At 69.0% G+C, this 57671-nt stretch carries 44 protein-coding genes, 3 tRNA genes and 3 pseudogenes (2 of these 50 only partly in view); 26 read left to right on the top strand and 24 right to left on the bottom strand.

Annotated elements, in window-relative coordinates; genetic code table 11:
• Positions 1-456 carry the 5' portion of a LysE family translocator gene (locus CYFUS_RS23825; protein WP_232537734.1) on the bottom strand. The gene continues 174 nt to the left of window position 1, outside the view, so the window shows 456 of its 630 coding nt (coding positions 1-456); the start codon lies at positions 454-456; its stop codon lies off the left edge, out of view.
• A 153-nt stretch (positions 457-609) separates the two neighbouring features.
• Between CYFUS_RS23825 and CYFUS_RS23820 the strand changes: the two genes are divergently transcribed.
• The 8 genes from CYFUS_RS23820 to CYFUS_RS23785 all read left to right on the top strand — a co-directional run bounded on the left by CYFUS_RS23820 (position 610) and on the right by CYFUS_RS23785 (position 12493).
• Positions 610-1332, top strand: coding sequence for an RNA polymerase sigma factor (locus CYFUS_RS23820; RefSeq protein WP_095987314.1), 723 nt, complete (start codon positions 610-612; stop codon positions 1330-1332).
• Positions 1329-2774, top strand: a complete 1446-nt coding sequence (locus tag CYFUS_RS23815; RefSeq protein WP_095987313.1) for a serine/threonine-protein kinase — start codon at positions 1329-1331, stop codon at positions 2772-2774. The genes CYFUS_RS23820 and CYFUS_RS23815 overlap by 4 nt, the downstream gene beginning before the upstream one ends.
• Positions 2775-2898: 124 nt before the next feature.
• Positions 2899-3345, top strand: coding sequence for a hypothetical protein (locus CYFUS_RS23810; protein ID WP_095987312.1), 447 nt, complete (start codon positions 2899-2901; stop codon positions 3343-3345).
• An 8-nt stretch (positions 3346-3353) separates the two neighbouring features.
• Positions 3354-3896 carry a thiol-disulfide oxidoreductase DCC family protein gene (locus tag CYFUS_RS23805; protein ID WP_095987311.1) on the top strand — a complete coding sequence of 181 codons (543 nt, stop codon included), beginning with the start codon at positions 3354-3356 and terminating at the stop codon, positions 3894-3896.
• A 47-nt stretch (positions 3897-3943) separates the two neighbouring features.
• Positions 3944-5068, top strand: coding sequence for a sugar ABC transporter substrate-binding protein (locus CYFUS_RS23800; protein ID WP_095987310.1), 1125 nt, complete (start codon positions 3944-3946; stop codon positions 5066-5068).
• 109 nt (positions 5069-5177) lie between these two features.
• The gene (locus tag CYFUS_RS23795) at positions 5178-6089 is read left to right on the top strand and encodes a TIGR01777 family oxidoreductase (RefSeq protein ID WP_232537733.1); all 912 of its coding nucleotides are present in this window, start codon (positions 5178-5180) and stop codon (positions 6087-6089) included.
• 242 nt (positions 6090-6331) lie between these two features.
• Positions 6332-11683: a hypothetical protein gene (locus tag CYFUS_RS23790; protein ID WP_232537732.1), complete on the top strand. Its 5352-nt coding sequence runs from the start codon at positions 6332-6334 to the stop codon at positions 11681-11683.
• Between the two features lie 144 nt (positions 11684-11827).
• Positions 11828-12493 carry a DUF4386 domain-containing protein gene (locus CYFUS_RS23785; RefSeq protein WP_095987308.1) on the top strand — a complete coding sequence of 222 codons (666 nt, stop codon included), beginning with the start codon at positions 11828-11830 and terminating at the stop codon, positions 12491-12493.
• On the opposite strand, the gene CYFUS_RS23780 is transcribed toward CYFUS_RS23785, so the two are convergent.
• Complete coding sequence (locus CYFUS_RS23780; RefSeq protein WP_095987307.1) at positions 12471-13076, bottom strand: Crp/Fnr family transcriptional regulator; 606 nt, start codon at positions 13074-13076, stop codon at positions 12471-12473. The two genes, CYFUS_RS23785 and CYFUS_RS23780, sit on opposite strands and share 23 nt — an antisense overlap.
• Before the next feature lie 727 nt (positions 13077-13803).
• On the opposite strand from CYFUS_RS23780, the gene CYFUS_RS23775 reads away from it, so the two are divergent.
• The 6 genes from CYFUS_RS23775 to CYFUS_RS23750 all read left to right on the top strand — a co-directional run bounded on the left by CYFUS_RS23775 (position 13804) and on the right by CYFUS_RS23750 (position 21114).
• Positions 13804-14256 (top strand): hypothetical protein, encoded by a 453-nt coding sequence (locus CYFUS_RS23775; protein WP_095987306.1) that lies wholly within the window; start codon positions 13804-13806, stop codon positions 14254-14256.
• Between the two features lie 103 nt (positions 14257-14359).
• Complete coding sequence (locus CYFUS_RS23770) at positions 14360-16138, top strand: phosphopantetheine-binding protein (RefSeq protein WP_095987305.1); 1779 nt, start codon at positions 14360-14362, stop codon at positions 16136-16138.
• Between the two features lie 5 nt (positions 16139-16143).
• Complete coding sequence (locus CYFUS_RS23765; RefSeq protein WP_198316725.1) at positions 16144-17532, top strand: TrpB-like pyridoxal phosphate-dependent enzyme; 1389 nt, start codon at positions 16144-16146, stop codon at positions 17530-17532.
• A 26-nt stretch (positions 17533-17558) separates the two neighbouring features.
• Complete coding sequence (locus tag CYFUS_RS23760; protein ID WP_095987303.1) at positions 17559-18689, top strand: acyl-CoA dehydrogenase family protein; 1131 nt, start codon at positions 17559-17561, stop codon at positions 18687-18689.
• Positions 18690-18710: 21 nt separating this feature from the next.
• Positions 18711-20291, top strand: coding sequence for an amino acid adenylation domain-containing protein (locus CYFUS_RS23755; RefSeq protein ID WP_095987302.1), 1581 nt, complete (start codon positions 18711-18713; stop codon positions 20289-20291).
• Positions 20292-20301: 10 nt separating this feature from the next.
• On the top strand, positions 20302-21114 hold the full coding sequence (locus CYFUS_RS23750; RefSeq protein WP_157758612.1) for an alpha/beta hydrolase: 813 nt from the start codon (positions 20302-20304) through the stop codon (positions 21112-21114).
• A 74-nt stretch (positions 21115-21188) separates the two neighbouring features.
• Here the strand turns inward: CYFUS_RS23750 and CYFUS_RS23745 are convergent, their stop codons facing one another.
• On the bottom strand, positions 21189-21992 hold the full coding sequence (locus CYFUS_RS23745; protein WP_095987300.1) for a helix-turn-helix transcriptional regulator: 804 nt from the start codon (positions 21990-21992) through the stop codon (positions 21189-21191).
• Between the two features lie 101 nt (positions 21993-22093).
• Here CYFUS_RS23745 and CYFUS_RS23740 point away from each other — a divergent pair, with 101 nt between their 5' ends.
• On the top strand, positions 22094-22747 hold the full coding sequence (locus CYFUS_RS23740) for a glutathione S-transferase family protein (protein WP_095987299.1): 654 nt from the start codon (positions 22094-22096) through the stop codon (positions 22745-22747).
• Positions 22748-22791: 44 nt separating this feature from the next.
• Here CYFUS_RS23740 and CYFUS_RS23735 read toward each other — a convergent pair whose 3' ends face one another.
• Positions 22792-29163, bottom strand: a complete 6372-nt coding sequence (locus CYFUS_RS23735) for an Ig-like domain-containing protein (RefSeq protein ID WP_095987298.1) — start codon at positions 29161-29163, stop codon at positions 22792-22794.
• 394 nt (positions 29164-29557) lie between these two features.
• Here CYFUS_RS23735 and CYFUS_RS23730 point away from each other — a divergent pair, with 394 nt between their 5' ends.
• From CYFUS_RS23730 to CYFUS_RS52865, 6 genes and pseudogenes are all read left to right on the top strand, one after another.
• A complete protein-coding gene (locus tag CYFUS_RS23730) occupies positions 29558-30565 on the top strand; it encodes a DUF6310 domain-containing protein (RefSeq protein WP_095987297.1) in 1008 nt (335 codons plus the stop codon).
• Position 30566: 1 nt separating this feature from the next.
• Complete coding sequence (locus tag CYFUS_RS23725; RefSeq protein WP_198316724.1) at positions 30567-31325, top strand: DUF5953 family protein; 759 nt, start codon at positions 30567-30569, stop codon at positions 31323-31325.
• Positions 31326-31711: 386 nt separating this feature from the next.
• On the top strand, positions 31712-33397 hold the full coding sequence (locus CYFUS_RS23720; RefSeq protein WP_095987296.1) for an invertase recombinase-like protein: 1686 nt from the start codon (positions 31712-31714) through the stop codon (positions 33395-33397).
• An 82-nt stretch (positions 33398-33479) separates the two neighbouring features.
• Positions 33480-34919, top strand: a complete 1440-nt coding sequence (locus CYFUS_RS23715; RefSeq protein ID WP_095987295.1) for a hypothetical protein — start codon at positions 33480-33482, stop codon at positions 34917-34919.
• A gap of 151 nt (positions 34920-35070) precedes the next feature.
• Positions 35071-35283: a DUF6310 domain-containing protein gene (locus CYFUS_RS51775; protein WP_095987294.1), complete on the top strand. Its 213-nt coding sequence runs from the start codon at positions 35071-35073 to the stop codon at positions 35281-35283.
• Between the two features lies 1 nt (position 35284).
• Positions 35285-36032, top strand: a pseudogene (locus CYFUS_RS52865) (DUF5953 family protein).
• A 113-nt stretch (positions 36033-36145) separates the two neighbouring features.
• Here the strand turns inward: CYFUS_RS52865 and CYFUS_RS23700 are convergent.
• The 15 genes and pseudogenes from CYFUS_RS23700 to CYFUS_RS23630 all read right to left on the bottom strand — a co-directional run bounded on the left by CYFUS_RS23700 (position 36146) and on the right by CYFUS_RS23630 (position 48063).
• Positions 36146-36222, bottom strand: a tRNA-Asp gene (locus CYFUS_RS23700).
• A gap of 74 nt (positions 36223-36296) precedes the next feature.
• Positions 36297-36373: transfer RNA gene (locus tag CYFUS_RS23695), tRNA-Pro, on the bottom strand.
• Between the two features lie 267 nt (positions 36374-36640).
• A pseudogene (locus CYFUS_RS23690) lies at positions 36641-36913 on the bottom strand (integration host factor subunit alpha); the annotation flags it as partial.
• Between the two features lie 102 nt (positions 36914-37015).
• Positions 37016-39427 carry a phenylalanine--tRNA ligase subunit beta gene (gene pheT, locus CYFUS_RS23685; protein ID WP_095987293.1) on the bottom strand — a complete coding sequence of 804 codons (2412 nt, stop codon included), beginning with the start codon at positions 39425-39427 and terminating at the stop codon, positions 37016-37018.
• Positions 39427-40476, bottom strand: a complete 1050-nt coding sequence (gene pheS, locus CYFUS_RS23680) for a phenylalanine--tRNA ligase subunit alpha (protein ID WP_095987292.1) — start codon at positions 40474-40476, stop codon at positions 39427-39429. The genes pheT and pheS overlap by 1 nt, the downstream gene beginning before the upstream one ends.
• 132 nt (positions 40477-40608) lie before the next feature.
• Positions 40609-40956, bottom strand: coding sequence for a 50S ribosomal protein L20 (gene rplT / locus CYFUS_RS23675; RefSeq protein WP_002620694.1), 348 nt, complete (start codon positions 40954-40956; stop codon positions 40609-40611).
• 98 nt (positions 40957-41054) lie between these two features.
• Entirely contained in the window at positions 41055-41264 is a 210-nt protein-coding gene (gene rpmI, locus CYFUS_RS23670; RefSeq protein ID WP_002620693.1) for a 50S ribosomal protein L35, read from the bottom strand.
• Between the two features lie 276 nt (positions 41265-41540).
• Positions 41541-42053: pseudogene (gene infC / locus CYFUS_RS54005) on the bottom strand (translation initiation factor IF-3); the annotation flags it as partial.
• Positions 42054-42175: 122 nt separating this feature from the next.
• Positions 42176-44104, bottom strand: a complete 1929-nt coding sequence (gene thrS, locus CYFUS_RS23660) for a threonine--tRNA ligase (RefSeq protein ID WP_095987291.1) — start codon at positions 44102-44104, stop codon at positions 42176-42178.
• A gap of 75 nt (positions 44105-44179) precedes the next feature.
• Positions 44180-44251: transfer RNA gene (locus CYFUS_RS23655), tRNA-Val, on the bottom strand.
• A gap of 61 nt (positions 44252-44312) precedes the next feature.
• The gene (locus CYFUS_RS23650) at positions 44313-45041 is read right to left on the bottom strand and encodes a uracil-DNA glycosylase (protein ID WP_095987290.1); all 729 of its coding nucleotides are present in this window, start codon (positions 45039-45041) and stop codon (positions 44313-44315) included.
• Between the two features lie 91 nt (positions 45042-45132).
• Positions 45133-46305 carry an AI-2E family transporter gene (locus CYFUS_RS23645; protein WP_095992185.1) on the bottom strand — a complete coding sequence of 391 codons (1173 nt, stop codon included), beginning with the start codon at positions 46303-46305 and terminating at the stop codon, positions 45133-45135.
• A gap of 113 nt (positions 46306-46418) precedes the next feature.
• Positions 46419-46772 carry a PEGA domain-containing protein gene (locus CYFUS_RS23640; protein ID WP_095987289.1) on the bottom strand — a complete coding sequence of 118 codons (354 nt, stop codon included), beginning with the start codon at positions 46770-46772 and terminating at the stop codon, positions 46419-46421.
• Between the two features lie 57 nt (positions 46773-46829).
• On the bottom strand, positions 46830-47627 hold the full coding sequence (locus tag CYFUS_RS23635; protein WP_232537731.1) for a hypothetical protein: 798 nt from the start codon (positions 47625-47627) through the stop codon (positions 46830-46832).
• 97 nt (positions 47628-47724) lie between these two features.
• Positions 47725-48063, bottom strand: coding sequence for a PilZ domain-containing protein (locus CYFUS_RS23630; protein WP_095987287.1), 339 nt, complete (start codon positions 48061-48063; stop codon positions 47725-47727).
• A 176-nt stretch (positions 48064-48239) separates the two neighbouring features.
• Between CYFUS_RS23630 and CYFUS_RS23625 the strand changes: the two genes are divergently transcribed.
• Positions 48240-48968 carry an FKBP-type peptidyl-prolyl cis-trans isomerase gene (locus CYFUS_RS23625; protein WP_420042701.1) on the top strand — a complete coding sequence of 243 codons (729 nt, stop codon included), beginning with the start codon at positions 48240-48242 and terminating at the stop codon, positions 48966-48968.
• Positions 48969-48975: 7 nt separating this feature from the next.
• On the opposite strand, the gene CYFUS_RS23620 is transcribed toward CYFUS_RS23625, so the two are convergent.
• Together CYFUS_RS23620 and CYFUS_RS23615 are read right to left on the bottom strand one after the other, a co-directional pair.
• Positions 48976-49830 (bottom strand): ergot alkaloid biosynthesis protein, encoded by an 855-nt coding sequence (locus CYFUS_RS23620; RefSeq protein ID WP_095987285.1) that lies wholly within the window; start codon positions 49828-49830, stop codon positions 48976-48978.
• Between the two features lie 2 nt (positions 49831-49832).
• Positions 49833-50276: a nuclear transport factor 2 family protein gene (locus CYFUS_RS23615; protein WP_232537730.1), complete on the bottom strand. Its 444-nt coding sequence runs from the start codon at positions 50274-50276 to the stop codon at positions 49833-49835.
• Between the two features lie 125 nt (positions 50277-50401).
• Here CYFUS_RS23615 and CYFUS_RS23610 point away from each other — a divergent pair, with 125 nt between their 5' ends.
• Positions 50402-51025, top strand: a complete 624-nt coding sequence (locus CYFUS_RS23610) for a TetR/AcrR family transcriptional regulator (RefSeq protein WP_232537729.1) — start codon at positions 50402-50404, stop codon at positions 51023-51025.
• Between the two features lie 4 nt (positions 51026-51029).
• Here the strand turns inward: CYFUS_RS23610 and CYFUS_RS23605 are convergent, their stop codons facing one another.
• From CYFUS_RS23605 to CYFUS_RS23595, 3 genes are all read right to left on the bottom strand, one after another.
• Entirely contained in the window at positions 51030-53009 is a 1980-nt protein-coding gene (locus CYFUS_RS23605) for a hypothetical protein (RefSeq protein ID WP_232537728.1), read from the bottom strand.
• A gap of 215 nt (positions 53010-53224) precedes the next feature.
• Positions 53225-53428: a cold-shock protein gene (locus CYFUS_RS23600; RefSeq protein WP_002620680.1), complete on the bottom strand. Its 204-nt coding sequence runs from the start codon at positions 53426-53428 to the stop codon at positions 53225-53227.
• A 128-nt stretch (positions 53429-53556) separates the two neighbouring features.
• Positions 53557-55479 (bottom strand): M2 family metallopeptidase, encoded by a 1923-nt coding sequence (locus tag CYFUS_RS23595; protein WP_232537727.1) that lies wholly within the window; start codon positions 55477-55479, stop codon positions 53557-53559.
• 118 nt (positions 55480-55597) lie between these two features.
• On the opposite strand from CYFUS_RS23595, the gene CYFUS_RS23590 reads away from it, so the two are divergent.
• The 3 genes in view from CYFUS_RS23590 to CYFUS_RS23580 are tightly spaced (at most 60 nt apart) and all read left to right on the top strand, a layout consistent with a single transcriptional unit that may run on beyond the window.
• Positions 55598-56134 carry a DUF3105 domain-containing protein gene (locus CYFUS_RS23590; protein WP_095987281.1) on the top strand — a complete coding sequence of 179 codons (537 nt, stop codon included), beginning with the start codon at positions 55598-55600 and terminating at the stop codon, positions 56132-56134.
• On the top strand, positions 56131-57228 hold the full coding sequence (locus CYFUS_RS23585) for a heparan-alpha-glucosaminide N-acetyltransferase domain-containing protein (RefSeq protein WP_095987280.1): 1098 nt from the start codon (positions 56131-56133) through the stop codon (positions 57226-57228). The genes CYFUS_RS23590 and CYFUS_RS23585 overlap by 4 nt, the downstream gene beginning before the upstream one ends.
• Before the next feature lie 60 nt (positions 57229-57288).
• A protein-coding gene (locus CYFUS_RS23580; protein WP_095987279.1) for a vWA domain-containing protein crosses the window boundary here: on the top strand, positions 57289-57671 show its start. Its footprint extends 1462 nt past the window's final position; only the first 383 of its 1845 coding nucleotides appear in the window; its start codon is at positions 57289-57291; its stop codon lies beyond the right edge, outside the window.

Here is a 57671-nt window from a genome sequence, read left to right as displayed (position 1 = left end):
GAGCAGGACGAGTTGCGCCGCCATGGGGCCGCGCTTCGGGTCCACGAATTGAGGGAGGAAGGCGAGGAAGAACAGGGCCACCTTGGGGTTGAGCACGTTGGTGACGACGCCCTGGCGGAAGATGGCCCACAGGCGGGCGTGCTCGACGGTGGGCGCGGCCAACCCGGTGTCGCGGCTGAGGAGCGCACGCACGCCGAGGTAGAGCAGGTAGGCCGCGCCCGTGAGCTTCACCACCTCGAACGCGAGCGGCACGGCCATGAGCAGGCCCGAGAGCCCCGCGGCGATGGCCACGGTGTGCACGAGGCATCCGGCCGCGATGCCCAGCGCCGAGACGATGCCCGCCTTGCGGCCCTCGCTCACGCTACGAGCCACCACGTAGAGCATGTCGGGGCCGGGCGTCACGTTGAGCGCGAGCGTCGCGGCCAGGAAGAACATCGAGGTCGTCAAGTCGAGCATGACGAGTCTGTATCACGTTCCGCTGCACGTGCGGCCCCTCTCACGGAGCCACACGCCGAGCATGGCGGTGGCCGCACGTCACCGGCATGCGGGTGAACATGCGGCCAAGCGCGTTCGCGGCGAAGATGACGGAGTTGGGCTAGAACCCGTTCCATGGGCGCGGACGCACGAGACGCGGGGCCTGGGCTCTTTCCTCCCACGCGCTGGACCCTCATCCGCTCGGCACGGGCTTCGCCGGAGGCGCGCCGCGCGGCGCTCGAGTCGCTGCTGGGCACCTACTGGCGCCCGCTCTACGTCTACATGCGCCGCCAGGGCCTGGACGCCGAGGCCGCGCGCGACGCGGTGCAGGGGCTGCTCCTGCGGCTGTTGGAGCACGGCTTCCTCGAGCGGCTCAACCCCGAGAAGGGCCGGCTGCGCGGCTACCTGCTGACGGCGGCGCGCAACCACCTGTCCCACCGGCACGAGCGCGAGAGCGCCGCCCGGCGGGGCGGTGGGATGGCCGCGCTGCCCCTGGACTTCGAGCTGGCCGAGCGCATCGCCTCCCAGGACGCGCAGGGTCCGGACGAGGCCTTCGAGCGGGAGTGGGCCTCGAGCGTCATGGAGCGAGCCCTGGAGCGGCTCCGGGCGGAGTACGAGGGAGGCGAGCGCAAGGGCCCCTTCACCCTGGTGCTCCAGTTCTTCCGTCCCGGCGAGCCGCCGAGCTACCGCGACGCGGCGCAGGCGCACGGCATGTCCCTGCCGCAGCTCAAGACGTTCCTCCACCGGGCGCGAGTGCGCTACCGGGAGCTGGTGCGCGAGGAAGTGGCGGACACGGTGGACGCGCCCGAGGAGGCGGAGGCCGAGCTCGCCGAGTTGCTCCGGGTGCTGAAGCGATGAGCGAGACGTGTCCACGCTGCGGTGCCTCGGTGGACGAGGGGCGCCTGGCGGTCTGCGCCAGCTGCCTGCTGGGCGAGGATGGGGCGGGCCCGGAGCGCATTGGCGCGCTGGAGCTGGAAGAGGAGATCGGGCGCGGGGGCATGGGCCAGGTCTTCCGGGCGAGGCACGTGCGCCTGGATCGGCCGGTGGCGGTGAAGTTCCTCACCGGGGAGGCAGCCTCCAGCCCCGAGGCCCAGGCCCGCTTCGCCCGCGAGGCGCGGGCCCTGGCGCTGTTGGATCACCCCCACATCGTCCGGGTGCATGACTTCGGAGAAGAGGAAGGCGAGCGCTACCTGGTGATGGAGCTGGTGGAGGGCCGTGGCCTGTCGGAGCTCTTGCCCCTGCCTCCCACGGAGGCCGTGCGCGTGGCGCTCCAGGTGTGCGACGCGCTGGCCTACGCGCACGCGCGCGGCGTGGTGCACCGGGACATCAAGCCCGCCAACATCCTCGTGGACGAGGAGGGGCGGGTGAAGGTGACGGACTTCGGCATCGCCCGCATCGTGCGCTCGGAGGGCCGCCGCGACACCCTCACCGCCGTGCACACCGTCGTGGGCACCCCCGAGTACATGGCCCCGGAGGCACTCGCCGGGGCCGCGCCGGATCCGCGCATGGACGTGTACGCGGTGGGCGTGCTGCTGCACGAGATGGTGACGGGCCGGCCGCTGACGGCGGGCTCGCCCACCCTGACGGGGGCGCTCGGGACGATGGTGCGGCGCGCGGTGGCGTTGGATCCCGCGCGGCGCTACGCCAGTGCCCACGCCCTGGGGTTGGACTTGCGGCGCCTGGCTGACGGCGCGGCGGAGGCGGCCCTGCCCCCGGACGAGGCCGTCTGGTTGCGCACGGTGGCGGTGCTCCAGGCGGTGGCGTGCGCGCTGGTGCTCTGGGCGCTCGTCGTCTCGGTGACGCCGCGGGTGTTGGCGCCCGAGCAGATGGATCTGCTCACCATGCAGCCCGTGGCGCGGCTCGCGGACGGCCGGTGGGTGACGAAGGCGCGCTTCGAGACGGGCCCCATCCTCGGGGCGGTGGCGGGGCTGGCGGTGGCGCTCGCGGCGTATGGCCTGCTGCGTCGGCACTGGCGCCAGGAGGGCCTGGATGCCCCCACCCCGGAGCTTCCCCTGCGCGAGGCGCGCGTCTTCCTGGGGGTGGCCAGTGTGAACTCGACATTGTTCGCGCTGCACCTGGGGCTCGCGTGGTCGGCGGGCCTGTCCTTGCCCCACTTCATGCCGCTGATTGGAGGGCTGCTGGAATTGGGGACGCTCTACCTGCTCTGTGTCGCCGTCTTGGAGGCCTGGCGGCGCCAGCGGGCACTCTCCCGCGAGCCCCGGCTGTGGTGGGGGGTGGTCCTGATGCTCCTCCCACCGGCCATCGAGCTGGGCCTCCAGCTCCACGCCTGGCGGCCCTGAAATAAAAGGCACCCCGCAACCGCGAATCTCCCTCCCGGTATTTCCCCGCGAAAGGGAAGAGCGGCACCCCACTACGAGGGCACTGAAGCCCCGGGTGTCCGCGCTTCCCCGAGGGAGAGAAGCCATGGAGACGAACATCACCCCGGGAGCCGTGTCGAGCCAGTTCATGGTGGCGGCCTACCTGGTCTACCTGCTCGTGAGCATCACGCTGACCATCTGGGTGGCGCGCACGCTGCAGCGCAACGGCGCGCCCTTTCTGCATGAGGCCTTCCTGGGCAAGGAGGTGCTGGCGGACTCCGTCAACCACCTGCTGGTGGTGGGCTTCTACCTGATGAACATCGGCTTCGTGGCCCTGGCGCTCAAGGAGCACCAGACCATCTGGACGCTGCAGGAGATCATCGAGCTGGTCTGCGCCAAGATCGGCAAGGTGCTGGTGATGCTCGGCGGCATGCACTTCTTCAACCTGTACGTCTTCAACCGCATCCGCCGCTCGGCCATGGTGCGCCAGATGCCGCCCCCCGTGGCGCCGCGCGAGTACACCAAGCTGCCGGCCACCGCGAAGGCCACGTGAGGTGAGCCATGCGAGCCCTCTGCGTGCTGTATGACGAGACATGTGGCTTCTGTGTGAGCTGCGCGCGGTGGTTGGAGGAGCAGTCCACGTGGGTCGCGCTCGAGTGCCTCGCCTCGGGAGGCCAGGAGGCGGCGCGGCGCTTTCCCGAGCTGCGGCGCTCTGGCAGCCGGGAGGAGCTGCTCGTGGTGGATGACGAGGGGGGCGTCTACCGGGACACCCAGGCCTGGCTGATGGTGCTCTGGGCGTTGGAGGACTACCGGGAGTGGGCACTGCGGCTGTCGAGCCCCACTCTGATGCCGCTGGCGCGCAACGCCTTCGAGCTGCTCTCCAGCAACCGCCGGAGGTTGTCCGGCTGGCTGCACCTGGAGGACGAGGCGGTGCACCAGCACCTGGTGCGCGAGGCGGGGCCACCGGATGCGCCCAGATGCGGCCCGGACGACGCGGCCTGCCGCCTGCCGTCGCTGGAGCGATGCGGCGGCTGCGGCCAACCCAGGGTGAGGGGCCGCGAGCTCTGCCCGCATTGCCTCGCGGAGGTCGTGGCGCGGGGATAACCTCCGGGCGGAGCGACCGGTTTACCCCCACTCCAAGAGACCCACGCATGAGCCCAATCTCCCCCCTGCCCGCCCGCCGCACCGCGGGCCTGCTCGCCGCACTGCTGCTCGCGGCTCCCGGATGCAAGCGCGATCAGCCCGAGGCTCCAGGCGCCACGGCCCCGGCCAAGGCCCCCTCGGGCGGGAAGATCGCCCTGTTGCTGCCGGAGTCCAAGACGGCGCGCTACGAGAGCCATGATCGGCCGCACTTCGAGCGCCGCGTGAAGGAGCTGTGCGCGGACTGCGAGGTGCTCTACAGCAACGCCGACCAGAGCGTCTCCAAGCAGCAGGACCAGGCCGAAGCCGCCCTGGTCAACGGCGCCAAGGTGCTCGTGCTGGATCCCGTGGACTCCGGCGCCGCGGCGGCCATCGTCGCGCGCGCCCGCCAGTCGAAGGTGGCGGTGCTCAGCTACGAGCGCCTCATCCTCAACGCGGACGTGGACTACTACATCTCCTTCGACAACGAGCAGGTGGGCAGGCTGCAGGGCCAGGCCCTGGTGGACAAGCTCAAGGCGGACGGCAAGACGCAGGGCAGCATCGTGATGCTCCACGGCGCGCCCACCGACGACAGCTCCCGGTTCTACAAGTCCGGCGCCCACAGCATCATCGATGGCAGCGGGCTCACGGTGGGCGCCGAGTACGACACCCCGGACTGGAGCCCCGACAAGGCCCAGCAGGAGATGGAGCAGGCCATCACCCGGCTCGGCAAGGACAAGATCATCGGCGTGTACTCGGCCAACGACGGCATGGCCGGTGGCGCCATCGCGGCGATGAAGGCCGCGGGCATCGATCCCCTGCCCCCCGTGACGGGCCAGGACGCGGAGCTGACGGCCGTCCAGCGCATCCTCACGGGCGAGCAGTACATGACGGTCTACCTGGCCATCAAGCTCGAGGCGGGGATCGCCGCCGAGGTGGCCGTGGCGCTGCTGCGCGGCGAGAAGCCGCCGGCCGAGCGCATCAACGGCAAGGTGAACAACGGCACCAAGGACGTGCCCTCCATCCTGCTGACCCCCGTGGCCGTCACCAAGGAGAACGTGAAGAGCACGGTGCTCGCCGACAAGTTCTGGACGGCCGCGCAGCTGTGCGAGGGCGCGTACGCGAGCGCCTGCGCCAGCGCGCAGCTCACTCCCTGAGCCATCGCGCGCTCACGCTATAGCCCCCCTCTCGGCAAATCCCCCCCGCAACCGCGAGCCCCCTTCCCGGTACTCCCTGACAACGAAGCGCGTGAACGAGAGGATGGTCATGGGAGCGACGCGGAAGGTGGTGCTCGCGGGAGGCAGCGGTTTTCTCGGCCGTTCACTCGCGCGGGAGCTGGAGGCGAGGGGTGACGAGGCCATCATCCTCACCCGCTCCCCCGCGCCGGGCTCGGTTCGCGAGGTGGCCTGGGACGGCCGGACCCTGGGGGACTGGTGCGCGCGACTCGAGGGCGCCATGGCAGTGGTCAACCTCGCGGGCCGCAGCGTGGACTGCCGCTACACGCCGGAGAACCGGCGCGAAATCCTCTCCTCGCGGCTCGACTCGGTGCGCGTGCTGGGCGAGGCCATCCGCCGGTGCGCCACGCCTCCGGGTGTCTGGGTTCAAGCCGCCTCGCTCGCCATCCTGGGCAACTCGGGCGACGCCGTGCGCGACGAGCGCTCACCGCCGGGCGAGGGCTTCTCCGTGGACGTGTGCCGCCAGTGGGAAGCGGCCTTCGCCGAGCAGCGCTCGCCTGGCACACGCCAGGTGCTGCTGCGCATCGGCTTCGCGCTGGGACGGGATGGGGGCGCGCTCGACAAGCTCGCGAGGCTGACACGCTGGGGGCTCGGCGGCGCGGTGGGCAGCGGCGAGCAGTACATCAGCTGGCTGCACATCGCTGACCTCAACGCCCTCTTCCTCCGGGCCATCGAGGACCCGTTCATGGCGGGCGTGTACAACGCGACCGGGCCCTCGCCCGTGACGAACGCGGAGTTCATGCGCACGTTGCGCCGGGTGCTGCACCGCCCCTGGAGCCCGTCCGTGCCCGCGTGGGCGGTGCGCGTGGGCGCGCGGTTGATGGGCACGGAGGCGGAGCTGGCCCTGAGCGGGCGACGCGGCATCCCCCAGCGGCTGATGGCCGAGGGCTTCACCTTCCGCCACACGAATCTCCACGAGGCCCTGGCGGATATCCTCGGCTAGAGCTTGCGCGGGCGGATGCGGCGCAGGGGGAGTGCATGCGTCGCTTCACACTTGTGAAGTAGGCTGCACGCGCATGGGGGGCTCTGTGTCGTTTCGGTGGCTCCCCCCCCACGTCAGGTTCCCGTTTCCCGGGGCGCTTCCGCCCGGCACGACCGTTGTAGAGGGGTCGTCCCACCATGTATTGCTCGTCCTGTCGCCAGGAGCGGCTTGGAGGTCAGTTCTGCGCCGCGTGCGGCAAGCCCATGACCTCGCGCTCCCGTGAGGCTCTTCAGCAAGAGCTGGCCCACGTCCGGTTCCTCCTCGAGGAACTCCCCCATTGGGACGCCTCGTCCGTCCCCAAGGGCGCGCGCAACTACCTGACCCAGCGCTACGAGCGGCAGGTGCGCATCCTCCTCGGCGTCATCCCCGACGCGGCCGCCGCCGAGTCTCCCGCACCTGTCGCCGCTCCCGAGGTCGTGGCCCCGGCACCCACCGTCGAGCCCGCTGGGGTCGCCGAACCGCCCGCCGCGCAGGCCGTCTCCGAGCCCGTCCCCTCCGAGCCCCGGGGCGGTGGTTGGGATGCCGCCCCGGCTCCCTCCCCGGAGCGCTTCTCCTCCGAGGAGTCCACGCGCGAGGAGACGCACGAGGCGGAGCAGGAGGACGCACAGCAGGACGAGACGCCCCTGCCGCTGCCTCCCCTCGTCACCGAGCCTCTCTTCGACGCGCCCGCCCCCCGCACCGCCACCGCGCGGCTCGTCGAGGAGGTCTCCACCTGGGACACCCTCTGGAAGCCCTTCCTCTACGAGAGCATCGGCTGGTTCATCGGCGCCTTCCTCATCGTCGCCGGCTCGCTCTACCTCGCCTTCGATAGTTGGGCCGGGCTCACCTCCTTCTCGCGCTCGCTCGTCGTCTTCGGCATGACCGCGGGCTACTCCGCCGCCTTCTCCATCTGCGGCTCCCTGCTCGCCCGCCGCGAGGCCCTCGTCGGCGCCGGGCGCATCCTCGGGCTCATCGGGGCCGCCGTCGCTCCCTTCGCCGGCATCGCACTCGGTCCCGTCGCCCGACTCGAGCTCGAGGGCATCCCCCTCGCGCTCCTCCTCCCGCTGCTGCTGGGCTGGTCCGTCGGCGCCGCCGTGCTCGCGCGCAAGCCCGCCGAGTCCTTCGACGCCCCCTCGCGCCCCTTCGTCCAGCTCGCGCTGATGGGCACCACCTTCATGATGGGCTGCGCGCCCCTCTTCGCCCACCTCGGCGACGCCGCCTTCTGGCTCGACGTGCTGCCGTGTGTCCTCTTCTTCGCCCTCGCCCGGCAGCGCATCCCCGAGCCCCGGAGCGGCCCGGCCATCGCCTTCGCCCTGGCCGCGCCCCTCTACCTGCTGGCCCTCTACTTCGTGCGTCTGCACCTGGCCCTGCGCTTCGTCGGCATTCCGCCCGCGCTCGGCAGCTACGCGCCGCTCCTCGCCCTCCTGCTCGTCGCCGCCCTGCGCCTGCGTCCCTTCCCGCCGGAGAAGGCCGCCGATGCGCTCACCGTGGGCGCCGTCGCGCTCCAGGCGGGCTGTCTCGCGCTCGCGGCCACCGGCAAGCCCCCCGCCTTCTTCCTCACCACCGCCATCTTCACCTGGAACGTGCTCGGGCTCGGGCGGGGCGAGGGGCTCCGCGTGCGCTGGCTCTACGCCGCCTACGCGGGCGCCTACCTCTCCTATACCTCCTCCAGTCAGCTCATCCCCGGCATGGTGAAGGCGCTCATCGAGGCCCTCAAGGCCCGCCTCGGCTACGCCGCCTCCGGCAAGCTGCCGTTCAACTACGGCGCCACCTCCGCCGTACCCTTCGTCCTCGCCGGGGTGCTCCTCGCCGCCTGGTTGCAGGCGCGCGCCCGGCGGACCTCCTCCGCCCTGGACGAAGCCCGCACCGAGGTGCTCCTGCGCTCCACCGCCGTCGCCAGCCTCGTGTTCGTCCTCCTCGGGCACGCGGGCCCGGATCAGCGCCCGGCCTTCTGGACCACGCTCGGCCTCATGACCCTGTGCGTGGTCAACGGCCTGCGCTTCGAGCGGCCCTACCTCTCCATCGTCGGTTCCGCGCTGACCTTCTTCCTCACCCTCTCCGCCGGCCTGCTCTTCGGCGCCGGGACGGTCTCGCTGCTCTGTGGCGCGGTGGCGCTCGGCTTCGCCGGGCTCGCGCGGGGACGCACCGGCCCCACCCTCGCCGCCTTCAGCGCGGCGGCGGGCTGGCTGTCCCTCGCTGGCTTCACCTCCAGCCTGTCCGCGGGCAACTCCGTGGCCGCCCTCGGGGGCATGGCCCTGGCGGGGGCCGCCGCGCTCCTCGTGGCGTGGAACCTCGCCCACCCCGTCCTGTTCGCCATCGCGACCGCGACCGCCACCGCCCTGGTGCCCCGGCTCGCGGACTTCGTGGACCCCTCGTGGGTGCCCCTGGCGCTCGCCGTGTCCGGCCTGGGCCTCGCCTTCCTGGGAGGGCGTGGGGGCCTCGTGCGCCATGTGGGCCTGGCCGGCGTGGCGTATGCCCTCCTGGCGTTCGTCTGGGGCTCGAGCCTCCTGATTCCCTGGCTCGGCGTCATCGTGCTCCTGGCCGCCGCCGCCGTGGCCGTGGCCTCGCGTGTCACCCCCGAGGTGGGGCCGATCGCCGTCGTCCTCGCGGGCATCGCCCTCCTGCCGCGTGTGGCCGCCTTCTCCGTCTGGCCGTGGATGACGCCCTCGCTGTCCATGGCGCTGCTCGTCCTCTGGTCGTTGGGGGCCTCGGTGGCCGCCGCGCGCTGGGGCCGCAACTCGAATACCCTCACCGCGGGGCTCGTGGCGCTCGTCTTCCCCATGCTGGTGGTGCTCTCGGCCGCGGGACGGCAGTCGTATGCCCTGATGCTCGGCGCGGCGCTCGCGGCCCTCCTCACCGCGCGGGTGCTGCACCCCACCGTCAGCCTCCTCGCCGCCTCCTTCTGGGCGGGCCTGTCGCTGGGCATTCACCTGGATGCCCCGCGCACGCTGGCCATGGCCACCCTGTTCAGCGGGCTCGCGCTGCTCGAGTCGCACCCCAGGACCTTCCGGGTGCTCACCGGTGAGCGCCGCTTCGCGCTCGTGGCGAGCCTGTGCGCGATGCCCTTCCTGCTCGCGGCCTGTGGCGTGTCGAAGGGCCTCGCGACGCCCGTCGTCCTCGTGGGCGCCATGGTGCTGCCGCTGGCGTGGACACGGGCCAACCGCCAGCCCTTCTTCGCGTCCCTCGCGCCGCTGTACGTCCTCGTGCTCGGAATCGAGTCCACGCGGCTCCGGCCCGGCATCTACCTGCTGCCCCTGGTCGCGCTCGCGGTGGTGCGGGCCGTGGAGCACAAGCAGGCCATCCGCCGGCTGGTGCTGGGGGGAGACGAGGAGCCGCCCGTTCGGGAGTTCTCATGGTGGATGCAGTTCGCGCTGGGGGGCGTGGGCGTGGCGATGACGGTAGGCGGCTCGCCCGAGTGGTCCTTCGTGCCGCTGGTGGCCTCGCTCGTCCTGCTGCCCGGGCCGATGCCCTCGGTGCGCGTGGGGGTCGGCGTGGCGGTGCTGGCGGCGCACCTGTCGCTCCATCCCGGCGCCATCCTCCTGCTGCTGGGGCTCGGCTTCCTCACGCACCATGTCCCCGCGCGGCTGTGGTCCCTGTTCCGCTCGCCCCCGGACCCGCGCCTGCGGCTCGTGACCGTGATGGGGGCGCTCGGCCTCGCGGTGTGGACGAACGTGGCGCGGACGCCGACGCCCGGGTCGCTCCTCCTGCTGGCCGGTGTGTTGGGCGTGAGTGCCTTCCTGCTGTCCCGCGCCTACCTGCTGACCGCCTCGCTGCTCACGCTCGCCAGCGCCTCGCTGGGCCAGACGCCCGAGCACGGCTTCCTGGTCTGGACGACGGAGGCCGCGCTGGCCTTCGCCGGGGTGGGGCTCGGCGCGGCGGTGCTCTCCGCGCTCTGCCAGGTGGGGCGCCTCCAGCGCTCGCTCTCGCGGTGGAGCGAGCGGCTGTCCCCGGGGCTGCCCGGCACGTGGAGCGAGCCGCTGTGGGCCGCGGGGTCGCTCGCCACGCTCGTGCCCCTGTCGCAGCACCTGCTGGACGAGGGACCAGGGGCACTGCCGTTGCCGGTGGCGGCGCTCGCGGGGCTCGCCGCGCTGGTGCTCATGGTGACGCGTGAGCGCGTCATGGCGAACCTGGCCACGGCGCTGCTGGCCGGGGTGATCCTCGCGGCGGTGCCGCCGCTCTGGTCTCCCGCAGTGGTGGCCGTCACGGGCCTGGTGCTGTGCCTGGTGGGCACATGGGTGGAGGGACGCGGCGCGGACGTGGGGGCGGCCCTCCATCACTCCGGATGGGTGCTGTCACTGCTGTCCTTCCTCGGGCTGCGGAGCCTCACGCATCCGGGCATCGCGGTGTGTCTGGTCGCGAGCCTGGGCGTGGCGTGGACGGTGGTGTACCGGCGCCGCGAGCGCGAGGCGATGGGCTGGTGGGCCTCGTTGCTGGTGGCGCACGGACTGCTCGTGCACGTGGGTGCCATCTACTCCACGGGCCGGGGGGCGGCCTTCCTCCTCCCCTACTTCGGGGCGATCAGCGCGCTGCTGGCCACGCTGGTGCTCTCCGTGGCGGGCGCGTCCGTGCGTCGGCGGGTGGGGCATGCCTTCGCGGGGGTGGCCCTGGCGGAGGTGCTGGCCGGGCTGGTGCTGGTGCCCGGGGCCGCCGGAGTGGTGCGTGAGGCCCTCGTCGACTGCGTGTGTCTGACGGTGCTCTTCTTCGCGCTCGTGCGCCGGGGTGTGCGCGAGCGGGACGAGGGCTCGGCCTTCCTCGCGCAGGGGACGCTGGTGCTGGGCTATCTGGCGGTGCGGCTGCACGCGCTGGCCTCGGGGCTGGGCACGGCGGACAGTCTCGCGGCGCTGGTGGGCGGCGTGCTCTTCTCCGGACTGCATGTCTTCGTCCAGCGCGAGGGGGCGGGGCTGCCCGCCTTCCGCCGGCCCGCGCTGTGGGGGGCCTACCTCTTCCCGCTCGCGGGTCTGCTCGCCGCGCCGTGGAGCAAGCCCCTGGCCGTGGCGGCCCTGCTGGTGGGCTACGCGGCGCACTTCGCGGCGCTGGCGGCCCAGCCCTCGCAGCGGGGCATGGGCTCGCTGGTGTCGGCGGGTGCCTTCAACACGGCGCTCTTCTTCGTCTGGCTGGGCACGGGGTCGGGAGAGCCGCAGTACTACGTCATCCCCGCGGGCCTGTCCCTGCTGGTGCTGCTGCGCGTCTTCCACGACGCGCTCGAGCCCGACACGCGGGTGAAGCTGCGCGCGCTGGCCGTCACCCTCGTCTACGTGGCCGGGGCGTGGAAGCCGCTGCTGTTCCAGGACGGCCGGGCCATGCTGGGGTGCGTGGCGCTGTGCGTGGTGGGCGTGGCGGCCGGCATGGCGCTGCGCATCCGCTCCTACGTGTACCTGGGCAGCGCCTTCATGGTGACGTGCGTCGTGGCCAACCTGGCGCGCTTCGGCATCCAGGAGCACCGCCTGGGCGCCGCCTTCCTGTCGCTGCTGGGCGTGGGCGTGGTGGGCTTCATGGTGCTCTTCACCGCGAAGCGCGCCGAGCTGCTCGAGCGCTACGAACGGGTGCGCGCGATGATGGCCACCTGGGAGGGGTAGGCGCGCGCCTGGAGCCCTGACACCCGACGGAGTCGGACCCGCGCTCACACCCGCCCGGTTTATTAACCCTCGTCAATGCGGACAAGGGCGCCCCCCCCTACTCTACGCGGCCACAACGTCGCTGAACGTTCTGGAGCCCTCGCGATGAACACCACCCGCCTTCACACCCGCTCCCTGGGAATTCTCTTTCTCCTTCCGTTCTTCGCCTACGGCATCGGCACCGCGCTCGTCACCTCCGTCCTGAAGGAGCCGGAGCACCTGGCCATGGTGGTCGGTCAGAGGACGCCGTTCGTCGGGGGCGCGCTGCTGCTCCTGTTGAACTCCATCACCGTCGTCGGGATTGGCGTGCTGTTCTTTCCGATCCTCCGCGAGCGGAGCCCGAGCATCGCCCTCGCGTACGTCTGCACGCGGATCATGGAGGCGCTGATCCTCATCGTCGGGGTGGTGTTCCTTCTGTGCATCCTTCAGCTCGGAGAATCCGCGCGAGGGCAGACGACGCCGGAGCTGGTGACCCTGTCCACACTTCTCTCGAAGGGGAACTTCTGGGCGTACCAGCTCGCGATGATCATCCTGGGGGCCGGCAGTGTGGCGTTCTGCCTGTCGCTGTACCGCTCCCGGCTTCTTCCCTCGTTGCTCCCGCTGGTGGGCGCGGTGGGCTACGGGCTTCTGGCGCTGGGGGCCGTGCTCGAGCTCTTCGGGCTGCCGTGGGGCCCCCTCTTCTCCGGGCCCGGGGGCCTGTTCGAGCTGTTCCTCGGCGGCTGGCTCATCGCCAAGGGGTTCCGGACGGTCACGCCTTCCGTCGCGGCGTAGCCGGCTTGCCGCGCGTGGCGATACGCTTGCGGATCCGGCTCAGCGACTCGGGCTTCACACCGATGTAGCTGGCCAGTTGGTACTGGGGAATCCGCTGGAGGATGTCCGGCCGCGTCTTCGAGAGCTTGAGGTAGCGCTGCTCCGGGGTATCGGTGAGATAGGAAGCGAACCGCTCCTGCTGTTCCGCCAGGACCTTCTGCATCACCATCCGGGAGATGCTCTCGAAGCGAGGGAAGCGTCGATACAGGTCCCCCTCGCGTTGCTCGGTGCCCACCACCACCGTGGTGTCTTCCGCGCAGACCAGGAAGTGATCCGCCGGGGTCTGGTTCATCATGCTGTGAATCGAGAGGACCCATTCGTCCTCGGTGAAGAACCCGTTGCTCCGCTCTTCACCATCGACGACGTAGTACTGGCGGACGCAGCCCTGGAGGACGAAGTAGGCCTCGGTGCTGACCTGACCCGCCATGAGCAGGTGCGTACCTTTCGGACAGGTCTTCACCACCATGCTGTCCAGGATGGCCTGGGCTTCCTCGTCCGACAGAGGAGAGATGCGGCGGAAGTAGTCGACGAGCTTGTGGTTCATGAGAGCACTGCGCGACCGGCGAGAGCCCCATCATCCCATCGAATCGGCGGACGTGGCCCGAAAAGATGGTTCACGGACCCGGACGTGAGTGGGCGCGTGCCGTGCCTGCCGTTCCACGGGTCGCGGGCATCGCTCGTTGAAGGCCGCGGGAAGGTCTCCGAGCATCATTCCGGGACACAGGAAGACTCCGTCTGGACTGTGCTCCGGCAGTTTGCCTGTTCCGGTTTCACGGGCTATCCATGTCAGACCCTCGCGTTAGTGTTTTCGCATCACGATGTATCGGGGAGAGTCCTTCATGGATGAACGCAGAGCACTACTCATGACATGGCGTTCAGCTTGGAGACGACTCTCTATGTCATGTGAAAGCGCCTGCAACCCTATACTCGAATTGTCGTATGGGATTGCCCCACCCAATACGTTTCATGACGAGTTCGTAGCCTCTGGTTCTCGTCTGGGATACGGAAGCCGCTCGAAGTTCCATCGGCTGGAGCTGTCTGCGTGATGTGACCCGCCACGGTGTCTCCAGGTGGTGGCGGGTGCTTCACGGATATCGGGTCCTCGGCCATATCAAGGCGCGCCCGCCCACCATCGGCCGGCACGTCCGGCACTCGTACCCCTCCAGTGCTTCATTTCAAATTCCTTTGTCGGGCGGGCCCATGTGGGAAGGCGCCCGTGCAGGCGGTCTATTGCTTCATCCCAGGTGTTTCACCCGCAGTAAGGAGGCAGCATGAGCAAGAAGAACGCAGACACGCAGTCCGGAACCGACGCTGAGACTTCCACCAACATCCGGGCGATCCAGCCCCGCATGGGCCGGGTCAAGCAGATCCGGAGGCTCCGCGAGAAGAGCACGATGACGCTTCGCGCCGCCGCGAGCGTCGCGGGCCTGGCGGGGGACAACACCAAGGCGCCCAAGCAGGGGCGGCTGCGGCAACTCAAGGCCGTGAAGCAGCTCGCGGCCCGCCTGACGAAGTCCGTGGGGCAATCCGAAACCAAGAAGGCCGTGGCCCGGCCCATGCAGCTGCGCCAACTCAGCGCGCGGAAGACCCTCCACGCCGCCGTCCACGTCGTGGGCGTGGGGCCGGTCACCGAACACCCCTCGAAGACGACGCTCGCCCGCACCGCCCAGCTCCGGCAGTTCGGCGCCAAGAAGCAGCTCGCGCTCAAGGCCGAGGCGAAGTAGCCCGTTCCGCCTCAGCCGTGAGTCCTTGAAGTAGTCCGCTTCCAACGGAGGGCCACCCGCGGTGCACCACGGGTGGCCCTCCTCTCACCAGGCAGAGAAATCAATGCACTACACCAACCTCGCACTGACCGCGGCGATGCAGGAAGTGGAGAGTGGCTCTACCGGCTACCTCTCGAGCAACCCTCTGGAATTACTTCGGGAGCGGGTCGTTTCAGCCATCGAGAACGTCCCTTTCTACCGTGAGCTGTATGGTCCGTTCGGAGCCGTTCCTCCCCTGGAAGGTTTCCTCGAATGGTTCCAGCGGCTGCCCGTCGTGAGCAAGTCCCAGCTCCAGGCCGCGGGAGAGGCCCGGCTGCTCAACTCCCGCTACGACTCCTCCGAGCTGATCCGCAAACCCACCAGCGGCAGCACGGGCGTCCCCTTCACCCTGCTGCTCGACAACCGCGTCTTCATCTTCCGCAAGTGGCGTTTCCAGAAGCCCCACCTGCAACTCATCTCGAGCTCCTCGAAGCAGCTCACCTATGTCTTCCCGTGGGACTTCGTGGTCAGGACTCCCCAGGAGGCGCGGCAGGTGGGTTCCGCCAACACCCCGGGAGAGTCCGCTTCCGAGAAGTCCGCGGAGCGCGAATCCGAGCCCCTGACGCGCCAGATGAAGGATCACCAGCAGCGCTTCACCGCCCTGCCCAAGAAGGCGAAGCGGCATGGCACGGACTCGCCACCCGAGGAGGCGCAGACCCAGGCGTTCAACAAGGCCTTCACCGTCAATTCCCTGCTGCCTCCTCCGGAGCTCTTCGAGTCCGTGAGCGCGCTCGAGCCCGCGAGCCTGATGGGCTTCGCGAGCGTCATCGCCGGGCTGGCCCGATGGATGCACAAAGAGCAGCTGCGGCTGCCCACCGTCAAGCAGGTGTGGACCACCTCGGAGGTGCTCTCGCCCGAGGGAGCGGACGCCATCCGGCAGGTCTTCGGGTGCGAGCCGTTGAAGATCTACGCGAGCAACGAATTTGGCTTCATGGCGTGGCAGGCGGAGAAGAACGCGCCGCTGCTCGTCGAATCCGACCGTCTCCACGTGGAGTTCATGCGACCCGGAGAGCAGACGCTGGCGGCAGCGGGTGAGCTGTCCCGGATCGTGGTCACCGATCTCTTGAACGACACCATGCCGTTGATCCGCTACGACGTTGGCGACGTGGCGCGTCCGCGCGGGCCGTTCCGGGTATCGGACTCGCTCGTCTGCACGACCCTGGATGGTCTGGAGGGCAAGGAAGCCGATCAGATCCAGCCGCCCGATGGCCGCTCGGTGACCACGTTCCAGATTCTGGGTGCCATCAAGGACACGCTCCCCCACGCGCAGTACCGGTTCGTGGGCCTGTCGGCGGAGCGGTACGTCGTGCAGTACGTGCCCGGTGTGGGCTTCGACCCCGCCAACCTCGAGAAGACCACGGCGGTGCTCGAGGAGATGCTGGGCAAGGGCGTCGAGGTGCTCACCCAGCGGACGGACGCCATCCAGCGCGAGCGCTCCGGCAAGCTGCGCCCCGTCGTCAACCTGGCCAAGGTGGCGCCCGGCATGCAGCGCAAGCTCGCGGAGCTGCTCGGCGTGCTGCCCCTGATGACGGTGGACGAGAGGCAGGTGGCCCGCACGATCGTCGGCACCACGCTCGCGAAGGTGCTCCCCCTGTTCAAGGACACCGGCGCCCTGGACGAAGCGTTGGAGCTGTATGCCGACCTGGCCATCAACTCGCTCCAGTTCGCCCAGCTCCTGACCACCCTGGAGAAGGAGCTCGCGCGGGAGATCGACGATGAGGATCTCCTGGATGCGGAACTCATCACCGTGGGCGACCTGGTGGAGTTCGTGCTGCGCCTTGGCAAGACCTCTCACGAAGGATGACAAACATGTCCAGACATCAACGGGGCGTCTCGATTCCGAAGCAGTGGTGCAACTTCCTCTTCGACTACCCTCAGTACGCGGTCCACGACGTTCCCAAGGAGGTCTCGCTGCCCGGCCACGGGGCGCGCCGCGTGAGCGTCGTCCCCCAGCAGCCGCGCTCCCTGGTGATGCAATCCAACAGCACCCAGGAGCCGTTCCACGAGATTCCGGAACGGTTGCTGGAGCTGTATGCCCAATACCGCCCCACGCCCCTGCGCCGGGCGCGGCAGCTCGAGCAGCGCCTGGGGGTCAACGCGCGGCTCTATTACAAATACGAGGGGCTCAACGTCTCGGGGAGCCACAAACTCAACTCGGCGCTCGCCCAGGCCTACTACTACGCGAAGGCCGGCGTGGAGGAGCTGGTCACGGGGACGGGCGCCGGGCAGTGGGGGACCGCGCTGGCGTATGCCTGCAAGCTGTTCGGTCTGCGCTGCACGGTGTTCATGGTGGGCGCGAGCCTGCGCCAGAAGCCGCAGCGCCGGGCGATGATGGAGATCTTCGGCGCCACCGTCCATGAGAGCCCGAGCGACGTCACGGAGGTGGGCCGCAAGGCGCTGCAGAGGGATCCGGGCCGCGTGGGCAGCCTGGCGACCGCCACGGGCGAGGCGCTGGAGATCGCCCATGGAGGCAAGCGGATCCGCTTCGCCGTGGGTAGCGGGGAGAACTGCGTGGTGTTGCACCAGACGCTGATTGGCAGCGAGGCCGTCGAGCAGATGGATGCCCTGGGAGACTTCCCGGATTACGTCGTTGCCTGCATGGGGGCTGGCAGCAACTTCGGCGGCGTGGGGTTGCCGTTCCTCCGGGCCGCCCGGGAGCGGAAGAGCCAGCTCCGGCTGATGGCGGTGGAGCCAGCGGCGTGTCCGAAGCTCACCCGTGGCGTCTATGCGTATGACGTCAATGACTTCTCCGGCACGACGCCCATCCACCGGATGTACACGCTGGGAAGCCACTACATCGCGCCACCCATCTTCGCGGGAGGACTGCGCTACCACGGGACCTCGGCCTTCCTGAGCGCGATGTACGCCGACAAGGGCTTCGACGCCCTCGCGGTGCCCCAGCCCAGTGCACTCGACGCGGGGCTCCTGTTCGCCGAGAGCGAGGGGATCCTACCGGCCCCGGAGTCCGCCCACGCCGTGGCGGGTGCCATCCGTCTGGCCAGGGAGAACCCGGCCGAGGCTCCGCCGCGGGTCATCCTCATGAATATCAGCGGCCACGGGCTCTTCGACCTGAGTGCCTACGAGCGCGCCCGGAACAACACGTTGGAGTCGGATCTCCCCGATGACGCGATGCTGACCACGAGCCTCCGTCACGTCCACGAGTTCAACGCGCGAATCGAGCAGTCCTCGTCGCCGTAGTCCCGCCCAACGCCAGGAGCGATGCCATGAATCACAGTGCTCTTCCCGAGGAAACGCCCGAGCTGCGGGCGGCGAGAACGTTAGGACAGTCCCTGGGCGCGCCTCCGTCCGGGAGCGATCCCCGTGCCTGGATTCGCGAGGCCTGGAAGAAGGCCGCCGAGCTCGGCGTCTTCGAGGTGCTCATCCCCGAGGAGGCGCTGAACGTGGAGGTGGTGCTCTCGGTCCTCGAGGGAGTCGGGATGGGGTGCGCGGGGGAGGGCTTCCCCCTGGCGCTCGGTGCCCACTGCTTCGGATTCAGCGCACCGCTGCTGTGCTTCGGGAGCGAGGAGCACAAGGGGCTGCTGCCGTCGCTGCGGGACGGCAGTGTCATGGGGGCGCTCGCGGCCACGGAAACGGAGGCGGGCTCGGATGTCATGTCGCTCAAGACCCGCTTCCGCCGCGACGGCGACGACTACGTCCTGCAAGGGGCGAAGTGCTTCATCACGAACGCCCGGGAGGCCGACTACTTCCTGGTCCTCGCGACGAAGGACCCCCGCCTTCACTTCCGGGGCCTGAGCGCCTTCCTGGTGCCTCGGGCCACCCGGGGTCTGGAAGTCGGAATCGACGAGCCGCGCATGGGCATGCATGGCTGCTCCGTCAGCTCCGTGTGGTTCGACGACGTGCGGGTTCCCCGGAGCGCGATGGTGGGCGGCGTGGGACAGGGCGCCTCCGTCTTCCAGCATGCCCTGACGTGGGAGAGGAGCATGCTGGCGGGCTTCCACCTGGGCGTCATGCGCAGGCAATTCCTGGCGGCGCTCGACTACGCGAAGGAGCGCCGCCAGTTCGGCCGTCCCATTGGAAACAACCAGTATGTCGCCGGACGCATCGTCGACATGCTGAGCCGCTACAGGACGTCCCACCTCCTCGTCCGGAATACCCTGACACTGCTGTCCACGGGAGCGTTGACTCCGGGCGAGGCCAGTCTCACCAAGTTGTATGTCAGCGAGGCCGCGCTCGCCTCCGGGACGGACGCGTTCCGGCTCCATGGCGGCATGGGCCTCATGGAGGGCTCGGAAGTGGGGCGCGAGCTCCGGGATGCCCTCGGTGGAATCGTGTACTCGGGCACTTCGGAAATCCAGAAGGTCATCATCGCCGCGGAGCTGGGGTTGGGCTCCTGACAGGGATTGAGGAGGTTCAAGATGAGCGAGCAGACGTTATCGACGATTCTCATGGGCGCGGCGTCACGCTTCACCTCACGGACCGCGCTCGTTACCTCGGGAGGACGGCTCACCTACGGGGAGCTGTTCGACCGGGCCCTCCGGCTCTCCGCGTACCTGGTGGAGACGGGGCTGCGCCCGGGAGACCGCGTGGTCATCTGTCTACCCAAGGGCGCCGAGCTGTCCGTGTCCATCTTTGGTGCGTTGCTGGCTGGCGGCAGCTACGTGCCCATCGACTACACGATGCCGGCCGCGCGCGCGTCACTCATCCTGGGGGACGCGGGGCCCAGCCACCTCATCACCACCCGGCAGATCGCCGCCGCGCTCCTCCAGGACGAGGCTCGCGGTCTGGCGGAGCCCGCGGCGGGAGGCTCGACACGGCAGGAGGTCGTGTTGTCGCTCCGGGCCGCGCCGTCCTCGAAGGAGGGCCGTGGCCTCCCCTGGAGCGAGGTGATGACGTGCGCGCCGCTATCGGCCGCGGTCCCCGTGGATGAGATGTCGGTCGCCTATGTGTTGTACACCTCGGGCTCGACGGGCCGGCCCAAGGGCGTGATGCAGAGCCACCGCAGCGCCGTGGCCTTCGTGGAGTGGACGGCCCGGCATCTGGGGCTGCGGCCGGAGGATGTCCTTTCCCAACATGCCTCGCCCTCGTTCGACCTGACCATCTTCGACTTCTTCGCGTCGGCGCTCGCCGGAGCGACGCTCGTGCCGGTGCCGGAGTGGTTGTTCGGCCAGGTGGGGAAGACCTGCCGGTTCATCATCAAGAATGGAATCACGGTGTGGTATTCGGTCCCCTCCGTGCTGCTGCGGCCCGACGAGGGCGCGCCCCTGCGGGAGCTGGAGCGCTCCGCCCTCCGGCATGTGATTCTCGCGGGAGAGGTGATTCCCAAACCGGGCCTCAAGGAGCTCGCGGCCCATCTGCCCCAGGGGTGCTCCCTCTCGAACTGGTTCGGGCCCACCGAGACCAACGTGTGCACGTTCCACGATATCGGGCCGGAGGACCTGGCCACGGACGGACCGGTGCCGATTGGCATTCCGTGTCCCTATGCGGAGATTCGTCTGGAGGGGCCCGAGGGTCCGTCCAACGAGGAGGGCGAGCTGCTCGTCTGCTCTCCCACGGTCATGGAAGGGTATCGAGGGCTCGACGAGCTCACGGAGCAGCGCTTCGTGCGCGAAGCCGATGGGCGGAAGTTCTACCGGACGGGAGACATCGTCCGCGTCGAGTCCGGCCGTCTCAGCTTCCTGGGCCGGCGTGACCGTCTGGTCAAGATTCGTGGCTATCGCATCCAGCTCGAGGAACTCGAGCAGGCCTTGCGCGAGCATCCCGCCGTGACGGAGGCCGCGGTGGTGACGTTCCAGGACGAGGGGAGGGATCAGCTCGGCGCGGCCATCGCGCTGCGAGAGCCCTCCGAGGAACTCGTGGGCGAGGTCCGCCGCCACTGCGCGGAGCGTCTGCCTCCCTACATGGTTCCCTCGAGGCTCTTGCGGCTCGATGCCCTCCCGCGCAACAGCCGCGGCAAGGTGGATGTGCAGGAGGTTTCCAGGCTGGTGTCACTCGCCTAGGAGGTTCGTGATGTTGATTCCCATCGAGGAAGATCTGCCCGGCTTCGATTTCGAGCATGACGCGCCATCCCTGGGCCGGCCCAAGGTGGCCTACGTGGTGGCGCCCTCCGGAGCCCCACCCGCCCGGGGGTTCCCTGTCTGTTATATGTTGCATGCGTTTGCCGGGGACCGGTTGTCCTGGGCACGTCATGGCAGGGAATTCCTGGCGGAGCACAGGGAGCGCGTGCTGTTTGTCTTTCCCGAGAGCGGCCGGCGCTGGTTCATGAACGATGCGTCCGGCAAGCGGTACGAGGACTACCTGGTGGAGGATCTCATCCCGGCCGTCGAAGCCTCGTTCCCCGTGGAGCGGGCCGCGCGTTCGCGAATCATTGGCGGCTTCTCCATGGGGGGCGCGGGCGCCGTCCACGTCGCGTTGCGCCACCCGGGGATGTTCTCCCGCGCGTTCGCCATCTCCGGGGCCTTCTATGCCTCGGAGCGGCAAGGCGATCCGTATGCTTCACAGCGCGCGAGCGGTTGCATGATGCCCACCGAGGCGGAGCACGACCGCGTGTGGGGGCCCGTTGGCAGTGAGATCCGGCGGCTCTACGACACGGGAGCGCTGCTCGAGAAGGCCGCTGCCATCGGGTCCCCGCCAACGCTCGCGCTGGAGGTCGGCACCGACGACTATCCGCGGGTGGTGGAGCAGAACCGCAGGGTTCATCGGAAGATGAACGAACTCGGTCTCCCGCACGCCTATGCCGAGCACCCGGGAGATCATGGCTGGGGCTTCGCGGCCTCCTCGGCCCGGCGACTGCTGGCCAGGCTCCTGCCGGCGACTGATTGACCCTCATCCATGCGGGCGAGGACGCCCCCCTCCTCTCGAGATTTGCTGGCGGAGGCCAGCGCGGTGGGGGGGCACTACTCGGCGAGCTCGCGGAGCAGCTGTTCGACCCCACGCGCGGAAGCGTCGTCCACCGGTGACAAGACAAACATGCTGAGGCCATCGCTACCGTCGACGGAAAACACCGACGTCTCGAACACGAGCTCGCCGACGTTCGGTCGGACGAGTCGCCTGTACCTCACCCCGTGCGTGCTCAGCTCATTCTCGGCCCACAGCCGGCGGAAGTCCGCGCTCGTCTCCATCAACTCGTCGACGAGCGCGGCAGCTTCTTCTGATGCTCCCGCACGCTCGATGTCGACGCGAAACGCGGCGAGGCACGTGCGATGCATGTCATCGGCATGCGGCAGGAACGCGGTGGCTTCGGGATGAAAGACCCGGCGCAGCATGTTGCGATCGCGCTCGGGAATCGCGGCGTAATCGCCGATCACCGCCACGGCGGCGCGATTCCACGCGACGATCTGAAACGTCGGCGTCTTCACGAGCGCGGGCACGTGCAGGTTGTCGAGCACGCGCTGCAGCGCCGGCGTGACCTCGGCGGGCGGCGTGTAGCGGCGCGGTGGCGGACGCGCGTGAGCGAGCAGGAACAGCATCTCGCGATTCGTGTCGTCGAGCTCGAGTGCGCCAGCGAGGCGTTCGAGCACATCGTCGGACGGCACGCCGCCGCGACCTTGTTCGAGCCACGTGTACCAGGTGACGCTCACGCCGGCGCGCGCCGCGACTTCCTCGCGACGAAGTCCGGGAGTGCGACGCCGCTCGGTCGATTCGGGGTGAAGCCGCTCGCGGCGAGCGCGGAGGAATTCGGGGAGGGTGGTAGTCGCCATACCGGTATGCGGGCACGCCTTTTCGAGCGGACTCGCGCAGCTTACGGTTCGCTCATGACCACGACAATGCCTCGGGCAAGGGCGCTCAGAACGGAGCTCGTATGCTGACGCTGCATCACCTCGGACGTTCGCAATCGGAGCGGATCGTCTGGCTCTGTGAGGAGCTCGGGCTCGACTACGAGCTGAAGCGCTATCAGCGCCGGGCCGACAACCGAATGGCCCCGCCGGAATACAAGGCGCTTCATCCGATGGGCACGGCGCCGATCCTCACCGACGGCGACCTCGTCCTCGGGGAATCCGGGGCGATCTGCGAGTATCTGATCCAGACCCATGGCAATGGCCGGCTCGCCGTGAAGCGCGGCGAACCCGGTTTCACCGACTATCTCTACTGGTTCCACTTCGCCAACGGGACGCTGCAACCGGTCGTCTTGCAGGTGAGGAGTCTGGAGCGCGTCGATCCTTCGGACAAGAACGCGCCGCTGCAGATGGCCAAGGACCGGTTCAAGCTGATCTTCTCGACCTTGGAGAAGCGGCTGGGGGAGGCGCCCTATCTGGCCGGCCAGGAGTTGACGGCGGCGGATATCATGACCGTGTTCTCGTTGACCACGATGCGGCTGTTCAAGCCGTATGATCTCTCGCCCTGGCCGAACATCCTGGCCTATCTGCAACGCATCGGCGCGCGGCCGGCTTATCGCCGGGCGATGCAGAAGGCCGATCCGGATTTGACGCCGGTACTGGGGGCCGTCCCGGAATAAGCCCATGCACTCACCCCGTCGGGGCCTGCGCGGGCTTCACTCACTCAGTTCACCTTCACCGTGATGGCCGTGGACGTGGTGACGTTGCCCGCCGCGTCATACGCCTTGGCCGTGAGGGTGTGGTTGCCCTTGGCCACGCCGGTCAGCAGGTTCCAGCTGTAGCTGTAGGGCGCCGAGCTGTCCGAGCCCAGCACCTTGGTGCCGTCATAGAAGACCACCTGGGTGACGCCCATGTTGTCCGACGCGCTCGCCTGGATCGTGGCGCTCAACCACAGCGAGGCCCCGTTGGCCGGCGAGGTGATGGCCACGGTGGGCGCGGCGTTGTCCACGGTGACCGTGCGGCTGGCGGACACGGTGACATGGCCCACCCGGTCATAGGCCTTCGTGGTGAGCGTGACGAGGCCATCGGCCACCGCCGTCGTGTCCCAGCTCACGGCATGAGGGGCCAGGGTGTTGGTGCCCAACAGCGTCGTGCCCGCGTAGAACTCGACCTTCTCCACCTCGAGGTTGTCACTGGCGGTGGCGCTGATCGGGACCGTTCCCCGGACGAAGGCGCCCTGGGTCGGAGCGGTGACGGCCGTGACCGGCGCGGTGTTGTCCACCGTCACCGCCACCCCCGTCGAGGTGCGCACGTTGCCCGTGGCGTCGAACGCCTTCACCGTGAGCGTGCGGGCCCCGTCCGCCGCCCCCGAGGTGTTCCAGTCCAGCGCGTAGGGCGCGCTGGTGTCGGACCCCAGCAGCGTCGCGCCGTCGTAGAACTCCACCCGTGTGACCCCCACGCCGTCGCTGGCGGTGGCCTCGAGCAGGAGGGTGCCCCGGAGCCAGGTGTCCCGCGCGGGGGACACGAGCGCCGCTTCCGGCGGGGTGTTGTCGATCATGACCGAGACGTCGACGAGGGAGGTGCGAACATTGCCCGCGCCGTCATGGGCCTTCACACTGAGTCTGTGGTCGCCATCCGCCACGCCCACGGTGTTCCAGCCCACCGCGTAGGGCGCGCTGGTGTCCGTGTCGAGCAGCGTCCCATCCACGAAGAACTCGACCTTCACCACCCCGATGTTGTCGCTGGCGGTGGCGCTGATCTGGACGAGGCCCTGGAGCCGGGAACCCGTCGCCGGAGCGCTGATGTCCGCCGTGGACGGCGCGGTCTTGTCCAGCGTCACCCAGATCGCCGGGGAGGTGCTCGCGAGGCCCGTGGTGTCGAAGGCCTTCGCGGTGAGCGTGTGGATCCCATCCGACGTGAACAGGGTGTTCCAGGTCATGGTGTAGGGCGCACTGGTGTCCGTGCCGCTCAAGACCCCGTCCACGTAGAACTCGACCTTCACCACCCCCTGCGCATCGCTGGCGGCGGCCTCGAGCAAGGCGCTACCGCCCCGGATGAAGGCCCCCTGCGCGGGGGACGTGAGCACCACGTCCGGAGGGGTGTTGTCCACCGTCACCCCGACCGCGGCGGAGTCCCCGATGTTGCCCTCCAGGTCATGGGCCCTGGCGGTGAGCACATGCGCGCCATCCGCCACGCCCACGGTGTTCCAGCCCACCGCGTAGGGCGCGCTGGTGTCCGTGCCGATCAGCGTCCCATCCACGAAGAACTCGACCCGCGCCAGGCCCTGGTCATCGAGGGCCGAGGCCGTCACGGAGGCCACGCCCGCCACCCGCGCGCCCGGAGCGGGTGCCGTGAGGGACACCGTGGGGTTGGACTTCACGCTGAAGGCCAGGTCGTCCTGCTCGTTATAGGAGGAGCTGTTGCTGCAGGCCGAGCTGGCGCTGCCCCCCACGCGGAGCTGGGCACGCACCGCCTGCGAGAAGCCCGCGGGCAGGTCGAACTCCGCCGAGAGCACCTGTGCCCCGCTCGTCGCCGGCACGATCGTGGTCAGAAGGGTCCACACGGGCGTGGAGGTGTTGCTCGTGATGAACAGGTCGAGCGCATCCGTGCCGGGTGACACCGAGCCGACATGGACCTCCGCCCGGACGCGCTGGCCGGACGCGAACGGCGTGCCCTCGAGGCTCGACAACCGGATGCGCTTGATCACCCGCCCGCCGGTCCACGGGGCCTCGGAGCAGGCCGAGTAAAGCGTGTTGGGCGAATGGGGCTCGGCGCCCGCGCGTTCCCTCACGAGGTTGGTGGTGTCACACACGCTCGTGAGCGTGGCGCACCGGGGCACGCGGAGCGTGGCGTCGTAGAGGGCGCTGACGGGCTGGAGGGTGCTCACCGTGACGGCGGCGCTCGTCGTCATGCGGTTGAGCGCGTCGTAGGCTCGGGCCGTCAGCGTGTGGTTGCCGTCCGCCTCCGAGGTCGTGTCCCAGTCCACGCCGAAGGGCACCGTCGTGTCCCGGGCCAGGAAGAGCCCGTCCACGTAGAATTCGACCCAGGTGACCCCGACGTCGTCCGTGGCGTCCGCCTGGAGCGACACCACGCCCGTAAGCGCGGCCCCGCCGCCCGGTGAGGTGAGGGCCACCACGGGGGCCGTCACATCGATCACCACGGTCCGCGAGGACGTGGCCACGTTGCCGTGCGCATCGGTGGCGCGCACGGTGAGCGTGTGGGTGCCGCCGACCGCCGTCTGGGTGTCCCAATAGAAGCTGTAGGTGGCACCGAGCGCGGAGCGCAGCAGCGTGCCGTCCAGGAGGAACTCGAGCTTGGACACCCCGGAGTCATCGGACGCGGTCCCCGAGACCTGCACGGTCCCCGAGAGCGTCGTCCCCCCGACGGGCGCGGTGAGCGTCACGGTGGGCGGCGTGATCTCGACCGCATAGGTCACCACCACCGGGGCCGAGACCGTCACGTTGCCGGCCGCGTCGTAGGCCCGGACGGTCAGGGAGTAGGCGCGATCCACCTGGTTCTCCCACCACGTATTCCACGTCAGGGTCCCCAACCCATTGCTGACGGTGCCGCGCAGGTTGGCCCCGGCGTAGAGCTCCAGCTTGCTGATGCCCCTGTTGTCCGAGGCGTCCACGAGGACGGGGACGGAGCCCGTGACCCGTGCACCCGCGAGCGGCTCCCGGATGGCCACCACGGGCACCTGGTAGTCGTTGTCCGTCGTCACCTGCACGGGCTGGGAGGTGCCCACGTGGCCCGCCAGATCCCGCGCCCGGGCCGTCAGCGTGTGGACGCCGTTGGGCAGGCCCCGGGTGGACCACACCACGCCATAGGGCTCCCGGACATCCGTGCCAATCAGCGTCTCGCCGTCGTAGAAGTCCACGGCCACCACGCCGAAGTCGTCGCTCGCCGAGGCCATCACCGTGACCTTGCCCTCCAGCGTCTCGCCGCTCTTGGGGGTGACGAGCACCACCTGGGGGGGCGTGGCGTCCGTGGCCCGCATGACCGGGAAGACCAGGTCGTCGCGTTCATTGAGCTTGTTCTGGGACTGACTCGTGCCACAGGGCCCCGTGCCACCCAGGTAGAAGGCGGCGCGCAGGGCCTGAAGACCTCCCACGGGCAGCACGTACTCCGCCGAGAGCGTCTGCGATCCCTGGTAGCGCGGCTTCAGCTCCGTGACGAACGTCCACACCGGCGAGGTCACATCCGCCGCGGAGTACAGCTCCAGCGTGTCCACGGACGCGGACGCGAAGGTGTAGGCCTGCACGTCCACCTCGACGCGAACCCGCTTGCCCTCGGTGAGGGGCGTCCCGTCCGTGCTGCTCACCCGGATGCGCGAGATGGACTCGCTCAGCCCGGTGTACGTGTCATCGAGGCACCCATCCAGGGTGTTGGGCGTGTTCAGCTCGGTGGTGGCCCGTCCGTCGACCAGGGTCCGGGTGTCGCAGCGCTCCGCCAGGGTGTCACACCGGGGGGCCTTCAAGAGCGGATCGTAGCGCGCGTTGCCCACGTTGCTCGCCTCGAGCGTGACGGGCGCGCTGTCCACCGGCGGGTTCGCCCCATCGTGGGCCCTGACCTTCACCGCGTGGGCGCCGTTGAACACGCTCGCCGAGTCCCAGTCGAGCGTGAACGGGGCCGTGGTGTCGCTGCCCACGATCACTCCGTCCACGAGGAACTCCACGCGCGAGATGCCCCGATCGTCGCTCGCGCTCGCCTCCAGGGTGACGGTGCCACTGACGACCGTTGCCGGAGCGGGTGCCGTGAGCGCGACCGAGGACGGTGGGACGAAATCATTGTCCACGATCACGTTCACCGAGTGCTCCGAGACCTGCCCGGCCAAGTCATAGGCCCGCGCGGTGAGGGTGTAGGGGCCGTTGGACAGCGAGCGCGTCGCCCAGGTCCACGTGTAGGCGCTCTGGGTGTGCGTCGCGAGCAGCGTCGAGCCCGCGTACAGCTCCACGCGCTGCACGGCGACGTCGTCGCTCGCCGTCACCTGGACGGGGACGCCGCCGTTGACCGTGGCGCCTCGCGCGGGCGAGGTGATGGCCACGCTCGGGGGCGTGGTGTCCCGTGGTGCTGGCGCCACCGAGAAGACGAGGTCGTCATGGTCGGTCCGCCAGCTGATCCGCGAACAGGGCGTGGGAGGGTTGCCACTGCTGAGGATCTCGGCCCGGAGCACCTGCACGCCCCCCACCGGAAGCAGGTATCTGGCCGTGAGGACCTGGAGGCCCAGGGCGTTCGGCAACAGCTGCGCGATGGGCGTCCAGACTGGCTGGCTCGCGTCGGCCGCGGCGAAGAGATCCACGTGCTCGAAGCCGAGATAGGGGTTCATCTCCGCGTAGACGGTGACCTGGACCGTGGCCAGCTGGCCCTCCTGGAGTGAGGTGCCCTGGCTCGGGAAGACGACGATCCGCTCCACGGAGGGGTCGGCGAGGTGCCTGCCACCGATTCCATCCGGACACAGGCCCCCGAGGGTATTGGGCTGGTTGAGCTCGGGGCCCGCGGTCCCCCTCCCCTCCAGGAGCCGCCCCGAGTCGCACCGGTCCCCCACGCTCGCGCAGACGGGCGTCCCCCAGGCGGGCTCGAATACCGCCTGTCCGGCGTTCTCGAGCAGCACCTCGATGGGAGCGCTCGCGCCCGGGTTGTAGTGGGCGTCATACGCCCGGGCGCTGAACACCAACGGGCCGTTGAGGGAGCCGACGCTGTTCCAGGCCAGCTCATAGGGCGCCGTGTCATCCCAGCCGAGCCGGCGGTCGCCGAGGAAGAACTCGACCCGGGCAATGCCCGAGGTGTCCGTCGCGGTGGCGGTGAGGGTCAGCGTACCGCTCACCACGGCCCCGGCGGAGGGCGAGGTGAGGACGACCTGGGGCGGCGTCTGGTCGTCCCCATTGCCCAGGGTGTACAGGAGCCGGCTGGACGCGGGTGGCCAGGCCCCGGTGAGCACGTCGGGGTTGGCCCGGGAGGTCAGCTCGGTGGAGACCTCACCGGGCGTGGCCAGCGGGTGGCCCTCCAGATAGAGCGCCGCCGCGCCCGCCACGTGCGCGGTCGCCGCCGAGGTGCCCGTCAGCAGGTGGGTGCTGGTGTCGCTCGTGCTCCAGGCCGAGGGGATGTCCACTCCCGGCGCGAAGAAGTCCACGCAGGCGTCGGAGTTGGAGAAGAGGGGCTTGGAGTCATCGATGTCCGAGGCGCCGATGGTCAGCGCGGCGGGCACGCGGGCCGGAGAGCGCTGGCAGACGGTGGACTGCTCGTTGCCCGCCGCGACCACGAAGGTGACGCCCGCGTTGATGGCACGGGTGACCGCGTCGTCCAGCGCGGGCGAGCTGGCGCCCGCGGCGCTGAGGTTGGCCACCGCGGGCTTCTCGTGGTGGGTGGCGATCCAGTCGACGGCCGCGATCACCGCGGACACGTCCCCTCTGCCCATGCAGTCCCACGCCCGCACGGAGTGCAGCGTCACCCCCTTGGCCACACCGTACGTCGCGCCGCCGATCGTCCCCGCGATGTGCGTGCCATGGCCGTTGCAGTCATCCGCACCGTTGCCGTCCTCGACGAAGGAGACGCCGGGCACGGCCCTGCCCCCGAACTCGGCGTGGCTGAAGCGGATGCCCGTGTCCAACACGTAGACATGCACGCCGCTGCCGGTGGCGTCATAGTGGTACGTCCCGTCCAGCGGCCGGTTCCGCTGATCAATGCGATCCAGTCCCCAGGGGGCATGGGCCTGGGTGCCCATGAGGGTCAGCTCGCTGTCCTCCTCCACGTAGCGCACGCGTGGATCCTGGCTCAGCCGCCGCGCGGCCTCCTCCGTCATCGTCGCGGCGAAGCCCTGGAGGGCGCGCGAGTACACGCGCTTGACGCTCGCCCCATGCTGCGTGGCGATCTGCCTGGCGAACTGCCCCGTCTGGGTCCTGCCCACGCTCTTGTCATCGAGCACGACGATGTACCGGCCCGCCACGGGCTTCTCCGCCTTGAGCAGGCGGCCCTCCGTGACGAGGGACTTCTCCGTCGCCCCCAGGGAGGCGGCTTCATCGGCTGGGCGGGGAACGACCGGGGATTCGCAGGCGGTGAGGACGAGTCCCGCCGCGAGCAGGGGCACCAGGATGCGCATGGAACTCTCCAGGAAGGCCTCAGTGCTTTTCCTGGTTATTGCAGAAATCCAGTAAAGTTGGATCTCGCTCCATGCGAAAAGCAGGAAGACGGGCCGGCGCTGGACAGCAGTTCCTCGTCCGAGAGCGGCCTGGTATGTGCGTCAGGTCGGCTCCCACGATTGCCCTTTCGAGGCCTGCTCGGACTTCACTCACGTTGCGGCCTGCAAGCTCGCTCGAGCTCCTTTCGAGGCCTTCTGTCCCTGGGCTTCGAGTCCGAGGGTCGCCCCTCGTCCCCGCCAGATAGCTACCGAGGGGTTCCCCCGCGTGCTCGTCCCTTGCCATCGGGGCATGCTGACATACTCCCCAGCGGGCCCGACTTGAGCCTGCCCCCTCGCTTGGCGAAAAGACGTGACGATGCGCTTGCGAACCTGGAGCGCGCTCCTGTTGCTGCTCACCACATGCGCTAGCGCGCCCGCCCCGCCGTCGATGCCACGGCCCCATGCCTTCGCGCCGACTCCCACCTCGGGCCCGCGCATCCGGCTCGTTTCGGCGCCGATGGAACCAACACCGGAACGGTCGTGGATTGGAAAGGCGGATCTGGACAAGGCCAGGGCACTGCTGTCTCGGGCGCGCAAAGACATCGAGCCGCGTCAGTGGGAACAGTTGGACCGCAAACTCACCGCAGCGGAACGGGCCTTCGAGCGCTTCTCCCGTGCCGCGAGGACGAGCGGGCAAGCCGCAGAGGTGGCGAGGGGAGTCGAGGGCTTCGCGCAGGCTGGACGCGCGAGCGAGGCTCCTTTGGCGCTCTCCAGGATGGGTCCGGTGCTCGTGGCCCTCGTCCTGCTCTGGCCCTCCAGCACCGTCGGGCCGGAGCAGGACAGCCGCCCGCCCTGGGTCGACGCTCAACGGGAGTTCGAGGCACGGCTGCGGGACGTCTCGGAGTCCTCACGGCAGCTCATGGTGGAACTTGAGGCCCAGCCTCGTGCGACGAAAGCACCGGCACGGGAGCCCTCGCCGCAGAAGCAGCTCGCGTCCGCCCTCGTGGAGGAAGACGACCCGAGATGCAATCCCATCCCCTTGCCGCGCCACCGTGGCGGCCATGACCCGCACAACGAATGTGCCGACATGCTGCCGGGCAACACCTTCCCTGGTGGGGATGTGTACGTGAATGGGAAGAATTTCGACGCGCTGCAACTGGCCACGCGTACGCTCTGGGAGGTCAAGACGGATGACTTTGAAAAACAACCATCCCGCTCTCAAATGTTCTTTGTCAGGATGAAACTGCCGGAAATACAACGCGAGAAAAGGCTCGCAGAAGCATGTGGCTATAATTTTGTCGTTGGCGTCAAAAGCACCGCACATAAAATTGCTCTTGAGAGCCTGGATCGCAACCTCAACATCGTCATTATGGACTGGTGCTGACATGGTGTTTGGTCGAAATGGGATTACTATCAGCGTGTACGCGCCTGCGCTCGTGGGCGACGATGAACGCCCGCTTGCCATCGTTCATGGAATGGAGCGTGCGCTTCCTGGATTGCGCTTGGAGTGGACGACCTCGGAGAAGGAAGACCTCATCCCGCTACATCACCGCGATGAGTGGGTTGCGTCCAACAGGACAGACGGAGGGTTTCCGTTCCTTTGCAACGATGACGATGACCACCTGGTGGCGATTTCCGGGTGGGAAAATCCGAACGGTCTTGCCGCAGATGGCATGCCGCATTTTGAAGTTCATGCGCACCTGCCACTCGACCCAGCCAGTATCGCTGCGGTAGCGGATGTGCTAGCGGCCATTGGGGAAGGCGCACGCGCGTATTGGGGGCACGCCACGCCATCCAACGCGACCGTGGAAATTTCGCGGCAGACGGTCGATCCGGTGCGTAAGCCAGGAGTTCCGCCACGGGGGCTGCCCACGCTCAGGTTCCCAGACTACATCTGCTCGCCTGAGATTCCGCATTGCCTCGGGTGGCTGAACTACTGGTCGGCCGCCGCTGCTCAGGCCATCGGGTTTCCGGACACGGCGCGCGACGCGGACTTGCTCTCACGGGCGCGGCGCACCGCGACGGGCGGGTGGGTCGTGCAGCTCACGGACGCGCCGCTCGATCTCGATAACCCCGCCCACCTGGACGCGCTCAAACGGGCCTACGAGCGCTTCCCGGAGATCGGCGGGCGAGCCACCCCTTGAGACTCGGCGCGGCTCGCAGTGGCCATGCTCAAGGTTCCGTCTTCGGGCTCACTGGGAAGGTGACGTTCCCGAGGGTGCCGGTACGCGGCCCGCCTGTCAGGCGACAGGAATTTTTGACCCCCTTGACAGAGTGCAAGCGTCCTCGACCCAACCCGATGCTTGCGACGACCCATGGAAGGCCTCCTTCGCGCCAGTGACTGGCGGACGGATGCTCATACCCGGGGGCACCTGCGGCAGGTTGTTCTGCTTTGTCACTTCTTACCTGACTGTACCGAATCAGAAGGACGCTTCTGACACCGAGTCTTTGCATTCCTCCGACATTGAACTATTTCAGGCTTATCGGAGATGCTAGGTAGAACTCGTTCCTTTGAAGCTGGAGGTTTGCTGTGAAGTTGTTCCGAGTATGCCTGACGTCGCTGATGGTCCTGCTGACCGCCTGCGGTGATTCGACGGATCCAGAAGGGCCCCCTGATTCCGGTCAGCCACGACCGGACGCGGGCACGCAGCAGCCGGATGCTGGCACCGAAGTGCCGGATTCAGGCTCGGAGCCTCCGGACTCCGGGACGGAGACGCCCGACTCGGGCACCGAGACTCCGGACTCTGGCACTGGGACCCCGGACTCGGGCACGGAGACTCCGGACGCTGGCACCGAGGTTCCGGATGCGGGCACCGGGACGCCTGATTCGGGGACCGAGACGCCGGACGCGGGCACGGAGACGCCCGATGCGGGCTCCGACGCCGGGACGAGCGTCCTCGACAACTGGAGCTTCGAGGAATGGCCCGGCGCGCTTCCCTCCCAGTGGCTGGGCAGCAAGTCGAACCTCACCAGCGACGCGGTGCAGAAGGTGACGACGAATCCCTACCAGGGCCTCAACGCGGCCCGGCTGATCAATGACACGGGCACGCACAAGCGCTTCACCACCGTCGCGAAGTCCATGCCCGCCGGCCGCTACTCCTGCACCTACCAGGTGCGGGGCTCCGGTGAGATCCGCAACGCCTTCTTCGACACCGATTACTCCTCGTACTCGAGCTACACCACGGTCGAGACCCAGGACTGGACCCGGGTGTCGTACGCCTTCAACCTCGCCAACCCCGTCTACGACACCTTCGAGTTCGTCTTCAGCCTCCGGAACACCCGGAGCGACCACCTGATCATCGACGACGTGCGCTGCGCCCGCGCCCCGGAGCCGTGTGACATGGTCAGCTGCCAGTCATGGGAGCGCTGCGTGAACGCCACCGCGACCTGTGAGCCGCTCTCCGGCCGCTGCAACAACGCCACCCAGTGCAGCGAGTGGCAGACCTGCGATGCGTCCCACACGTGCGTGACCGCGGCGGACCGCTGCGTCCGCCATGCGGATTGCGCCGGCACTCCGCAGACGCCCGTCTGTGATACCGCCTCGCACCTCTGCGTGGAAGGCGACCCCTGCGCGGGCGTCGTCTGCAACAACCCGGCGACGAGCTGCAACCCCACGACGGGCGTGTGCGAGCTGTCCCCTGGGGCCTGCTTCACCACCTACGACTGCCGCGGCGACCTGCCCGCCTGCGACCCGGCGACCCGTCGCTGTGTCTCCGCCGAGCACCCCGCGAACATCATCCGCAACGGCGGCTTCGAGAACTGGAGCAACACGCCCATTCCGTACTACGGCACCCCGTACATTCCCGACTACTGGTACGGGCTGGACAACGGCGTCGCGGATCCGGGCTCGGAGATCAAGCCCTCGCGCCTCGTGCCCTACACGCAGGCGGTGCACGGAGGCTCGCGTGCGCTCCAGTTCGTCGTCCCCATCCAGGTCGCCGAACGCTTCACGCTCCAGAAGTTCAACGTGCCGACCGGCAACTACTCCTGCTCGTACCGGGTGAGGGGCCACGGCACCATCCGCCACCGCATCTACTCGAGCGCCGGCTGGAGCCCTCAGACGGACTTCATCACGGTGGACAGCGATGCCTGGGAGCCGGTGTTCTTCCGCTTCACCGGCAACGTGCGTGACTGGCGCCTGTTCTTCTACCCCGGCCGCAGCGTGGCGGACCGCGACCACCTCCAGGTGGACGACGTGGTCTGCACGAAGGACTAGCAGGCCCGCGTGAGAGGCATGCGCCTCCCCGGAACCTCCTACTCGGACTTCGCCGCCTCGTGGAAGCCGGGTAAGAGGCGTCATGCTCTCTGCTCCCCCGTGCGGTTCTGCCTCCGCGCGGCGCTGGCACCTTCCACTCCTCTTCGCGCTGTGGGGCCTCTTCGCCTCATGGTGCGTCGCGGGGTCTCCGCCCTGCGTGGATCTGGCCGCGCATGGCGCCCAGTTGGAGACCCTGAGGCTCGCGCTCCGGGGAGATCCCGCCGTGCGCGCGGTGTATGGCGTGCACTTCCCGTGGGGCTATGGCCTCATCTACTGGCTGCTGTTGCCCCTGGCGATCGTCACCAACGGCGCGGTGGCCGTGCGGGTGGGCCTGTGGCTCGCGCTGATGCTCTACCCCGTGTCCCACCTCGCCCTGGTGCGCGCCTGGCGGCGCTCGGACGCGGTGCTCCTCGTGGGCCTGCCCCTCGCCTTCAACCTGTCGTACTGGTACGGCCTGCTCTCCGGGCTGTTCGCCCAGTCCCTCGCCTTCCTCACCCTCGCCGCCTTCGTCCGGGCGCTCGAGGCTCCGAGCCCCAGGAGGTTCATCTGGGTGAACCTCCTCGCGGCGGCCACCTTCCTGTCCCACCTGGTGGCGTTCGCGGCGATCAGCGTGGCCATGGCGGCGGTGGCGTTGAGTGGGCGACCGTGGCGCGCGCGCATCCAGGGGCTCGCCGTGAGCATGGGACTGCCCGTGCTGCTCTCCTTGCCCAAGGCCTGGAGCATGGCCACCCGGGCCGTCACCCCCGGCGACTGGCCGGTGACCGAGTACAACGCCGCCTCGCACATCAACTGGTTCTTCAAGACGTACCAGCCCGAGGGCTGGCTCGCGGCCGTGGGGCCGCTGCTGGTGACGCTCGCCTTCGGGGTGTACTGGCTGCGCCGCCGGCGCGAGGAGCCCGCCGCCCCGGCCATGGCCTTCCTCGCGCTCGTGGCGCTCTACCTCGTCACCCCCAAGACGCTCTCGGGCATCTTCCTCGTGAGTGTGCGGCTGCCGGTGCTCGCGGGCATGTGCTCGCTCTTGATGGTGGACTGGCGCGTGCTGCCCCGGGCCCTGCGCGCGGGCCTCGTCCTGCTGAGCCTGTTCTCCCTGGGCGAGACGGCCGTCTTCCACGAGCGCTTCGCCCGGGCGGTGGAGGGCCTCGACGAGGTGATGGCCGGTGGGCCACCGGGGCGCAACGGCTACTTGTCCCTGGTGGGCGCCACCGTGCTGGGCAGCCGCCACATCTACCTGGCGCACCTGGGGCAGTGGCTCACCGCCACCCGGGGCGGCGTGGGCCATGACTTCTTCACGGATGCCAGGCACCACCCGGTGCACGCCCTGCCCGGTCAGGCGCCGGTGAGCGACGTGCGCGCCGCCACCCTGGAGCAGCGCCAGTGGTTCGACACCGTGCTCGTCTTCGGCGAGGGCACGCCGCCCGAGCCCTTCGACACCTGGCGCGAGACGGCGCACGCCGGACGCTGGCGCCGGCTCGAGCGGCCCTGATCCCCGCGCGGCGCCCGCCGCGGCAGTGGGACTCCCCCCTGGATTCGAAGTATCGCAATCACGATGTCGTCATGGCGCTGAAGCTCATTGTTGGCGAGGCCAATGCCGCCCTTGGCCATTGCCTTAAAAGATTGGAGTTGCCTTCGGTCGCATGGAGACCAACAAGTTCCGCCGACAGCTTTTCGAACGAGCACAGACGCCACATCGAAGAACTGACAGCCTGACGGAGTACGCGCTCAGGGCTCCTCGCCGCCAGACGGTATTTGACTTCCAGGTCGGCGTGCGAAGCGCCACTCACAAGGCCATGCTGGAAATCGAGGAACCGCAACTTCAGGGCGTTATCGTCCTCATGGATTGGTGCTGAAATGTCCGCCACACAAAAAGACCAGATGACCATGATCGTCTACGCGCCTGCGCTTGCGGTCAATGATGGCCGTCCATTGGCTGTTGTTCATGGAATGGAACGCGCAGTTCCTGGTTTGTGCATCGGGCTTATGATTTCTGACGAGGGACAACTTGTTCCGTTACAGGATCGTGATGCACTCGTTGCCCGTGAGAGTAAGCGCGGGGAGTTTCCGACTCTGCGCAGCATCGATGACAACTTCCGAGTGAGAGTAATGGGATGGGGGAAACCGGCGGGGATGTCTCCTGGCGGTCGGGCACAGTTTGAATTCCATGTGTCAGTGCCTCTGTCCGCGGACGGCATCGCGGCTGCGGCGGCTTTGCTAGAGGCTGTGGCGGAGGAAGCACGCGCGTTCTGGGGGCACGCGACGCCGTTCAGCGCGGGGGTGGACATTGCACGCCAGACGAAGAATCGGCCAGACGACCTGGAGCCGCCTCCCCGTGGCCTGCCGGTGATCAGGTCCCCCAGTGCCATGCGCTCGCCAGAGATTCCGCATCGCCTCGGGTGGCTGAACTACTGGTCGCCCGCTGCCGCACGGGCCATCGGCTTTCCGGACCCGGCCCGCGACGCGGAGCTGCTGTCACGCTCACGGCGCACCGCGACGGGCGGGTGGGTTGTCAGGCTCACCGATGCGCCACCCCGCTCACCTGGACGCGCTCAAACGGGCCTACGAGCGCTTCCCGGAGATTGGCGGGCGCTCCACCCCTTGAGCACCTGTGCGCCAGCTCCATGCCGCTCCGGTCCGAAGCGCCGAAGGGGCACGCCGAGGGCACACGCGGGCAAAGAAAAAGCCCAGCAACCCCGGAGGATTGCTGGGCTTCTTTGGCGAGGAGTACGGGACTTGAACCCGTGGCCTCCGGCGTGACAGGCCGGCGTTCTAACCAACTGAACTAACTCCCCACAACGACTGCCTTCCCGATGGGGAAGATGAAGACCCTGGAGTCCACCGTGAAGCCAGACTCCAGGGTCTTCGATGGTCGGGGCGACAGGATTTGAACCTGCGACCACTTGCACCCCAAGCAAGTGCGCTACCAGGCTGCGCTACGCCCCGTTGTGCTGTCTCCCGCGCGGTGCCTTTCGGCGTCGGCGAGATGGGCTGCCTTATGCCCCTACCCCATCTTCAGGTCAAGAAAGAGATCGGGCAGCCCTCGAAAAAATCACCCGGCTTTCGCCTTCATTCCGCCCGCGACACCTTCACGGGCTCGAGCCCCTCGAACTCCTCGTCCATGTCCTCGGGATCCAACCCGGCGGCCTCGGCGGCGTCGGCGGCGGCCTCCTCGGCGGCGTCCAGCTCGGAGTGGTTCTCCGGAATCTGCTCGCCGTTGAGCGCCGCCTTGAGCACCGCGCTCGGCCGGAAGGTCAGCACCCGGCGCGCCGAGATCTCGATCTCCTTGCCCGTCTGCGGGTTGCGGCCCACGCGCGCCTTCTTCTGGCGCACCTGGAAGTTGCCGAAGCCCGAGATCTTGATCTTGTCCCCCCGCTCGAGCGTTTCCTTGAAGGTGTCGAAGACGAGTTCCACGATCTCCGCCGACTCCTTCTTGGAGAAGCCGACCTTCTCGTAGACGCCCTCGATGATGTCCGCCTTGGTCATGCGCGTGCCTTCGCGTCCCTCTTCCGGGGTGAACCCGGCGGACTGTGACAGTCTTCCCCAACGACTGTCAACCCACCGGTTTCACTCAGGTTTTTCGCGTTCTCAGGCGCGCAGGGCGCCGCCCAGGCGCTGGTTGACCTCGGCGATGATGCGCTGGTGGGCGGTGCCCACCTCCGCGTCGGTGAGGGTGCGCTCGGGCGAGCGGTAGCGGATGGCGTACGCCAGGTTCTTGCGTCCCTCGGGGATGGGCTTGCCCGTGTAGACGTCGAAGACGAGCGCGTCCTCCACCAGCGGCCCGCCGACCTCGAGGATGACCCGACGGACCTCGTCGTTGGGCAGCTCCAGGGGCACCACCACGGCCAGGTCCCGCAGCACCGCCGGGAAGCGAGGCAGGCCCCCCCAGGCGGGCACGAGCCGGGCGGCGGCATAGAGCGGCCCCGTGTCCAGCTCGAAGGCGAAGACGTCCCGAGGCAGCTCCAGGGCCTTGGTCACACGCGGGTGCAGCTCGCCCACATGGCCGAGCACCGTGCCGTCGGCCAGCTCCACCCGGGCACAGGCGCGCGGATGGTACGCCGGGGCCTCCGCGGGGACGAAGCGGACTCCGTCCACATGGAGCGCGTGCAGCACCCCCTCCACGGCGCCCTTGGCGTCGTAGAAGTCCGCCCTCGCGTCCTTCTGGGTCCAGGTGCGGCCACCACGCAGGCCCCAGCACAGGCCCGCCAGACGAGGCACCTCTCGCGCGGCCGGCTGCTGACCCTGGCCGCCGGCGGGGTCGCGCAGGTAGGCCCGTCCCATCTCGTACACGAACACGGTGTCCACCTGGTGCCGCACGCTGCGTGAGAGGTTCTCCAGCAGGCCGGGCAACAGGCTCGTGCGCATCACCGACTGCTCGACGCTCAGCGGGTTGAGCAGCGCCACCGGCTGCTCCTTGCCCCCGAGGGCCTCCAGCACGCGCGGCATCACGAAGGAGTAGTTCACCACCTCGCTCAACCCCGCTCCGGCGAGTGCCTGACGGGCGCGGCGCTCGGCCTCGGTGGCGGGCGGCTCGGGGGCCAGCTCGGCGAGGCCGCGCGGCAGCTTCGCGGGGATGTTGTCGTAGCCGTGGACGCGGGCGAGTTCCTCGAAGAGGTCCTCCTCCCGCTCCACGTCCACGCGGGCGCGGGGCACCTCGAAGGTCGTCTGCCCGCTCCCCTCCTCCACGGCCTTGAAGCCCAGGGTGCCGAGAATGCGCCGGCAGTCCGCCTCGGCGATGGCCACGCCGAGCACCTTCTCCACCCGGCCATAGCGCATGGACACCCGGCGCAGCGGCTGGGGCTGGGGGTACACGTCCACGCGGCCCGGCGCCACCGTGCCACCGGCCAGCTCGGCGATGAGCGCCGCGGCCCGATCCACCGCGGGCACGACGGCATCCAGGTCCGCCCCGCGCTCGAAGCGGTGCGAGGCCTCGGTGTGCAGGCCATGGCGCTTGGAGGAGCGGCGGATGCTCGAGGGCTGGAAGTGGGCGGACTCCAGCACCACGCGGGTGGTGCTCGCGCTCACCTCGCTGTCCTCGCCGCCCATCACTCCGGCCAGGGCCTGGGCCCGGTCGCGGTCACAGACGAGCAGATCCTCGGCATCCAGCGCGCGCTGCTTGCCATCCAGCGTGGTCATCTTCTCGCCGGGCCGAGCGGTGCGGACGATGATCTCCTGGCCCGCCACCTTGGCCAGGTCGAAGGCGTGCAGGGGCTGGCCGTACTCCAGGAGGACGAAGTTCGTCACGTCCACCACGTTGCTGATGGGGCGCACGCCGCACGCCTTGAGCCGGTCCTGGAGCCACTGGGGCGAGGGGCCGATCTTCACGTTCTCGATGACGCGGGCCGCGTAGCGCGGGCAGCGCACGGGGTCCTCGATGCGCACCTTGATCTTGCTGGAGGCGGGCTCGCCGGACTCCGCGAGCCGGGGCTCGGGAAGCTTCAGGGGCGAGCCCGTGGCCACGGCCACCTCGCGCGCCACGCCCAGGTGGGACAGGGCATCGGGCCGGTTGGGGGTGACGTTCACCTCCAGCACCACGTCATCCACCCCGAGCGCCTCGGCGATGGGCGTGCCGGGCACGAGCTCCGGCGGGAGGATGAGCAGGCCGGAGGACTCCTCGGACAGGCCCAGCTCCTTGGCCGAGCAGAGCATGCCGAAGCTGTCCACGCCGCGCAGCGGAGCCTGCTTGATCTCCACGCCATTGGGCAGCTTCGTGCCGAGGGTGGCCAGGGGCACCTTGTCCCCGACCTTGAAGTTCTTGGCGCCGCACACCACCTGGAGCTTCTCCGGGCCGCCCAGGTCCACCTTGGTGACGGACAGCTTGTCCGCGTTGGGGTGCTGGACGGACTCCTGGATCTGCGCCACCACGACGCCGCGCAGGGCCTCGCCGGGGCGATCCAGGCCCTCGATCTCCAGACCCACCGCCGTCAACTTGCGCGCCAGCTCCTCCACGGCCGCGGGCAGCGCCACATAGTCCTTGAGCCACTTGACCGAGATCTTCATCAGAACTGCTCCAGGAAGCGCGCGTCGTTCTCGAACATCATCCGCAGGTCATCGATGCGATAGCGCAGCATGGCGATGCGCTCCACGCCCATGCCGAACGCGTAGCCCGTCACCTCGGTGGCGTCGTAGCCGCTGTACTTGAAGACGTTGGGGTGCACCATGCCGCTGCCGAGCACCTCCAGCCAGCCGGTCTGCTTGCACACGCGGCAACCCTTGCCGCCGCACGAGGTGCAGGAGATGTCCACCTCGGCCGAGGGCTCGGTGAAGGGAAAGAAGGAAGGCCGGAAGCGCGTGCGCGTGTCCGAGCCGAAGAAGGCCTTCACGAAGGCGTCCAGGGTGCCCTTGAGCTCGGCGAAGCTCACGTCCTTGTCCACGAGCAGCCCCTCCACCTGGTGGAACATGGGCGTGTGGGTGATGTCCGAGTCGCGCCGGTAGACGCGGCCCGGCATGACGGCGCGGATGGGCGGCTTGCGGTTGAGCATGAAGCGCACCTGCACCGGCGAGGTGTGCGTGCGCAGGAGCACCGGGCTGTCCGCCTTCTTCGCGTGGCCGAGCGAGGCCTCGTCCACGTAGAAGGTGTCCTGCATGTCGCGCGCGGGGTGATCCTTCGGGAGGTTGAGCGCCTCGAAGTTGAAGTAGTCCAGCTCGATCTCCGGCCCATGGGCCACCTCGAAGCCGAGCCGCTGGAAGGTGCGGACGATGTCCTCCATCGTCCGGGACACCGGGTGGCGACTGCCGGGGGTGACGCTGCGCCCGGGCAGCGTCACGTCCAGCCTGGGGCCGCGCAGCTCGCTCTCGAGCGCCGCCTCCTCCACGCGCTGGATGGCCTCGCCGAGCAGCTTCTCGATCTCGGCCTTGACCTGATTGGCCACCTCGCCCAGGGCGCGGCGCTCGTCGGGGGGCAACTTGCCCATGCCGCCGAGCACACCGGACAACTCGCCCTTCTTGCCGAGGTAGCGGATCCGGAGCGCCTCCACCGCGGTGGGTTCCGAGGCGACGGAGATCTCGCGCCGTGCCGCATCCGCGAGCGACTGCAAGCGGTCTCGCATCGGACTTCGCCTTCCTCCCCGGGCTCATGCCGGGGCAAAAAAAAAAGGCCGCCCACAGGGGCAGCCCGGTTCACTTCCAGGAGCGGAGGACGGCCCGGGAACACCCCGGACCGCCGCCACTGCCGCTTCTTCTCAGGCCGCCTTCGCGATGTTGGCGACGGCGGCAAAACCGGCGGGATCCGCCACGGCCAGATCGGCGAGGACCTTGCGATCCAGGGCGATCTTGTTCTTGGCCAGACCGGAGATCAGCCGCGAGTACGACAGGCCCGTGAGGCGAGCGGCCGCGTTGATGCGGACGATCCACAGCGAGCGGAAGTTGCGCTTGCGCTGCGCGCGATCACGGCTGGCGTAATCCAGCGCGCGCTCCACGGCCTGGTTGGCCCGCTTGTAGCAATTCTTGCGGCGGCCCCGGTAGCCCTTGGCCAGCTTCAGAATGCGATTACGACGACGACGGGCCTTGAATCCTTTTTTGACGCGCATGACTCACTCCTACCTTCGAGGTGTTTGAAAACCCCCGGTGCTCTCGCACACCGTCAGGGCCCTCTTGCTGCCACTGCGACTGCGACTGCGCTTGCCGACTAGTTGGCCCCGTACGGGAACAGCTCCAGACGCACCTTCTTGGCGTCCATGTCCCGGAGGTGACCCGTGCCCCGGTGCTCGCGCTTGAGCTTCTGGCTCTTGGCGTGGGTGAACAGGTGCTTGCCATAGGCCTTGGCGAACTTCACCTGGCCGGACTTCTTCACGTGGAAGCGCTTCTTCGCGCTGCTCCGGGTCTTCAACTTGGGCATGATGCCGTTTCCTTCCTTCTCGCTCGACGTCCGTCTGGAGGTGGCGGGCCTCGAGAGACCCTCCACCGGGTTCATCTATTTCGCGCCGCCGGACTGAGCCGCCGGAGCCGTGGGGGCCGCCTGGGCCACCGGTGCATCCACCGCCGGGGTGCCTTCTCCCGGAGCATCGCTGGGCTTCTTGCCACCCGCCGGGCCGCCCGCCGCGGGCTTGCCCGCCGCCTCGGCCTTCTCCGCCGCCGCCGCCTGCTGCCGGGCCAACTCGCGCGCCCGCTGCGCCACCTTCGGGTTGGGGGCGATGATCATGAACATCTGCCGCCCTTCCATGCGCGGCATCTGCTCCACCACCGCCACGTCCTTCAGGTCCTTGATGACGTCGTCGAGGATGGCCGAGCCCAGTTCCTTGTGCGTGATCTCACGGCCACGGAACATGATCGTGACCTTGGCCTTGTTCCCCTCCTCGAGGAAGCGGCGCACGTTGCGAACCTTGAACTCGTAGTCATGCTCCTCCGTCTTCGGGCGGAGCTTGACTTCCTTCAGATGGACGACGACCTGCTTCTTCTTCGCTTCCGAGGCCCGCTTCTTCTCCTCGTACTTGAACTTGCCGTAGTCCATGATCTTGCAGACCGGCGGCTTGGCCATGGGGTTGACCTCGACGAGGTCCATCCCCTCGGACTGAGCACGCTCCAGGGCGGCTTCGATCGACAGGACACCGAGCTGCTCTCCCGCGGGTCCTACAACGCGGACCTCGCGAGCGCGAATACGGCGGTTCGTTCTTTGGTCGCGAGCGATGTGACAGTCCTCCAGCTAGTGGGAGTAGGTACCCCCCTCGGAAGGGGGGCAAGATACTTGCCAGCCTCCGGGAGTCAAGGGCCCTCAGAAGGTCCCGGACTCCAGGGAGGACAGGTAGGACATCAGGGCCAGGCCGCTTCCTTCTCCAGCAGGGCCTCGAAGAGCTCCAGCTTCATGCTCTTGAGGTCCTCTCCGCCGTAGCGGCGGGGGGAGACCGCGCCCGCCTCCACCTCGTTGTCGCCGATCACCAGGGTGAAGGGGATCTTCTGCACCTGACCCTCGCGGATCTTGGCGTTGAGGGTGATTCCCCGCTCGTCCAGTTCCACCCGGTAGCCCTTGGAGCGCAGCCGGTCGCGCACCTGGCGGGCGTAGTCGAGCTGCCGGTCCGCCACGGTGACGAGCGTGACCTGCACGGGCGCCAGCCACGCCGGGAACGCCCCCGCGAAGTGCTCGATGAGGATGGCGATGAAGCGCTCGAAGGAGCCGTAGATGGCGCGGTGCAGCACGACCGGGCGGTGCTCGGCGTTGTCCTCGCCCACGTAGGTGAGATCGAAGCGCTCGGGCGCCAGGTAGTCGAGCTGGATGGTGCCCAGCTGCCACTTGCGGCCGATGCTGTCGGACACGTCGAAGTCGATCTTCGGGCCGTAGAAGGCGCCATCGCCCGGCTTGAGCTCGTACTGCAGACCCAGGCTCTCCAGCGCGCTCTTCAGGCCGCCCTCGGCCCGATCCCACAGCGAGTCATCGCCGAGCCGCTTCTCCGGCCGCGTGGACAACTTCACCGAGTAGCTCAGCCCCACGGCCTTGTAGACGTGATCCAGGATGCGGACGAAGTGCTTCACCTCGTCGGGGATCTGATCCTCGCGGCAGTAGATGTGGGCGTCGTCCTGGGCGAACTGGCGCACGCGCGTGAGGCCGCCCAGCGAGCCGGCCGCCTCGTTGCGGTGCAGTACGTCCTGGGTGTGCAGGCGCAGGGGCAGGTCGCGGTAGCTGTGCTTCTTGAAGCCGTAGTACAGGTGGTGGCTGGGGCAGTTCATCGGCTTGAGCGAGAAGTCGTGCTCGCCGCTCTCGTTGTCCAGCACGAGGAACATGTTCTCCTTGTACTTGCCCCAGTGGCCGCTCGTCTCCCACAGGCCCTTGTTGTAGAGCAGCGGGGTCTTGATCTCCACGTAGCCGTTGTCGGTCGTCAGCCGGCGCATGAAGGCCGACAGGGTGTTGTAGAGGGTGGTGCCCTTGGGGGTCCAGAAGGCGCCGCCGGGCGAGAACTGGTGGAAGTGGAAGAGATCCAGTTCCTTGCCCAGCTTGCGGTGGTCGCGCTTGCGCGCCTCCTCCAGCCGGTTGAGGTGCTCCTGGAGCGCCTTCTTGTCGAAGAAGGCCGTGCCGTAGATGCGCTGGAGCATCGGGTTGCGATGATCGCCGCGCCAGTAGGCACCGCTCGTGGACATGAGCTTGATGACGCCGATCTTCCCGGTGCTCGGCGCGTGGGGCCCGAGACAGAAGTCCACCCAGTCGCCGTGGGTGTAGAGCGTGAGCGTCTTGGCGCCCTTGGCCGCGATGTCCTTGACGATCTCGACCTTGAACTTCTCGCCCTTGCCCTCGAAGAGCTGGATGGCCTCCTCCATGGAGACCTCGCTGCGCACGAAGGGCTGGTTCTGGGCGATCTCCTTGTTGGCCTCCGCCTCGATCTTCTCCAGGTCCTCGGGCGTGAAGGGCCGGTCGCGGAAGAAGTCGTAGTAGAAGCCGTCCTCCGTGGACGGGCCGATCGTCACCTGGGTGCCGGGATAGAGCCGCTGCACCACCGCCGCCACCACGTGCGCGGCGTCGTGCCGGATGAGCTCCAACCCCTCGGGGCTCTTGGAGGTGAAGATCTGCAGCTTCACGTCCGACTCGAGCCGGCGCGACAAGTCCATGTCCTCGCCGTTCACCCGCGCGAAGAGCGCGGCCTTGGCCAGGCCCGCCCCAATGCCCTCACGCACGAAGTCAGCGATGCTCGTGCCCCGCGCCGCCTGCTTCTGGCTGCCGTCGGGGAGCGTCACCGTGATTTGATCCGCCATGGGAGACCTCGGAAAAGAACACGGGCGGCAAGGCTGATCAGCCTGCCGCCCGCGCGTTGAAAACCGTGATGCTTGTGGGTCGTAGTGGGATCGAACCACTGACCCCTACCGTGTCAAGGTAGTGCTCTACCGCTGAGCTAACGACCCGTTCGCCGCGGGACTCGTCGTCACGAGGCGGGCGGGGAATTACAGGGGGCGCCCTCGGCTGTCAAGGAAACAGCGACACGCGTGCGCGCTCTTCCCGCGCGGACGCCAACAACACCCGGGCCCGGGCCGTCACCGCGTCGAACATGGCGGGGGTGAGCCGCCCCGTCTGGGTGTTCTGCTGGCTGACGTGGTAGCTGCCCAGCAGCACCGGAGCCCCCGGCACGGCCAGCTCGGCCCCGTGGCCGAAGGCGGGCCGGGGCGAGGGAAGCTCCACCCCCGTGCGCTGCATCCAGGCGAGCGTCGCGTTCCAGGCGATGCTCCCCAGCGCCAGGACCACCCGGACGGGCAGCAGGGCCAGCTCCCGGTCGAAGAAGGGCGTGCAGCGCACCAGCTCCTCCGGCAGGGGCTTGTTGTCGGGAGGCGCGCACCGGCAGGGCGCGGAGATGAAGGCCCCGGTCAGCTCCAGCCCGTCGTCGCGGTGGTCGCTCCGGGGCTGATTGGCGAACCCCGCCCGGTGCAGCCCGGCGAACAGGAACTCTCCCGACCGGTCCCCCGTGAAGTACCGGCCCGTCCGGTTGGCACCATGCGCCGCGGGCGCCAGTCCCACGATGACCATGCCCGCCCGGGGATCTCCAAACCCCGGCACCGCCCGGCCCCAGTACGTCCAGTCCCGGTAGGCCCGGCGCTTCTCCCGGGCGATCTTCTCCCGCCACTCCACCAGCCGGGGACAGGCCCGGCAGGCGATGATTTCCTCATGAAGGAGCCCGAGGCCCGCCACGTCCCGCTCCATTGCTTCGCGCTTCGCCACGCCCCTTGCCTAGCTCCCCTCCCCCCCAGGCGCCAACCCCCCCGGCTCCGTTGCCCGCTACCGGGCCCGGGATTCAGGGGGTGGGCTTCTCGCCCGTATAGACGGACGTCTTCTGGTAGCGCTCCACCACCACGCTCAGCACCACCTTGAGGATGGCCGTCGTGGGCACCGCGAGCAGGATGCCGGTGAAGCCGAACAGCTCGCCAAACGCCAGGATGGCGATGATGACGGCCATCGAGGACAGGCCCACCTTGTCGCCCACGACGCGCGGCGTGATGATGAAGCCCTCGGCCATCTGCCCCACCACGAACGTGCCCACCACGACGGCGAGCTGCCACGCGCCCTGCCAGGACAGCATCACCCCCAGCAGCGCCAGCACCACGCCCACGCCCGTGCCCAGGTAGGGCACCATGTTGCCAAAGCCCGCGATCACCCCGATGACGATCGCCATGTCGATGCGCGCGAACCCCAGCCCCACGCTGTAGAGCACCGACAGGATCGCCCCCACCGTCACCTGTCCGCGCACGAAGGCCGACAGCACGTCATCCACCTCGGAGAAGCGCTGGCTCACCAGCCGCTCCGCCCGGCGGGGCACCAACCCGCGCACCAGCTCCACCAGCCGGGGGTAGTCCTGCAGGAAGAAGAAGGCCAGCACCGGCACCACCAACAGCCCCAGCAGCGTGGTCACGAAGCGCGCCGTGTTGCCCGCGAAACTCGCCACCAGCCGCGCCGCGGTGGGTCCCGCGCTCTGCAACAGCTCCGACGCCCGTCCGCCCAGCTCCGTCATGCGCTGCTGGAGCAGATCCGGCAGGGGATGGCCCAACAACGACTCCACCTGGGGCACCACCTGCGAGCTCGCCCGCACGAAGAACTCCGGCAGCTTCGCGGCCTCGTCCCGGAAGACGGGCACCAGGTAGAGCACCCCTCCGGCAGTCGCCAGCGTGCACGCGGCGAACACCGCGCTCGTCCCCCACGTCCGATCAATCCCCCGGCGCTCCAGGCCCGTGACGACGGGGTTGAGCACATAGGCCGTGCCCAGCGCCAGCAGCACCGGGACCGCCACTCCGCCGAAGACCGAGAGCAGCGCGAACACCAGCCCCAGCACGCCCACCATCACCGCCGACCAGACGAAGTCCACCCGCCGGGCCTCGGCTTCCGACAGCAGGGCCTCGGGCTCGCTCCGGACCACCTTCAGCGCCGGTTCCGCCGGAGTCTCTACCGCCCTCGGGGCCACGGGCGCCTTCACCGCCTGCGCCTTGCCTCTCTTGTTGCGTCCGATGACCGCACCCCTTCTCTTCTTGCCCACCCTTCCAGGCGAGCCGTGACCCCGAAGCTACACCGGAAGCGCGCCCGGGCGGCTCACGGGGACTGCCCACCCCCCGGCGCCCTCTCCCGCAGCTGGATGGTCAACGCCGCCCGGGCCCGGCCGGGCTCGTAGTACGTGGTGTAGGGCCAGTAGCCGTCCTTCTTCACGTCGACGCGGTGCAGGCCCTCGCCCACGTGCAACCCCCCCTGGGCGTCCCCGAAGTCCGAGCAGAAGCCCTGGGCGACCCCATCCAGGTACACGTCCGCGTCCCCGGGCTCGCACCGCAACACCAGGTTGCCTCCACGCGCCCGTCCGGTCCGCAGCATCTCGCGCGCCCGATCCACCGTCGGGGACTGCACCGCCCCGGGACCCGACGCACACCCGAGCCCCAGCCCGCACACCCACACGGCCCCTCTCCACCCGCGCCTCCACCACCCACCCGCTGCCCGCATCCGCGCTCCCTCCTATTGAATGAGGATCGCCACCCGGCCCTCGGCCAGCAGCCGCGGCTCGAGATCCCCCAGCTTCTTCACCGCGTCCGGCCCGAGCTGGAGATCCGAGCCCTCGAGCCGCGCCGCCTCGATGACGAGCGGCTTCGCGCCCACCCTCCCCGCCTTGCGCGCGTCCTCCAGGCGCTGGAAGAACCCCGCCACGCCCGTGATTTTGCGCGCCTCCGCGTCCAGTGACGCCAGACCATAGAGCCGCTCGCCCGAGGCCGCGTCGATCAACCGGGGCGCCAGCACCGGGGTCATCCCCAGCTTGCGCGCATCCACCACCAGCCCCGTGGCCTTGCTCGCCTTGGCCGGGGACTCCGTGCTCCGCTCGGAGGGTTTCGTCTCCGGCTCCGGCGTGACGAGCACCTGGGTGAGCGCGCCCAAGGGCACCTCCACGTCCCACTGCACGCCCCCGTCGGAGTAGTAGCGCTTGCGGACGACCTGCTGGCCGCGCAGCACCTCCTCGATCCGGCGGTGCGTTTCCTCCCGGGCCATCTCCTCACCCACGGTCCGGTCCGAGCGCAGCGGCACACCCTTCACCAGCTCCATCAAGTCGGCCAGGGCGTGCTCCTTCGCCGAGCGCTCCGCCCCCAACCTCGCCTGCGCCGGATTGCTGGCCTTCACGTCCGGGGGGCCATTGCCCGTCACCCGGAGCACCTGCCGCTGCCAATCCACGCTCCCACCCGCGGCCAGCACCGACAAGGGCGCCCACACCCCGAGCACTCCCAGCACCCGCCACCCGCGACTCCACCACGCTGCGCTTCGCATGGCCCGGGATTCAACGGCGTGCTCCCCACCCGGTCAAGGCGGCTCGTCCGGCCGCCCTTCAACGGAGCAATCAGGGAGCAATCGGGGAACGCGTGGCTCAGTGGCCTCGCGTGCCGCGCGACACGTACTCGTCGATCATCTGCCGGTGCCGCGAGGTGAGCAGCGTGAAGCGCACGCCCGAGCGCTCGTGCGGACGAGGACTGGCCTCCACCCACTCGCGCACCACCTCGCCCTCGGCGTAGATGACTTCCTCGGAGCCGGGGAGCTGGAACTGCAACCCCACCCGACTGGCGGACTGCTCGGGCTCGATGAGGCGTCCCAGACTCACGCCCTCCTGACTGATGTCGCTGGCGTGCACCATGTACGGCACACCCGACATGTACTTGTTCAGGTAGATGTCGAGGGGAACCCGCGCGTTCTTCCGCTTGTCGCTCATCGTCACACCCTTCCGGTGGCACCACTCCGGGGACAGACACCGCTACAGGCCGCTTCCTGCCTGCAGCGCACTGCCCGCGAGGGTAGGAGCATCCGGACAAGCCGCAAGAAAACGGTCAGCAGGAATACGCGGACGCGCCTATGTTTCACGCCGCTCTTCGAAAGGCGGATTCCCACATGCGATTGGGTGTACTGGCAGCGGCGGTCATCGGTTTCACTGGAATGCAGGCCCTGGCGCAGGCCCCGGCTCCGGCTCCGGCCCCGGCCTCCTCGTCCTCGGCTTCGCTCAAGACGGAGGATGACAAGGCGATCTACGCGCTCGGGCTGTCGATCGGCCGGAGCATCAAGATCTTCGACCTGAGCCCGGCGGAGATCGAGATCGTCAAGAAGGGCCTGACGGACTCGCTCACCAACGCCAAGCCCGCGGTGGACCTGGACACGTACGGGCCCAAGCTGCAGGCGCTCGCCAAGGGCCGGCAGGAGAAGGTCGGCCAGAAGTTCCTGGAGGACGCCGCCAAGGAGAAGGGCGCCGTGAAGCTGCCCTCCGGCATCATCTTCAAGGAGCTCAAGGCGGGCACCGGCGCGAGCCCCAAGGCGACCGACACCGTGAAGGTCAACTACCGCGGCACGCTCACCAACGGCACGGAGTTCGACAGCTCCTACAAGCGCGGCGAGCCGGCCGAGTTCCCCCTCAACGGCGTCATCCCCTGCTGGACCGAGGGCGTGCAGAAGCTGAAGGTGGGCGGCAAGGCGCAGCTCGTGTGCCCCGCCAAGCAGGCCTACGGGGAGCAGGGCTCGCCTCCCACCATCCCGCCCAACGCCACCCTGGTGTTCGAGGTGGAGCTGCTGGGCATCGGCGGTCAGGGCGCCGACGTGCCGCGCGCCACGCCCGAGCCCAAGAAGTAGCCACGGCTCATCCCTGCCCGCGCCAGGCCGACACCGAGGCCCGGGCGAAGTCCACGAAATCCCTCGGAGGCCGCCCCGTCACCTGCTCGACGGTGGCGGTCGTCCGATCCTCCGCCCCCCGGGCAATGGCTCCATCCATGGACGCCAGCAGCGCGGCGTAGTCCCGCGCCATTCCCAGGCGGCTCCAGCGCTCGGCGAGCGCCTCTTCCGACAGGTTGACGTGGCGCACGGGCCGGCCCAGCGCGGCGCCGATGATGCCCGCCGCTTCCGCGTAGCTCAGCGCGCGAGGCCCCGTCAGCAGGTGCGCCGTGTTGTGCGCCTGCTCGTCGATGAGCGCCCGGACGCCCACCTCCGCGATGTCGTCGGCGTCGATGAAGGGCACGCGTCCCTCGCCCGTCGCCGAGTACAGCGCCCCTTCATCTCGCAAGGTGGCCTGGTGCTGCCCCTCGGAGAAGTTCTGCATGAACCACGAGGGGCGCAGCACGGTCCACTCCGGCGCGGTCTCGCGCAACAACCGGTGCACGCCGCCCATGGCCGGTCCACCCTCCGGCAACGACGAGGCGCTGAGCAACACGAACCGGCGCACCCCCGCCGCGCGCGCCCGCTCGACGAACGCCGACATGATCGGCAGCGGATCCGTGTCTCCCACCGGCGCGACCAGGTAGACGCGCTCCACGCCGTCCAGCGCGCGGGCGTGGCCCTCCGGTTGGTTCCAGTCGAAGCGCACAGCCTCGACTCCCTCGGGCGCGCTCCCCGAGCGGCTGGCCAGACGCACCGGCCAACCCAGCTCCTTCAGCCGCCGGACCACGCGGCCACCCGTCTTGCCCGTACCACCCGTCACGAGAATCCCAGGCTTGCTCATCGTCATCCCTCCTTGGTGTCCAAGGGAATGGCCATGGCCCGCAGCGCGATCACCGGGTTCCAGTAGTCCCGGTACTTCACGATCCGCCCATCCCGGAACTCGACCACCGAGATGTACTTCTGGTTGTACGGCCTGCCGGTGGCCACGGCCTGCCCCTCGCAGGAGAACTCCGCGATGAGCACCCGCGGATCCTGGGACTGATGGAAGACCGGCTCGCTGAGGCGGTCGATGCGCAGCATCTCGGGGAACCTCCGCAAGTGCTCACGGATGGCCGCCTTGTCGTCGAGCCGCTGGGGGAAGCCCGGGGGGGCATAGGGGAAATCCAGCGAGCCGTCCTCGGCCCACATGTCCACGAAGCCCTCGGCATTCCCGTCGAGCAGGGCCCGGTAGCCCGACACGAACAGCCGGATGTTGGGGTTCTGGAGCGCGTCTTCCTGGTGACTCATCCACATGGTTTCTCTCCCCTTCGCGACTTCACGTTGGAACGGCTGCGTTCCGACGTATAAATAGGGCAGTGGACGATGGAACGCAAGCGTATCGTCGTAACGTGAAGACCATGAACGGAAAGCCCATGCGAAGAACGCAGAGGAAGGTCGCCGGAGCGGCGGTGCTCCAGGCCGACGTCACCAGCGCCATCACCCGCGCCCTGTTCCGCGAGCTGGCGAAGACGGGGTATGCCGCGCTGAGCATCGAGGCCGTGGCCAAGCGCGCCGGGGTGGGCAAGGCGGCCATCTACCGGCGCTGGCCCTCGAAGCTGGAGATGGTGTCGGAGCTGCTCGCCGAGGTGGGCACCGATCTGATCGACATCCCGGACACGGGGTCGCTGCGCGGCGACGTCGCGGCCCTGCTCGAGCAGACCCGGGCCCTGCTGCGCCGGCCGCTCATCACGCGCATCCTGCCGGACATGCACGCGGAGATGCGACGCACACCGGCGCTCTCCTCGGCGGTGCGCACGGGAATCCAACAGGGACGGCGCGCCCGGGCCCAGGAGCTGTTGCGCCGGGCCATGGACCGGGGCGAGCTGTCACCCGACCTCGATGTCGACCTCGCCCTGGATCTGCTCGGCGCCCCGCTCTATTGGCGGGTGATCGTGACGGGGCAATCCACCCCGCCGGACTACCTCGAGCGGCTCACCGCCATGACCCTCGGCGGCCTGCGCGCGCTCTCCGAGCAGGCCGCCACCGGGAAGCGCTGACCGCTCACTGGCCGAGTGCCTTCTCCGTGGCGCGCAGCAGCGGCTCGGCGCTCACCGGCGCGCCCGTGGCCTTCGTCATCCACACATCGGGGGTCAGGGCGCCCTGGCTCGCCATCCGCTCGAACTCCGCGCCCAGCTTGCCGGACTTGCGCAGGTGCTCCTCGAGCTGGAAGGCGATGAGGTGTCCCAGCGGGTAGTCCGCCAGGTACAGCGGGTAGGAGATCATGTGGCTGTAGATGCCCAGGAGCGGCGTGCCCTGCCCGCCCAGCACGGGCGCGTAGTAGCGATCCCACGTCTCCTGGGCGATGCGCACCACCGCCTCGCGCAGGCTCGCGGGCGTGGCGTCCGGGTGCTCGTACATCCAATGCCAGACCGCGATGTCCACCAGCGCCACGCCGGCGATCTCCCACGTCTGCCAGAAGTCGTTGAGCACCCGCTCGCGCTCGCTCGCCGCGTCGGGCTTCGCCAGGCCGAGCAGTTCCATGTCTCGTGCCTGGAAGACGAAGGCGAGCGCCTCGGTGAAGGCGTTGTTGGGCACGCCCGCGAGCAGCGTGTGGTCCACGTTGTAGAGCGAGAACACCTGCTCCACGTTGTGCCCCATCTCGTGCACCGCGATGTTGTAGCCCTTGTAGTCCATGCCGCCCGGGCCCACGCGCGTGCGCAGCCGGGGGAAGTCGCCGCGCCGCGCCGCCTGCATCGCGTGGCCAGCGCCGCGCGCCGGATCCACCCGGATGTGCTCGGCGAGGAAGGTGGCCTTCTCCTTGGAGAACCCCAGCTCCTGGAGCAGGCGGGGCATGTCCCGGGCATAGGCGTCCGCGGTCGGGTAGCGCTTTCGCGTGAGCGCGTCCAGCTCCGCCTCGGGGCGCGTCGCGTTCGCCTTGAAGCCGGCGTACCACAGCTCCTGCGGCTCGAGCGCGCGGCCCAGGCGCTGCTCGATGACCTTCGCCACCCGGGGCACCAGCGGAGAGGTGAGCACCTGCTCCAACAGCGCCTTCACCCGGGCCTCGGGCAGCTCCCGTCCCAGCTCGAAGCTCCGGGCGAGCGCCGTGGGCGCCACCGGCACGTAGGGGTCCACCTTGCGCGCCGCGTGGAAGTGCGCCAGCAGCTTCGCGTAGCGCACGTCGTCCTCGCGCGCTCCATCCACCACCACCGGGCGCTGGGGCACGTCCGCCTCCACCTCCTCCGCGGGCGCCGCCTTCACCGTGTTGGTGAAGGGATCCCAATCCACGCGCGGATTGTCGATGACCGCCGCGGGGATCGTCTGCGTGACGATGCGGCTCATCACCTGGATGATCATCCGCTGCTTCGCCACGCCCTCTGGATCCGCGTAGCGCGACTTCAGCTCGTCGCGCAGGTTCCAGTGACTGATGAGCCGCATGCCCTTGGGAAAGAGCCGGCGCCCCTGGGCGTCCACCAGGTGGTGCATCCAGAGGTTGTACTCGGCGATGTAGAGGTCCGCGGCCGCGCTCGCGCGCGTCGCCTCCTGCCGCACCTCGGCGGGCACGCGGCTGTTGAAGCGACCCGTGAGCCGGACTTCCGCCCACTGGCGGCGCGTGTAGCCCGGGCCCTGCTCCATGCGCTCGGTGAGCGTGGTGAGCGGGAAGTTGAGCAGCGCCACGAAGCCCACCTTCGCGCGGAACAAATCCTCGGTGACGTGCGCGCTCGGATCATGGGCGGCGAGCAGTGCATCCACCGGAAGCAACGGCCCCAGGTCCAGATCCGTGGGGCGCCGCAGCTCCCGGCCCACCTCGTTCAGGTGTCCATCGAGCTGCTCCAGCGCCTGCTCCAGCCGGGCCAGGGTGGCGTCGAGCGCCGCCTCGTCGGGGATGAAGTACTCGGTGACGAAGGCCTCCAGGTCTCCGTCCTCCTCGCGCCACAGCGCGGCCACCTGCGCCACTCCGCGCTCGATGCGGGCCCGGTGCGCCTCACCATGGCGGGCGACGAGCCGGGCCACCAGCTCCGGACGCGAGGGAGAGGACTTCATGGACGAGGTCTCCGGGGAAGACGGATGGGGGGAGACGGCGGATGAACCCGAGGCACAACCCAGGCAGGTGAGCAGGGCGGCCACGGATGCGCGGGGGGCGCGGAACCAGGACTTCGAGCGCGAGGACACGCGAGGGACTCCGGAAAGAAGAAAAGGGCCCGATCCCAGTCGGACCGGACCCTTTTATGGGGAACAGCTGAGAAAGTGATTCAGCGTTACACCGGGCGAACGTTCTGCGCCTGCAAGCCCTTGGGGCCGCGGGTCACCTCGAACTCCACCTGCTGGCCCTCGGCCAGGGTGCGGAACCCATCCACCTGGATGGCGGTGTGGTGGCAGAACACGTCCTCGCCACCGCCGTCCTGCGTGATGAATCCAAAGCCCTTCGCATCGTTGAACCACTTCACGGTACCAGTCGCCATTTGCACTCTTCTTCCGTCGACACCCGCGCGGACCTTCGCCGCCAGGTCCCGGCTGGAGAAAGCCCAGCCAAGCGGCCACCAATGTAAGCGAGTGCTTCAGGCCTGTCTACCGGGTGGTCTGCCTGGACTTACCAACCGCACTGCTGTCCCTTGTTCTGTTCCTGCAACCAGCGACGCAGGGGAGTGAAGTATTCCAGCATGGCCGAAGCATCCATCTCCCGCTGGCCGGTGAGCGCCACGAGCGCCTCGGGCCAGGGCTTGCTCGCGCCCAGCTCCAGCATGGCCTGGAGCCGTTTGCCAGCCTCCTTGTTGCCATAGATGGAGCACTCGTGCAGCGGGCCCTGGTGGCCGGCGGCCTGGCAGAGGGCGCGGTGGAACTGGAATTGGAGGATGCGCGCCAGGAAGTAGCGCGTGTAGGGCACGTTGGCGGGGACGTGGTACTTGGCGCCCGCGTCGAAGTCCTTCTCCGAGCGCTCCACCGGCGCGCGCACGCCCTGGTACTTCTCGCGCAGCGCCCACCAGGACGCGTTGTAGTCCGCCGGCGTCACCCGCCCGGAGAACACCTCCCAACGCCATTGATCCACCAGCAGACCGAAGGGCAGGAAGGCCACCTTCTCCATCGCGTCCTTCATCTGCAGGTTGATGAGGCCCTTGTCCCCCGTGGGCACGTCCTTCAACAGGCCCATCTGTTTGAGATAGCCCGGGGTGATGGACAGGGTGATGGCATCACCGATGGCCTCGTGAAAGCCATCATTGGCGCCCTGCTGAAAGAGCACCGGCAGCTTGTAGTAATACGTGTAGTAGTAGTCGTGCCCCAGCTCGTGGTGGATGGTGACCAGGTCCTCCTCGGTGGTCTTGATGCACATCTTGATGCGCAAGTCGTTGTCGTAGGTGACGTCCCACGCGCTGGCATGGCACACCACCTCGCGATCGCGCGGCTTGGTGAACTGCGAGCGCTGCCAGAACGTCTCCGGCAGGGGCTTGAGGCCCAGCGAGGTGAAGAACCCCTCGCCCAGCTTCACCATGCGGATGGCGTCGTACTTCTGCTTCTTCAGCTCCGCGTCCACGTCCAGGCTGGGCTGGCCCTTGTAGGGCTCCACGAGGCCATAGATGTTGTTCCACTCCTGCGCCCACATGTTGCCCAACAGGTGCGCGGGAATGGCCTTGCCCGCGGGCACCTTGTCCTCGCCGTACTGCTTGGCGAGACGGGCGCGCACGTAGCAGTGCAGGTCGTCATAGAGCGGCTTGACCTGCCCCCACAGCCGCTGGGCCTCCTGCTCGAAGGCCTCGGGCGGCATGTCGTAGTTCGAGCGCCACAGCGCCCCCAGGTCCTTGAAGCCGATCTCCTGGGCACCCGCGTTGGACAGCGACACCAGGCGCTCGTAGAGCGGACGCATGGGCTGGGAGATGGTGTGCCACCCCACCCACGCCTCCAGCAGCGTGTTGTAGTCGCGGTTGGTGGCCATGACGTCGGACAGCTCGCCCAGGTCCTTGCAGGCCCCCTTGCCATCCTTGCCGCAATACTTGCCCTTGCCGTAGATGCCCTCGAGCTTCGCGGCGATGGACGCCAGCTCCGAGCGCTGCGCCGGCTCGTTGGGCGCGGGCAGCATGGAGGACAGCCGCAGCAGCCGCAGCACGCGCGCGGACTCCGCATCCAGCCCCTTCACGTCCTTGAAGCGCGCGGCCTGCGGGATGGCCTGGCTGAGGTAGGCCATCACCTCCTCGTTGACGCTCGCCGCGTTGCGCTCCGTGTCGTCGGTGATGTAGGTGGATTTGATCCAATCGGCCGTGGCCTGCTTCACCCACAAGCGCTTGAGCTCGTCATTCACGCGGGTGGCGAACTGGCGCGCGTCCTCCGCGGTGAGGGCCGCCCCGTCGGCCTGCGTGGTGGCGGACTGGGGGGGAACCGTCGCGGGGGTCGCGCCGGGAGCGGCCTCGGAGGGCGCGGCCGTGGCGCCATGGGCCGAGGACGTGCAGCCAGCGGAGGCGGCGAGCGGCACGGCCAGGAGGGCCGCGCGCAGGAAGAAGGAACGGAGCGGGGTGTGAGTCATGAGGGGGCGAACGCTAGAGGAACGGGATCCGGATGCAACCCTTCTCGGCGTCCAAGCATCCCGGCACGCCTCCAGGTGACTCCCCCATCCCCGCGCGGGATGCGATAAGACCGCATGGATGTCGTCGCCCCTGCGCCTCGTCCACCTCCTGTCGTGGGTTCTCCTCTCCGCGTGCGGCCCGAGTCTTCCCGACGACGCGGAGTGTGCACCCTATGACTTTCCGCTCTCCCCCGCCCCCGCGAGCACCCAGCACGTGTCCTGCTCGAGCACCCAGTGCGGGGACGGCCTGAATCCGCCCACCAGCGGGCCGCATTGCGCGAACACCTTGAGCTGCCGGGCGTATGACACCGAGCCCAACCGGTGCATGTGGGTACACAACCTGGAGCACGGGCACGCCGTCTTCCTCTACAACTGCCCCGAGGGTTGCCCCGAGATCGTCGCCACGCTGACGGAACTCCAGAAGGAGGCCCGCGTGGGAAGCAACGGCGTGGTGCGCGCCCTCGTCGCGCCGGACTCGCGCATCCCCACGCGCGTGGCCGCCCTGCTGTGGCGGCGCTCCTGGAGCGCGGACACTCCCGACCCCGTGGCCCTGCGCTGCCTGCTGCGCCTGCAAGACCAGGGCGCCCCCGAACCCGAGCTGTCCTGCCTTCCATGAGCCCTCCGCCTGCCCTCGAGCGGGTGCGCGCCATCGACTGGCTGCGTGGACTCGCCGTGCTGATGATGATCCAATGCCACGCGCTCGTGCTGCTGCGGCCGGACCTGCGCGTGAGCAAGGCGGCGAGGGAGCTGCTCCGGGCGGACGGCGTGGTGGCCCCGGCCTTCCTCTTCTCCGCGGGCTTCGCGCTCGCTCTCCTGCTGGTGCGCAGCACCGCGAGCGGCAGGCGCGGCGAGCGGCTCGGGCGCAACCTGCGGCGGATCCTCCAGGTGCTCGGCGCGGCCACGCTCGTCAACTGGATGTGGTTTCCCCTGTTCCAGGAGCCACGGTGGCTCGTGCGCATGGACATCCTGCACTGCGTGGGACTGTCGCTGCTGCTCCTGCTGGGCGTCGGCGCGGGCCTGGCCTCACGGCCTCGCGTGCTGCGCGGAGTGACCCTGGCGCTGGCGTTCATCACCTTCTTCCTCTCGCCCCTGAGCGAGGACGTGAGCGGGCCCTGGGCCTTCCTGCTCAACAAGTCCACCGGGGCGGTGTTTCCCTTGTTGCCCTGGCTCGGCTTCGCCTGGCTCGGCGCGTACGCGGGAGCCGTCACCGGAGAGCAGGGCCGCTCGGGGCTCGTGAGGGCCCTGCTGCTGCTCATCGGGCTCGGGTTGGCCGGCTCGTACGCCGCGCGGCCCCTCAAGGCCCTCTACCCGGACCACCACTTCTACGTCACCAACCCCTCCAACGCGGCCGAGCGCTGGCTGTGGGTGTGCATCCCGCTGCTCGCGCTGGTGGCGCTGGAGGCGTGGCGGGGTTCGGAGGGAGTCCCCTCACGGCTCCGCCGCTTCGTGGAGTCCTTCGGCTCCTCGTCCCTGTCCGCGTACGTCATCCACCTGGGGCTGCTCTACTTCCACGTCTTCGGCTTCAGCTTCGAGGTGGTGTGGGGCAACCGCTGTGGCTGGGGACAGTATGCCCTGCTGACGGGGCTGCTCATCCTGCTGACCTACGCGCTGTGCCAGGGCCTGGAGCTGGTGCGAGACCTGCCGCTGCGACGGCTCCTCTCCCGAGCCGCCCGGCAAGGTCGTGAGGAAGAATTCGCGCGACCCCGGTAGATCGAACGCGCGGCTGGTGCGTTTGCAGGGCCCATGTCCACGGACCGCCCTGGAGCGCACATGCCCTCGTCCAAGCCCAACCCCCTGAGCCGTTGGGGAGGCGCCGCCCTCGCCCTGAGCCTCGTTTCCGGATGCAGCACGTCCTCCAACCCCGCCGCGGTCATCCAGGGCAAGGAGGTCGCGCGGAAGGAAGTCCTCGCCGACAGCCCTCCTCCCCCCCCGCCCGAGCCCCAGCAGGAATTCGTGGCGGCGCCCGCCAGCAAGAAGCTCGATCAGCGCGAAGTCCTCGCCGCCCCCCCTGCTCGCCGCGCGCCCCAGATGGAGCTCGAGGCGGCACCCGCCCCCGCCGAGGTTGAAGCAGACGCGGTCGTGGACGAAGGATCGGCGACCGCGGGAGTCAGCGCCGCGTCCGCCGGGAGGGCCCTCGCCGCCCCCCAGGCCTC

The organism is Cystobacter fuscus, from assembly GCF_002305875.1.
In the GTDB taxonomy this organism is placed as follows: Bacteria; Myxococcota; Myxococcia; order Myxococcales; family Myxococcaceae; genus Cystobacter; species Cystobacter fuscus_A.
Note: the sequence above shows the minus strand (reverse complement) of the source record. Positions and strands in the feature narration are given on the sequence as shown.

Coding starts and splice junctions, on each gene's coding strand:
- rplT (WP_002620694.1), bottom strand. CDS start 40,956: ATGCGCGTCAAAAAAGGATTCAAGGCCCGTCGTCGTCGTAATCGCATT.
- CYFUS_RS23725 (WP_198316724.1), top strand. CDS start 30,567: ATGGTGTTTGGTCGAAATGGGATTACTATCAGCGTGTACGCGCCTGCG.
- CYFUS_RS23590 (WP_095987281.1), top strand. CDS start 55,598: ATGTCGTCGCCCCTGCGCCTCGTCCACCTCCTGTCGTGGGTTCTCCTC.
- CYFUS_RS23610 (WP_232537729.1), top strand. CDS start 50,402: ATGCGAAGAACGCAGAGGAAGGTCGCCGGAGCGGCGGTGCTCCAGGCC.
- pheT (WP_095987293.1), bottom strand. CDS start 39,427: ATGAAGATCTCGGTCAAGTGGCTCAAGGACTATGTGGCGCTGCCCGCG.
- CYFUS_RS23620 (WP_095987285.1), bottom strand. CDS start 49,830: ATGAGCAAGCCTGGGATTCTCGTGACGGGTGGTACGGGCAAGACGGGT.
- CYFUS_RS23765 (WP_198316725.1), top strand. CDS start 16,144: ATGTCCAGACATCAACGGGGCGTCTCGATTCCGAAGCAGTGGTGCAAC.
- CYFUS_RS51775 (WP_095987294.1), top strand. CDS start 35,071: ATGGAGACCAACAAGTTCCGCCGACAGCTTTTCGAACGAGCACAGACG.
- CYFUS_RS23605 (WP_232537728.1), bottom strand. CDS start 53,009: ATGAAGTCCTCTCCCTCGCGTCCGGAGCTGGTGGCCCGGCTCGTCGCC.
- CYFUS_RS23585 (WP_095987280.1), top strand. CDS start 56,131: ATGAGCCCTCCGCCTGCCCTCGAGCGGGTGCGCGCCATCGACTGGCTG.
- CYFUS_RS23595 (WP_232537727.1), bottom strand. CDS start 55,479: ATGACTCACACCCCGCTCCGTTCCTTCTTCCTGCGCGCGGCCCTCCTG.
- CYFUS_RS23805 (WP_095987311.1), top strand. CDS start 3,354: ATGCGAGCCCTCTGCGTGCTGTATGACGAGACATGTGGCTTCTGTGTG.
- pheS (WP_095987292.1), bottom strand. CDS start 40,476: ATGCGAGACCGCTTGCAGTCGCTCGCGGATGCGGCACGGCGCGAGATC.
- CYFUS_RS23815 (WP_095987313.1), top strand. CDS start 1,329: ATGAGCGAGACGTGTCCACGCTGCGGTGCCTCGGTGGACGAGGGGCGC.
- thrS (WP_095987291.1), bottom strand. CDS start 44,104: ATGGCGGATCAAATCACGGTGACGCTCCCCGACGGCAGCCAGAAGCAG.
- CYFUS_RS23630 (WP_095987287.1), bottom strand. CDS start 48,063: ATGAGCGACAAGCGGAAGAACGCGCGGGTTCCCCTCGACATCTACCTG.
- CYFUS_RS23730 (WP_095987297.1), top strand. CDS start 29,558: ATGCGCTTGCGAACCTGGAGCGCGCTCCTGTTGCTGCTCACCACATGC.
- CYFUS_RS23810 (WP_095987312.1), top strand. CDS start 2,899: ATGGAGACGAACATCACCCCGGGAGCCGTGTCGAGCCAGTTCATGGTG.
- CYFUS_RS23625 (WP_420042701.1), top strand. CDS start 48,240: ATGCGATTGGGTGTACTGGCAGCGGCGGTCATCGGTTTCACTGGAATG.
- CYFUS_RS23715 (WP_095987295.1), top strand. CDS start 33,480: ATGCTCTCTGCTCCCCCGTGCGGTTCTGCCTCCGCGCGGCGCTGGCAC.
- CYFUS_RS23650 (WP_095987290.1), bottom strand. CDS start 45,041: ATGGAGCGGGACGTGGCGGGCCTCGGGCTCCTTCATGAGGAAATCATC.
- CYFUS_RS23770 (WP_095987305.1), top strand. CDS start 14,360: ATGCACTACACCAACCTCGCACTGACCGCGGCGATGCAGGAAGTGGAG.
- CYFUS_RS23820 (WP_095987314.1), top strand. CDS start 610: ATGGGCGCGGACGCACGAGACGCGGGGCCTGGGCTCTTTCCTCCCACG.
- CYFUS_RS23780 (WP_095987307.1), bottom strand. CDS start 13,076: ATGAACCACAAGCTCGTCGACTACTTCCGCCGCATCTCTCCTCTGTCG.
- CYFUS_RS23735 (WP_095987298.1), bottom strand. CDS start 29,163: ATGCGCATCCTGGTGCCCCTGCTCGCGGCGGGACTCGTCCTCACCGCC.
- CYFUS_RS23790 (WP_232537732.1), top strand. CDS start 6,332: ATGACCTCGCGCTCCCGTGAGGCTCTTCAGCAAGAGCTGGCCCACGTC.
- CYFUS_RS23775 (WP_095987306.1), top strand. CDS start 13,804: ATGAGCAAGAAGAACGCAGACACGCAGTCCGGAACCGACGCTGAGACT.
- rpmI (WP_002620693.1), bottom strand. CDS start 41,264: ATGCCCAAGTTGAAGACCCGGAGCAGCGCGAAGAAGCGCTTCCACGTG.
- CYFUS_RS23740 (WP_095987299.1), top strand. CDS start 22,094: ATGCTGACGCTGCATCACCTCGGACGTTCGCAATCGGAGCGGATCGTC.
- CYFUS_RS23615 (WP_232537730.1), bottom strand. CDS start 50,276: ATGAGTCACCAGGAAGACGCGCTCCAGAACCCCAACATCCGGCTGTTC.
- CYFUS_RS23750 (WP_157758612.1), top strand. CDS start 20,302: ATGTTGATTCCCATCGAGGAAGATCTGCCCGGCTTCGATTTCGAGCAT.
- CYFUS_RS23635 (WP_232537731.1), bottom strand. CDS start 47,627: ATGCGAAGCGCAGCGTGGTGGAGTCGCGGGTGGCGGGTGCTGGGAGTG.
- CYFUS_RS23760 (WP_095987303.1), top strand. CDS start 17,559: ATGAATCACAGTGCTCTTCCCGAGGAAACGCCCGAGCTGCGGGCGGCG.
- CYFUS_RS23795 (WP_232537733.1), top strand. CDS start 5,178: ATGGGAGCGACGCGGAAGGTGGTGCTCGCGGGAGGCAGCGGTTTTCTC.
- CYFUS_RS23800 (WP_095987310.1), top strand. CDS start 3,944: ATGAGCCCAATCTCCCCCCTGCCCGCCCGCCGCACCGCGGGCCTGCTC.
- CYFUS_RS23755 (WP_095987302.1), top strand. CDS start 18,711: ATGAGCGAGCAGACGTTATCGACGATTCTCATGGGCGCGGCGTCACGC.
- CYFUS_RS23600 (WP_002620680.1), bottom strand. CDS start 53,428: ATGGCGACTGGTACCGTGAAGTGGTTCAACGATGCGAAGGGCTTTGGA.
- CYFUS_RS23785 (WP_095987308.1), top strand. CDS start 11,828: ATGAACACCACCCGCCTTCACACCCGCTCCCTGGGAATTCTCTTTCTC.
- CYFUS_RS23745 (WP_095987300.1), bottom strand. CDS start 21,992: ATGGCGACTACCACCCTCCCCGAATTCCTCCGCGCTCGCCGCGAGCGG.